Annotated in this window: 64 protein-coding genes (2 of these 64 running past the window's edge); 63 read left to right on the top strand and 1 reads right to left on the bottom strand. The window is 44.3% G+C overall.

The features are described from left to right. The 3 genes in view from rpe to spoVM are tightly spaced (at most 13 nt apart) and all read left to right on the top strand, a layout consistent with a single transcriptional unit that may run on beyond the window. Positions 1 to 121, top strand: the end of a protein-coding gene (gene rpe / locus H9659_RS02345) for a ribulose-phosphate 3-epimerase (protein WP_191688327.1). 548 nt of this gene lie to the left of the window's left edge; the window shows 121 of its 669 coding nt (coding positions 549-669); its start codon lies off the left edge, out of view; its stop codon occupies positions 119 to 121. Further along, positions 118 to 771 (top strand): thiamine diphosphokinase, encoded by a 654-nt coding sequence (locus tag H9659_RS02340; RefSeq protein ID WP_191688326.1) that lies wholly within the window; start codon positions 118 to 120, stop codon positions 769 to 771. Before rpe ends, H9659_RS02340 begins: the two co-directional genes overlap by 4 nt. Positions 772 to 784: 13 nt before the next feature. After that, positions 785 to 940 carry a stage V sporulation protein SpoVM gene (gene spoVM, locus H9659_RS02335; RefSeq protein ID WP_191688325.1) on the top strand — a complete coding sequence of 52 codons (156 nt, stop codon included), beginning with the start codon at positions 785 to 787 and terminating at the stop codon, positions 938 to 940. A 34-nt stretch (positions 941 to 974) separates the two neighbouring features. Here spoVM and rpmB read toward each other — a convergent pair whose 3' ends face one another. Then, positions 975 to 1,163 carry a 50S ribosomal protein L28 gene (gene rpmB / locus H9659_RS02330; protein WP_025785101.1) on the bottom strand — a complete coding sequence of 63 codons (189 nt, stop codon included), beginning with the start codon at positions 1,161 to 1,163 and terminating at the stop codon, positions 975 to 977. A 214-nt stretch (positions 1,164 to 1,377) separates the two neighbouring features. Between rpmB and H9659_RS02325 the strand changes: the two genes are divergently transcribed. The 60 genes from H9659_RS02325 to H9659_RS02030 all read left to right on the top strand — a co-directional run. Beyond that, positions 1,378 to 1,740 (top strand): Asp23/Gls24 family envelope stress response protein, encoded by a 363-nt coding sequence (locus H9659_RS02325; protein WP_191688324.1) that lies wholly within the window; start codon positions 1,378 to 1,380, stop codon positions 1,738 to 1,740. Positions 1,741 to 1,757: 17 nt separating this feature from the next. Beyond that, entirely contained in the window at positions 1,758 to 3,416 is a 1,659-nt protein-coding gene (locus H9659_RS02320; protein ID WP_191688323.1) for a DAK2 domain-containing protein, read from the top strand. 135 nt (positions 3,417 to 3,551) lie between these two features. Continuing rightward, positions 3,552 to 4,214 carry an L-serine ammonia-lyase, iron-sulfur-dependent subunit beta gene (sdaAB, locus tag H9659_RS02315; RefSeq protein WP_191688322.1) on the top strand — a complete coding sequence of 221 codons (663 nt, stop codon included), beginning with the start codon at positions 3,552 to 3,554 and terminating at the stop codon, positions 4,212 to 4,214. Positions 4,215 to 4,227: 13 nt separating this feature from the next. After that, positions 4,228 to 5,136: an L-serine ammonia-lyase, iron-sulfur-dependent, subunit alpha gene (gene sdaAA, locus H9659_RS02310; protein ID WP_191688321.1), complete on the top strand. Its 909-nt coding sequence runs from the start codon at positions 4,228 to 4,230 to the stop codon at positions 5,134 to 5,136. Then, a complete protein-coding gene (gene recG / locus H9659_RS02305) occupies positions 5,117 to 7,165 on the top strand; it encodes an ATP-dependent DNA helicase RecG (protein ID WP_318240674.1) in 2,049 nt (682 codons plus the stop codon). Before sdaAA ends, recG begins: the two co-directional genes overlap by 20 nt. Before the next feature lie 142 nt (positions 7,166 to 7,307). Continuing rightward, a complete protein-coding gene (gene fapR / locus H9659_RS02300; RefSeq protein ID WP_191688525.1) occupies positions 7,308 to 7,886 on the top strand; it encodes a transcription factor FapR in 579 nt (192 codons plus the stop codon). Next, entirely contained in the window at positions 7,883 to 8,875 is a 993-nt protein-coding gene (gene plsX, locus H9659_RS02295) for a phosphate acyltransferase PlsX (RefSeq protein WP_191688320.1), read from the top strand. Before fapR ends, plsX begins: the two co-directional genes overlap by 4 nt. After that, complete coding sequence (gene fabD, locus H9659_RS02290) at positions 8,872 to 9,813, top strand: ACP S-malonyltransferase (RefSeq protein ID WP_191688319.1); 942 nt, start codon at positions 8,872 to 8,874, stop codon at positions 9,811 to 9,813. Before plsX ends, fabD begins: the two co-directional genes overlap by 4 nt. After that, positions 9,813 to 10,559 carry a 3-oxoacyl-[acyl-carrier-protein] reductase gene (gene fabG, locus H9659_RS02285; RefSeq protein ID WP_191688318.1) on the top strand — a complete coding sequence of 249 codons (747 nt, stop codon included), beginning with the start codon at positions 9,813 to 9,815 and terminating at the stop codon, positions 10,557 to 10,559. Before fabD ends, fabG begins: the two co-directional genes overlap by 1 nt. Positions 10,560 to 10,956: 397 nt before the next feature. Continuing rightward, positions 10,957 to 11,193: an acyl carrier protein gene (locus tag H9659_RS02280; RefSeq protein ID WP_025785086.1), complete on the top strand. Its 237-nt coding sequence runs from the start codon at positions 10,957 to 10,959 to the stop codon at positions 11,191 to 11,193. Between the two features lie 124 nt (positions 11,194 to 11,317). Then, positions 11,318 to 12,085, top strand: a complete 768-nt coding sequence (gene rnc, locus H9659_RS02275; protein WP_191688317.1) for a ribonuclease III — start codon at positions 11,318 to 11,320, stop codon at positions 12,083 to 12,085. Positions 12,086 to 12,087: 2 nt separating this feature from the next. Next, positions 12,088 to 15,651, top strand: a complete 3,564-nt coding sequence (smc, locus tag H9659_RS02270; protein ID WP_191688316.1) for a chromosome segregation protein SMC — start codon at positions 12,088 to 12,090, stop codon at positions 15,649 to 15,651. 23 nt (positions 15,652 to 15,674) lie between these two features. Next, on the top strand, positions 15,675 to 16,691 hold the full coding sequence (gene ftsY / locus H9659_RS02265; protein ID WP_191688314.1) for a signal recognition particle-docking protein FtsY: 1,017 nt from the start codon (positions 15,675 to 15,677) through the stop codon (positions 16,689 to 16,691). Positions 16,692 to 16,754: 63 nt separating this feature from the next. Next, positions 16,755 to 17,087 (top strand): putative DNA-binding protein, encoded by a 333-nt coding sequence (locus tag H9659_RS02260; RefSeq protein ID WP_191688312.1) that lies wholly within the window; start codon positions 16,755 to 16,757, stop codon positions 17,085 to 17,087. Positions 17,088 to 17,100: 13 nt separating this feature from the next. Continuing rightward, on the top strand, positions 17,101 to 18,456 hold the full coding sequence (ffh, locus tag H9659_RS02255; RefSeq protein ID WP_191688310.1) for a signal recognition particle protein: 1,356 nt from the start codon (positions 17,101 to 17,103) through the stop codon (positions 18,454 to 18,456). Between the two features lie 102 nt (positions 18,457 to 18,558). Then, positions 18,559 to 18,831: a 30S ribosomal protein S16 gene (gene rpsP, locus H9659_RS02250; RefSeq protein ID WP_039041903.1), complete on the top strand. Its 273-nt coding sequence runs from the start codon at positions 18,559 to 18,561 to the stop codon at positions 18,829 to 18,831. Between the two features lie 15 nt (positions 18,832 to 18,846). Then, complete coding sequence (locus H9659_RS02245) at positions 18,847 to 19,080, top strand: KH domain-containing protein (RefSeq protein ID WP_191688308.1); 234 nt, start codon at positions 18,847 to 18,849, stop codon at positions 19,078 to 19,080. Between the two features lie 91 nt (positions 19,081 to 19,171). After that, a complete protein-coding gene (gene rimM / locus H9659_RS02240; protein WP_191688306.1) occupies positions 19,172 to 19,687 on the top strand; it encodes a ribosome maturation factor RimM in 516 nt (171 codons plus the stop codon). Then, positions 19,687 to 20,421, top strand: a complete 735-nt coding sequence (trmD, locus tag H9659_RS02235) for a tRNA (guanosine(37)-N1)-methyltransferase TrmD (RefSeq protein WP_191688524.1) — start codon at positions 19,687 to 19,689, stop codon at positions 20,419 to 20,421. The genes rimM and trmD overlap by 1 nt, the downstream gene beginning before the upstream one ends. A 123-nt stretch (positions 20,422 to 20,544) precedes the next feature. Then, positions 20,545 to 20,889, top strand: coding sequence for a 50S ribosomal protein L19 (gene rplS / locus H9659_RS02230; RefSeq protein WP_025785070.1), 345 nt, complete (start codon positions 20,545 to 20,547; stop codon positions 20,887 to 20,889). Between the two features lie 101 nt (positions 20,890 to 20,990). Continuing rightward, positions 20,991 to 21,548, top strand: coding sequence for a signal peptidase I (gene lepB / locus H9659_RS02225; protein WP_191688304.1), 558 nt, complete (start codon positions 20,991 to 20,993; stop codon positions 21,546 to 21,548). Positions 21,549 to 21,565: 17 nt separating this feature from the next. After that, complete coding sequence (ylqF, locus tag H9659_RS02220; protein ID WP_191688302.1) at positions 21,566 to 22,420, top strand: ribosome biogenesis GTPase YlqF; 855 nt, start codon at positions 21,566 to 21,568, stop codon at positions 22,418 to 22,420. Between the two features lie 103 nt (positions 22,421 to 22,523). Then, complete coding sequence (locus H9659_RS02215; RefSeq protein ID WP_191688523.1) at positions 22,524 to 23,306, top strand: ribonuclease HII; 783 nt, start codon at positions 22,524 to 22,526, stop codon at positions 23,304 to 23,306. Next, entirely contained in the window at positions 23,303 to 25,327 is a 2,025-nt protein-coding gene (locus H9659_RS02210) for a hypothetical protein (RefSeq protein ID WP_191688300.1), read from the top strand. The genes H9659_RS02215 and H9659_RS02210 overlap by 4 nt, the downstream gene beginning before the upstream one ends. Continuing rightward, a complete protein-coding gene (locus H9659_RS02205) occupies positions 25,324 to 25,605 on the top strand; it encodes an EscU/YscU/HrcU family type III secretion system export apparatus switch protein (RefSeq protein ID WP_191688298.1) in 282 nt (93 codons plus the stop codon). The genes H9659_RS02210 and H9659_RS02205 overlap by 4 nt, the downstream gene beginning before the upstream one ends. A 128-nt stretch (positions 25,606 to 25,733) precedes the next feature. Then, the gene (gene sucC / locus H9659_RS02200) at positions 25,734 to 26,894 is read left to right on the top strand and encodes an ADP-forming succinate--CoA ligase subunit beta (RefSeq protein ID WP_191688297.1); all 1,161 of its coding nucleotides are present in this window, start codon (positions 25,734 to 25,736) and stop codon (positions 26,892 to 26,894) included. 18 nt (positions 26,895 to 26,912) lie between these two features. Next, complete coding sequence (gene sucD, locus H9659_RS02195; RefSeq protein WP_025785062.1) at positions 26,913 to 27,815, top strand: succinate--CoA ligase subunit alpha; 903 nt, start codon at positions 26,913 to 26,915, stop codon at positions 27,813 to 27,815. Between the two features lie 65 nt (positions 27,816 to 27,880). Continuing rightward, entirely contained in the window at positions 27,881 to 28,732 is an 852-nt protein-coding gene (dprA, locus tag H9659_RS02190; RefSeq protein WP_318240673.1) for a DNA-processing protein DprA, read from the top strand. A 120-nt stretch (positions 28,733 to 28,852) separates the two neighbouring features. Further along, a complete protein-coding gene (topA, locus tag H9659_RS02185) occupies positions 28,853 to 30,931 on the top strand; it encodes a type I DNA topoisomerase (protein ID WP_191688291.1) in 2,079 nt (692 codons plus the stop codon). 24 nt (positions 30,932 to 30,955) lie between these two features. Next, positions 30,956 to 32,266, top strand: a complete 1,311-nt coding sequence (trmFO, locus tag H9659_RS02180; RefSeq protein ID WP_191688289.1) for an FADH(2)-oxidizing methylenetetrahydrofolate--tRNA-(uracil(54)-C(5))-methyltransferase TrmFO — start codon at positions 30,956 to 30,958, stop codon at positions 32,264 to 32,266. Positions 32,267 to 32,545: 279 nt separating this feature from the next. Next, positions 32,546 to 33,445, top strand: a complete 900-nt coding sequence (gene xerC, locus H9659_RS02175; RefSeq protein WP_191688287.1) for a tyrosine recombinase XerC — start codon at positions 32,546 to 32,548, stop codon at positions 33,443 to 33,445. Between the two features lie 12 nt (positions 33,446 to 33,457). Beyond that, the gene (gene hslV / locus H9659_RS02170; protein WP_191688286.1) at positions 33,458 to 34,003 is read left to right on the top strand and encodes an ATP-dependent protease subunit HslV; all 546 of its coding nucleotides are present in this window, start codon (positions 33,458 to 33,460) and stop codon (positions 34,001 to 34,003) included. Then, the gene (gene hslU, locus H9659_RS02165) at positions 34,000 to 35,400 is read left to right on the top strand and encodes an ATP-dependent protease ATPase subunit HslU (RefSeq protein ID WP_191688284.1); all 1,401 of its coding nucleotides are present in this window, start codon (positions 34,000 to 34,002) and stop codon (positions 35,398 to 35,400) included. The genes hslV and hslU overlap by 4 nt, the downstream gene beginning before the upstream one ends. A gap of 80 nt (positions 35,401 to 35,480) precedes the next feature. Beyond that, a complete protein-coding gene (gene codY, locus H9659_RS02160; RefSeq protein WP_191688282.1) occupies positions 35,481 to 36,257 on the top strand; it encodes a GTP-sensing pleiotropic transcriptional regulator CodY in 777 nt (258 codons plus the stop codon). 363 nt (positions 36,258 to 36,620) lie between these two features. Then, positions 36,621 to 37,013: a flagellar basal body rod protein FlgB gene (gene flgB / locus H9659_RS02155; RefSeq protein ID WP_191688280.1), complete on the top strand. Its 393-nt coding sequence runs from the start codon at positions 36,621 to 36,623 to the stop codon at positions 37,011 to 37,013. 2 nt (positions 37,014 to 37,015) lie between these two features. Beyond that, positions 37,016 to 37,477 (top strand): flagellar basal body rod protein FlgC, encoded by a 462-nt coding sequence (flgC, locus tag H9659_RS02150; protein WP_191688278.1) that lies wholly within the window; start codon positions 37,016 to 37,018, stop codon positions 37,475 to 37,477. Between the two features lie 22 nt (positions 37,478 to 37,499). Next, positions 37,500 to 37,802 (top strand): flagellar hook-basal body complex protein FliE, encoded by a 303-nt coding sequence (gene fliE / locus H9659_RS02145; RefSeq protein ID WP_191688277.1) that lies wholly within the window; start codon positions 37,500 to 37,502, stop codon positions 37,800 to 37,802. A 62-nt stretch (positions 37,803 to 37,864) separates the two neighbouring features. Beyond that, the gene (gene fliF, locus H9659_RS02140; protein ID WP_191688275.1) at positions 37,865 to 39,463 is read left to right on the top strand and encodes a flagellar basal-body MS-ring/collar protein FliF; all 1,599 of its coding nucleotides are present in this window, start codon (positions 37,865 to 37,867) and stop codon (positions 39,461 to 39,463) included. Between the two features lie 13 nt (positions 39,464 to 39,476). Next, positions 39,477 to 40,490 carry a flagellar motor switch protein FliG gene (gene fliG, locus H9659_RS02135; protein ID WP_191688273.1) on the top strand — a complete coding sequence of 338 codons (1,014 nt, stop codon included), beginning with the start codon at positions 39,477 to 39,479 and terminating at the stop codon, positions 40,488 to 40,490. After that, positions 40,483 to 41,259 carry a flagellar assembly protein FliH gene (gene fliH, locus H9659_RS02130; RefSeq protein WP_191688272.1) on the top strand — a complete coding sequence of 259 codons (777 nt, stop codon included), beginning with the start codon at positions 40,483 to 40,485 and terminating at the stop codon, positions 41,257 to 41,259. Before fliG ends, fliH begins: the two co-directional genes overlap by 8 nt. A gap of 2 nt (positions 41,260 to 41,261) precedes the next feature. Next, positions 41,262 to 42,593 (top strand): flagellar protein export ATPase FliI, encoded by a 1,332-nt coding sequence (fliI, locus tag H9659_RS02125; protein WP_191688271.1) that lies wholly within the window; start codon positions 41,262 to 41,264, stop codon positions 42,591 to 42,593. After that, positions 42,590 to 43,042, top strand: coding sequence for a flagellar export protein FliJ (gene fliJ / locus H9659_RS02120; protein ID WP_191688269.1), 453 nt, complete (start codon positions 42,590 to 42,592; stop codon positions 43,040 to 43,042). Before fliI ends, fliJ begins: the two co-directional genes overlap by 4 nt. 4 nt (positions 43,043 to 43,046) lie before the next feature. Continuing rightward, entirely contained in the window at positions 43,047 to 43,652 is a 606-nt protein-coding gene (locus tag H9659_RS02115; protein WP_191688267.1) for a MotE family protein, read from the top strand. A gap of 45 nt (positions 43,653 to 43,697) precedes the next feature. Beyond that, a complete protein-coding gene (locus tag H9659_RS02110; protein WP_191688265.1) occupies positions 43,698 to 44,972 on the top strand; it encodes a flagellar hook-length control protein FliK in 1,275 nt (424 codons plus the stop codon). A gap of 3 nt (positions 44,973 to 44,975) precedes the next feature. After that, positions 44,976 to 45,623, top strand: a complete 648-nt coding sequence (flgD, locus tag H9659_RS02105) for a flagellar hook assembly protein FlgD (RefSeq protein ID WP_191688264.1) — start codon at positions 44,976 to 44,978, stop codon at positions 45,621 to 45,623. A gap of 22 nt (positions 45,624 to 45,645) precedes the next feature. Continuing rightward, positions 45,646 to 46,020 carry a TIGR02530 family flagellar biosynthesis protein gene (locus H9659_RS02100; RefSeq protein WP_191688262.1) on the top strand — a complete coding sequence of 125 codons (375 nt, stop codon included), beginning with the start codon at positions 45,646 to 45,648 and terminating at the stop codon, positions 46,018 to 46,020. Positions 46,021 to 46,118: 98 nt separating this feature from the next. After that, positions 46,119 to 46,952, top strand: coding sequence for a flagellar basal body rod protein FlgG (gene flgG, locus H9659_RS02095; protein WP_191688260.1), 834 nt, complete (start codon positions 46,119 to 46,121; stop codon positions 46,950 to 46,952). A gap of 304 nt (positions 46,953 to 47,256) precedes the next feature. Beyond that, complete coding sequence (locus H9659_RS02090) at positions 47,257 to 47,478, top strand: flagellar FlbD family protein (protein ID WP_191688257.1); 222 nt, start codon at positions 47,257 to 47,259, stop codon at positions 47,476 to 47,478. Next, entirely contained in the window at positions 47,468 to 47,896 is a 429-nt protein-coding gene (gene fliL / locus H9659_RS02085; RefSeq protein ID WP_191688255.1) for a flagellar basal body-associated protein FliL, read from the top strand. The genes H9659_RS02090 and fliL overlap by 11 nt, the downstream gene beginning before the upstream one ends. Positions 47,897 to 47,933: 37 nt before the next feature. Beyond that, a complete protein-coding gene (gene fliM, locus H9659_RS02080; protein ID WP_191688253.1) occupies positions 47,934 to 48,935 on the top strand; it encodes a flagellar motor switch protein FliM in 1,002 nt (333 codons plus the stop codon). Further along, positions 48,928 to 50,106 carry a flagellar motor switch phosphatase FliY gene (gene fliY / locus H9659_RS02075; RefSeq protein ID WP_191688522.1) on the top strand — a complete coding sequence of 393 codons (1,179 nt, stop codon included), beginning with the start codon at positions 48,928 to 48,930 and terminating at the stop codon, positions 50,104 to 50,106. Before fliM ends, fliY begins: the two co-directional genes overlap by 8 nt. Before the next feature lie 18 nt (positions 50,107 to 50,124). Beyond that, positions 50,125 to 50,487 carry a response regulator gene (locus H9659_RS02070; RefSeq protein ID WP_025785037.1) on the top strand — a complete coding sequence of 121 codons (363 nt, stop codon included), beginning with the start codon at positions 50,125 to 50,127 and terminating at the stop codon, positions 50,485 to 50,487. After that, positions 50,468 to 51,175: a flagellar biosynthetic protein FliO gene (locus tag H9659_RS02065; RefSeq protein WP_191688251.1), complete on the top strand. Its 708-nt coding sequence runs from the start codon at positions 50,468 to 50,470 to the stop codon at positions 51,173 to 51,175. Before H9659_RS02070 ends, H9659_RS02065 begins: the two co-directional genes overlap by 20 nt. Continuing rightward, complete coding sequence (gene fliP, locus H9659_RS02060) at positions 51,168 to 51,833, top strand: flagellar type III secretion system pore protein FliP (protein WP_191688249.1); 666 nt, start codon at positions 51,168 to 51,170, stop codon at positions 51,831 to 51,833. Before H9659_RS02065 ends, fliP begins: the two co-directional genes overlap by 8 nt. A 12-nt stretch (positions 51,834 to 51,845) precedes the next feature. Next, complete coding sequence (gene fliQ, locus H9659_RS02055) at positions 51,846 to 52,115, top strand: flagellar biosynthesis protein FliQ (RefSeq protein WP_191688247.1); 270 nt, start codon at positions 51,846 to 51,848, stop codon at positions 52,113 to 52,115. A gap of 5 nt (positions 52,116 to 52,120) precedes the next feature. Further along, positions 52,121 to 52,897: a flagellar biosynthetic protein FliR gene (fliR, locus tag H9659_RS02050; protein ID WP_191688245.1), complete on the top strand. Its 777-nt coding sequence runs from the start codon at positions 52,121 to 52,123 to the stop codon at positions 52,895 to 52,897. Positions 52,898 to 52,901: 4 nt separating this feature from the next. Next, complete coding sequence (gene flhB / locus H9659_RS02045; RefSeq protein ID WP_191688244.1) at positions 52,902 to 53,981, top strand: flagellar biosynthesis protein FlhB; 1,080 nt, start codon at positions 52,902 to 52,904, stop codon at positions 53,979 to 53,981. Positions 53,982 to 54,006: 25 nt separating this feature from the next. Beyond that, on the top strand, positions 54,007 to 56,040 hold the full coding sequence (gene flhA, locus H9659_RS02040) for a flagellar biosynthesis protein FlhA (protein ID WP_191688243.1): 2,034 nt from the start codon (positions 54,007 to 54,009) through the stop codon (positions 56,038 to 56,040). Further along, positions 56,037 to 57,155 carry a flagellar biosynthesis protein FlhF gene (gene flhF / locus H9659_RS02035; RefSeq protein WP_191688241.1) on the top strand — a complete coding sequence of 373 codons (1,119 nt, stop codon included), beginning with the start codon at positions 56,037 to 56,039 and terminating at the stop codon, positions 57,153 to 57,155. The genes flhA and flhF overlap by 4 nt, the downstream gene beginning before the upstream one ends. Further along, a protein-coding gene (locus H9659_RS02030) for a MinD/ParA family protein (protein ID WP_191688239.1) crosses the window boundary here: on the top strand, positions 57,148 to 57,671 show its 5' portion. It continues 343 nt past the right edge of the window; only the first 524 of its 867 coding nucleotides appear in the window; it begins with the start codon at positions 57,148 to 57,150; its stop codon lies off the right edge, out of view. The genes flhF and H9659_RS02030 overlap by 8 nt, the downstream gene beginning before the upstream one ends.

The raw sequence follows: 57,671 nt of genomic DNA, 5'->3' as shown, positions 1-57,671 counted from the left end.
TGTGTGTGTTGAGGCAGGTGCTACTGTATTTGTTGCAGGTTCAGCGGTTTATAATCAGGAAGACCGAGCTGCAGCAATCAGAAACATCCGAGATGCGGGTGAAAAGGCGCTAGTCAAGTGAAAACGATTATAATATGTGCGGGGGGGCCAGAGGAAGAAATTATCCCTCTGGCTCTCTTTTCAGATGAAGACACACAGTTCATAGGTGCTGATCGAGGCGCACTCCACCTACTCGATGCAGGAATCGTTCCACTGGCGGCGGTTGGAGACTTCGATTCCATAAGTGAAGAGGAAATGAAGAAAATCGAATCGACAGGCTGTTTCGTCGAAAGAAGGTCTTCAGAAAAAGACGAGACCGATACAGAACTGGCATTAAATCTTGCGTATTCTTGGAGTCCGGAGAGGATTATATTGACTGGGGTGACAGGCGGACGTCTCGACCATATGTTTTCTGCAGTCCAACTCCTTGTTCGCAATGCAGGGGATCATAAATCGACGCAATTGATCCTGGCGAACAGACAAAATGAACTGATACTTCTGCGGGAAGGGATCTATCATTTCGAAAAGAATGCGCAGTTTCCTTATCTATCGTTTTATAGTATGACAGAAGAAGTGAAGGATCTTACGCTGACAGGAGTGAAGTATGAAGTCTTTTCTGAAGATCTACGTCTTGGAGATACTCGCTTCACGAGTAACGAGATTGTTGCACCATCTTGTACTATCTCCATGCAAGCGGGCATATGTTTAATGGTAAGGAGCTCAGATTCCTGAAAGGAGTGGGGAGTTGCGGATTTATACATTTACCTTGCCTAAGTTTGTAAGTGGAATTGTACGAAAGTGCATGGTCGTTTTTTCTAAGGAGGATACAGCGAAAGCGAAATCTTCCACTGCAGCAGCATCGAAAAAACGAAAAAAGCGACAAGAAAAAACGTCAGGCTGAACTTCAGCCTGACGTTTTTGTTGGTTGCGGTCTATTATACGCGTTGAACTTTACCTGATTTAAGTGCGCGGGCAGAAACCCAAACACGCTTCGGCTTGCCGTTTACAAGAATACGGACTTTTTGAAGGTTCGCACCCCAAGTACGTTTGCTAGAGTTCATTGCGTGGGAACGATTATTCCCTGCACGTGCTTTGCGACCAGTAATTACACATTCCTTAGCCATTTTATAACCTCCTCGCGAATGATGATTAAGCGTTTCACTTATAATTCGCATACTAGATTAATTTATCATATCCGTCTATCCCATGCAAGCTTTTTTCTCTGTTCTCTCAAGCAATTTTCCTTTACACGTTAAAGAAAACGCTTGCTTTCTTTTCATATAGGCTTGTATATAGTACAATGTGAACAGTGAAACTGGATTCAGGAGGGATAACGGCATGTCAATTCAAATTGCAAATGATTATGGGAAAATTGATATAACGAATGAGACAATCGCCCGGATCGTCGGTGAAGCTACAATTGAATGCTACGGAGTTGTGGGAATGGCTTCCAGGCATCAAATTCGGGACGGACTGACGGAAATTCTGAGAAAAGAGAACTTCAGCAGAGGTGTCATCGTAAGTAACGTTGGTGCTGACACACAAATCGATCTGTATATTATTGTCGGATACGGGACAAAGATCACTGAAGTTGCCTACCAAGTACAATCCAAAGTACAGTATACACTTAAAAAAACACTCGGGATGAAAGTTGGTTCCGTCAATATTTATGTACAGGGCGTTCGTGTGACGAACCTGTGAAGGAGGAACACAGTTCAATGAAGTCGATGGATGGACTACAGTTTGCAGAGATGGTATCGATGGGCGCATACCATCTTAAACAAAATGCGGATTACGTGGATTCCCTGAATGTCTTCCCGGTACCAGATGGAGATACGGGAACAAATATGAATTTATCAATGACTTCAGGTGCGAAAGAGACGGCAGCGAACGTTTCTGCTCACCTTGGCAAGACTTCTCAAGCATTATCCAAAGGACTCTTAATGGGTGCCCGTGGAAATTCAGGTGTGATTTTATCACAATTGTTCCGTGGCTTTGGTAAATCAGTTGAAGAAAAAGAGACGTTATCGGCAAGCGAATTCGCAGAAGCGCTCCAGTATGGTGTGCAAACGGCTTATAAAGCGGTCATGAAGCCTGTGGAAGGTACGATTCTGACTGTAGCGAAAGATGCGGCAGCTGTCGCAGTAGAAACGGCAAACACAGAAACGGACCTCATTCAGTTAATGGAAGCGGTCCTTACAGAGGCAAAAGCTTCGCTGAAAAGAACTCCTGATCTATTGCCGGTCTTGAAAGAGGTTGGCGTTGTGGATAGCGGCGGACAAGGCCTCGTTTACGTTTATGAAGGATTTTTGGCTTGTCTTAAAGGTGAAGAGTTGCCGGAACGTACGGTTGTCCAGTCAATGGACGAATTGGTAAATGCAGAACACCATCGAAATGTTCAAGGGTTCATGGACACTGCAGATATCGAGTTCGGATATTGCACGGAGTTCATGGTTCGATTTGAAGACGACAAAACGAAATCCCATCCTTTCGATGAAAATGATTTCAGATTGCAATTGAATGAAATGGGTGACTCCTTACTAGTCATCTCTGATGAGGAGATTGCGAAAGTACATATCCACACAGAAAACCCAGGGAATGCATTATCTTGCGGTCAACAGTATGGTTCCCTCATCAACATTAAAATCGAGAACATGCGTCAGCAGCACATGGACATCGTTGGGGACCAATCGTCGCGCAAAAACACAACCATTAAGAAAGTGCCTTATGCAATCGTAACGGTTGCGATGGGTGAAGGGATTGCGGAATTGCTGAGAAGTATCGGTGCTTCCTACGTAATTGAAGGCGGACAAACGATGAACCCTTCCACTGAAGATATCGTCAAGGCGATCCAGGAAGTGGGAGCTGAACGCGTTCTGATCTTGCCGAACAATAAGAATATCGTGTTAGCTGCTGAACAGGCGGCTGAAGTGATTGGAATTGAAGCGGCAGTCGTTCCCACGAAGTCAGTACCTGAAGGACTCGCTGCCATTTTAGCGTTTAATCCTGAAGCGGACGTGACAGTGAACGCGAAATCCATGAACACAGCAGCATCTGTCGTGAAAACCGGCCAGGTGACAACTGCAGTGCGTGATACATCCATTGATGGTATTGCGATCCATACAGATGATTACATGGCAATCTCGAATGGAAAGATTAAGGTATCTACTCCATCTTTGGAGACGACAATGAAGTCATTGATTGACGATCTGATTACAGAAGATGATGAAATCGTGACGGTCATTTATGGTGAAGGCGTTTCTCAACAAGATGCAGAACAGATGGTTGCTTATATTGAAGGGCAGTTCGAACATGTCGAAATTGAATTGTATAACGGGAAACAACCGTTATATCCTTATATTTTATCAGTGGAATAACAGCACATGTAAAGCGTCACGGCTCCTAGTCGTTGGCGCTTTTTGTCTGTTTTGTCGACAGCTATGAATTTTGTTTTCTAGCGACTGTTCGTGTAGAATGAATACTAGGAAAATGGGCAAAAGGGGGAGTTATTGTTGAAATTCAGATCCGTTTTTGAAATTATCGGACCCGTCATGATTGGTCCTTCATCTTCACATACAGCTGGTGCTGCACGTATTGGACTTGTAGCGAGAGATTTGTTCGGGCGTCAACCTGAATGGGCAAGGATTCACTTATATGGTTCGTTTGCAGAAACCTATAAAGGCCACGGCACTGATGTTGCGATTATCGGTGGACTTCTTGGATATGATACATTCGACGAGAGAATCCGTACGGCCTTCGAGGATGCGGAAAAGCTTGGCATGACTTTTGAGTTCATCGCTGAAGAAGAAGAGATGGATCATCCGAATACTGCAAGGCTAGTTATTGGAGATAAAGAAGGTGACATGGAACTGATCGGAATCTCAATTGGCGGCGGCACGATGGAAGTTGTCGAACTGAACGGTTTTCCGCTTCGCTTATCTGGTCATTTCCCGGCATTACTTGTTGTCCATGATGACCGTGCGGGCGTAATTGCGAATGTATCGAACGCAATTGCTGCACAAGATATGAATATTGCGCACATGGAAGTCGGACGTAAAGAAAAAGGCGAAATGGCGCTCATGGTCATCGAGGTCGATCAAGTCGTCAACGATGAACTGATTGAAGAATTGAGAGCACTTCCAAACGTCACACAAGTATCGACATTGGCGAACTAAGGGGGCAACTAAAATGGATATTTTGTTTTCAAATGTGAAAGAACTAGTAGCGATTGCTGAAAAAGAACAACAACCGATTTCCGAAATTATGATTCGTCAAGAAATGCTATTAACTCGTAAATCGCGTGAAGATATTGTGGCACAAATGGAGAACAACTTAGCAGTGATGGAAAAGTCTGTGGAAGATGGATTGAAAGGTGTCCACTCTCCGTCTGGTTTGACAGGCGGCGATGCAGTGCTGATCCAAAATTATATGAAAACAGGCAAATCTTTATCCGGGGAACTTTTACTGGATGCAGTCAGTAAAGCGGTTGCAACGAATGAAGTGAATGCTGCGATGGGGTTGATATGCGCTACTCCAACCGCGGGTGCTGCAGGGATTGTGCCTGGTACGTTATTCGCTGTGAAAAACAAATTGAATCCGACACATGAACAGATGGTCAATTATTTGTTTACAACAGGTGCATTCGGCTTTATCGTTGCGAATAATGCTTCCATTTCCGGTGCTGCAGGAGGGTGTCAAGCGGAGACGGGTTCTGCTGCATCGATGGCGGCAGCGGCGATTGTCGAAATGGCTGGAGGGACGCCACAGCAAAGTGCGGAAGCTTTTTCAATCGTCATGAAAAATATGCTCGGTCTCGTCTGCGATCCGGTCGCAGGGCTCGTCGAGGTGCCGTGCGTAAAACGTAATGCAATGGGTGCAGCAAAGGCACTTGTAGGTGCGGATATGGCACTTGCTGGTGTTATCAGTGTCATCCCGACCGACGAAGTCATAGAAGCGATGCACAAAATCGGTCAATCGATGCCATCTGCTTTGCGAGAAACTGCTAAAGGCGGACTCGCTGCTACCCCTACAGGCAAAGCATTGGAAGCGAAAATCTTCGGTAAGGATAAGGAAACACGTGACCCGGTCACTAAGTGAACCCGTTACCACCCTGAAAGGGATTGGCAAGTCAGCTGGCGAGCAGCTGGAGAAATTAGGTGTTGGAACAATTGAAGAGTTAGTTATGATGTTTCCGTACAGGCATGAGGATTTCAGGCTGAAAGATCTGTCTGAAACTCCCCATGAGGAGCGTGTAACGATAGAAGGACGGGTGGAGAGTGTTCCATCCGTCCTGTTTACCGGGAAGAAACGTTCACGCTTACAAGTACAGTTGTTAGTCGGAAACCACCTTGTCAAAGCGGTTTTTTTCAACCAGCACTATTTGAAAGATCGGATGAATCCAGGACAGATCGTGACTATAACAGGAAAATGGGATCGAGGAAGACAGCTCATTAATGTGAGCAATTTTAAAGAGGGCCCGAAAATCGGGCAGGCAGACTTTGAACCGGTTTACAGTTTGAAAGGTGTGGTCAAGCAGCCGACGTTCCGCCGATGGATGAGGACAGCACTGGATGAAGTGGTGCATGAAATTCCGGAAACGTTGCCTTTACGGCTGCTTGACTCTTATAAACTTCCAGCAATAGCGGAGACACTCGAGATGGTTCACTTTCCAAACAGTCCAGAAGATGTGAAACAGGCACGACGCCGTGTCGTCTATGAAGAGTTACTGCACTTTCAGCTGAAAATGGCTGCACTCAAAAAAGTACGTAAAGCTGCGGGAAAAGGTACAACGATCATGTATGATCTGGATAAATTAAAGCAATTCATCGCAAGTCTGCCTTTTGAGCTGACAGGGGCTCAAAAAAGAGTGGTCAATGAGTTATGTGCTGAGCTGAAAAGTCCGCTGCGCATGAATCGTCTGCTCCAAGGAGATGTAGGTTCCGGAAAGACGGTAGTAGCCGCCATTGCGCTATACGCCGCCATCACGGCAGGTTTCCAAGGGGCTCTCATGGCTCCGACAGAAATTCTGGCGGAACAGCATGCTGAGACATTGGCCAGCTGGCTCGAGCCGGTGGGCGTAACGGTTGCGTTCTTATCCGGATCTACGAAAGGGAAAGCACGACGTGATATCGTCGCCCGGCTTGAAAGTGGTGAAATCGATTTACTGATCGGGACGCATGCACTCATTCAGCCAGATGTGAATTTCCACAAGCTCGGTCTGGTCATCACGGATGAGCAACACCGTTTTGGGGTAGAGCAACGCCGGGTTCTGCGTGACAAAGGGGAAAGTCCTGATGTGCTCTTTATGACCGCAACACCGATACCGAGGACGCTGGCAATTACTGTTTTTGGTGAAATGGATGTGTCCTTGCTTGATGAAATGCCGGCAGGACGAAAAGAGATTGAAACCCATTGGTTGAAAGAAGATTCACTCGCTCCAGTTCTGCGTCGAATGGAAAAAGAGTTGCAAGCGGGCAGACAAGCATATGTCATTTGTCCGCTCATTGAAGAATCCGATACGTTGGATGTTCAGAACGCTGTTGACGTCTTCGGACAGCTTTCGACGTATTTCGCAGGTCGGTTCACTGTAGGGCTGATGCACGGAAGACTTCATTCCGATGAAAAAGATGAAGTCATGCGTGATTTCAGTGAAGGTAAAATAGACTGTCTCGTGTCGACAACGGTTGTCGAAGTCGGGGTGAACGTACCGAATGCGACATTTATGCTGATCTATGACGCGACACGCTTCGGTCTTGCTCAGCTCCATCAATTGAGAGGTCGGGTCGGTCGTGGTGCGGACCAGTCGTATTGTGTGCTGCTGGCGGATCCGAAGACAGAAGAAGGTAAAGAGCGTATGATGACGATGGCGGAAACGAATGATGGGTTTTTATTGGCTGAAAAAGATCTGGAACTCCGTGGTTCTGGTGATTTTTTCGGGAAGAAGCAAAGCGGATTGCCTGAATTTAAAATGGCGGATCTGATTCATGATTATCGTGCACTGGAAACGGCTCGGCAAGATGCTGAACAGCTGCTTGAAATGGAATCATTTTGGACAGATTCTGATTATAAGAGTCTCCGAACGACTGTCGAAGAATCAGGAGTGCTGCAAAATGAACGGATTGATTGACAATTGAAGATAATTTTCATTTTTGAGAGTTGTCTGATAGCAGGCTAATAAGAATGCAAAGGGCATGTCCCCTCTTGCATTCTTTTTTTTATCTTTATATACTGTTACTAATACCAAGTGCTAAACGTGAGGAGTGATTATGGTGCGAGTACCTAAAAAAGATCGTCAGCATCAGCTGGCTCAGCTGTTGGACGCGACCCCTTTTTTAACGGATGAAGAAATCGCACAACACTTCAGCGTGAGCGTGCAGACCATTCGACTGGATCGTCTTGAATGTGGAATTCCCGAATTGAGGGAACGCATGAGGACAGCAGCGACCGAAACGATTGCTGATCAAGTAAAGGCGTTGCAGCAAGAAGAAGTGATCGGTGAAATCATCGATATCGAATTGGACAGCAAAGCGATCTCGATCCTCGATATTACATCTCTTCATGTGTTTCAAAAAAGTGGTATTGCGCGTGGACATCATTTGTTCGGACAAGCGAACTCGCTAGCTGTTGCAGTTCTTGACGATGAGCTCGCACTTACGGCAAAGTCTGTGCTACACTTTGTCAAGCCAGTTAAAGCAGGAGATCGTGTCATAGCCAGAGCCATTGTCCGTGGGAAAAGGGATAATCGGACTCTTGTTGAAGTGACTTCCACAGTCGGTGAAGAAAAAGTCTTCAGTGGTGAGTTTCAAATGTATCGCTCCACAGGGACGAGTCAGGGGGAAGTTGAATGAAAATCGCAGTAGACGCGATGGGCGGCGATCACGCTCCAAAGGAAATTATCGCAGGCGTATTGCAAAGTCTTCATGAATTTAACGATATACATATACAGCTATTTGGCGACGAAGCGGCCATGAAGCCGTTCCTAGAACCTCATGAACGGTTAACCGTGCACCATTGCAGTGAAATCATTGAATCGGATGATGAACCTGTAAGAGCAGTTCGAAGAAAAAAAGATGCGTCTATGGTACGAATGGCACAAGCAGTGAATGATGGTGAAGCGGACGCTTGTGTTTCAGCAGGAAATACAGGTGCTTTGATGGCAGCGGGATTATTCATTGTCGGTCGAATTGAAGGGATTGAGCGGCCAGCTCTTGCACCTACGCTTCCGACGATTGGCGGAGAGGGTTTCGTGCTGCTCGATGTTGGAGCGAATGCCGATGCAAAACCGAGTCAACTCGTTCAGTACGCGATTATGGGAAGCATTTACGCAGAAAAAGTCCGAGGTGTCCAAAATCCTAGGGTGGGACTGTTGAATATCGGGACTGAACCAGGCAAAGGGAATGACTTAACAAGAGCTGCGTATGATGAGTTGATGAAAGCACCCCTTAACTTTATCGGGAATATTGAGGCCCGCGATTTGTTGACAGGTACGACTGACGTAGCCGTGACTGACGGATTTACAGGGAACATGGTCTTGAAAACGATTGAAGGCACAGCTTCAGGTTTGTTTTCTATGATTAAAGACGTGTTTGCTTCTTCCATTAAAACGAAAATTTCTGCTGCACTCGTAAAAGACGATTTGCGTGGCTTGAAAAAGCAGATGGATTATACAGAATACGGTGGAGCGGGCCTATTCGGATTGAAAGCCCCAGTCATCAAGGCTCATGGGTCTTCCAATGCAAATGCAGTGAAAAATGCGATCCGTCAAGCGCGGATCATGGCTGAACATCACGTGAGCGAAACAATTCGTGAAGCCATCAAAGAGGAGGAGACACGATGACAAAGGTAGCTTTTCTATTCCCAGGCCAAGGATCCCAAAAAGTGGGCATGGGTGCTGAATTATTAGCCCAAGAAGGAAGTCAGCATTTTTTTGAAATAGCAGATCGCGAATTAGGATTCGGACTAAGCGGATTGATGACAGAAGGACCACAGGAAGAATTGACCATCACCTATAATGCCCAACCGGCATTGCTTACTGTGGGAGCAATGATCTCTGATCGTTTGAAAGCAGCGGCAATTCAACCTTCATATACCGCTGGCCATAGTTTAGGAGAGTATACAGCGCTCTACGCATCAGGGGTCCTTTCCTTTGAGGATGCAGTGAGAACTGTGCACAAACGTGGATTATTCATGAATGAAGCAATGCCGGCTGGTCAAGGGGCAATGGCTGCCATTCTTGGTCTGGATTTAGAAACGCTAACAGAAGTGACGAAAGCGGTCACGGATGAAGGGGAACTTGTACAACCGGCGAATCTCAACTGTCCAGGACAAGTTGTTATTTCTGGAACAAAAGCAGGGGTGGACGAGGCGTGTATCCGTCTGAAAGAAGCAGGAGCGAAACGTGCTCTGTTGCTCGATGTAAGCGGGCCGTTCCATTCCGAACTTATGCGTCCAGCAGCAGGAAAACTCGGTGAAGTGCTAGAAAGTTTAGAGATGAATGAAGCGAACGTTCCAGTCATCGCTAATGTGACGGCTCTGCCCGTTACAGAAAGCATTGAAGTGAAACGTCTGCTGATCGAACAATTGTCATCACCTGTCCGATGGGAAGAATCCATTCGTCACATGCTTGAATTAGGAGTGACGCAATTCATAGAGTGCGGGCCTGGTAAAGTGTTGAGCGGTCTTGTTCGGAAAATCGACAGAAGTGCAACGGTTTGGCCGGTATACGATGAAGAGACACTGAATGCAGTTGTAGAAGCGTCGAAGGAGTGGTCTTGATGGGGAAGTTTACAGGGAAAACAGCGGTAGTGACTGGCGCGTCCAGAGGAATTGGTCGTGAAGTAGCATTATTACTCGCTCGTGAAGGTGCGAATGTTACAGTGAACTACAGCGGCAGTCAAGAACGAGCGGAGCAAGTCGTTCAGGAAATCGAAGCGAATGGCGGAAAGGCGATTGCTGTTCAAGCGGATGTGACGTCAGCAGATAGTGTGAAGGCTTTAATGGATCAAACCCTTGAGACTTTCGGTTCGATCGATCTCCTCGTCAATAACGCAGGGATTACGAAAGACAATTTGCTTATGCGTATGAAAGAAGACGAGTGGGATGCGGTTATCGATACGAATTTGAAAGGTGTATTCCTATGCACAAAAGCGGTATCCAGACAGATGATGAAGCAACGTGCAGGTCGCATCGTGAATATGGCGTCAGTTGTTGGAATCGCAGGAAATGCAGGCCAAGCAAACTATGTTGCAGCGAAGGCAGGCGTGATCGGGCTGACAAAAACAACGGCTAAAGAACTCGCATCTCGTGGTATCACAGTCAATGCAGTCGCACCTGGATTCATCACAACAGACATGACAGATGCTTTAGGCGACGACATGAAGGATCAGCTGCTCAGCGGGATACCTTTAGGATCGCTAGGACAGCCTGAGGATGTCGCAAAAGCGGTTGCCTTCTTCTTGTCTGAAGATGCGTCCTATGTAACTGGACAAGTGCTGAATGTCGATGGCGGCATGGTGATGTAACTCGGTAGTGATTTTTGTGTTGGATAGCCCGAGTAGCCAGAGGCTCGGGGTCGCTTCGGAATATGAACAACAGGACAAAGAGCGTCCTGTTGTTCAATTCCTCTAGCGCTCTACCCGGTCACCTGCGCTTTTCTAATAATCCAGCTCCGGCAGCCAGGGCTCGGGGTTGCTTCAGAGAAACCGACAAGGTAAAGAGCACCTTGACGGTTTCTCTTCCAGCAATTGTCGCCTCTACCCAGGCTGCCTGCGCTTTTTCTTAATCCAGCTACAGTAGCCAGGGCTCGGGGTCGTTTCGGAAGGAAAAACAGGACAAAGAGCGTCCTGCTGTTTCCTTCCTCCAACACCCGTCGCCCTAATCGGCTACTTCCGTTTTTTACTTTGAAAGGAGGTGAATACAGTGGCTACAGTCTTAGAGCGTGTTACAAAGGTAGTTGTCGACCGTTTGGGAGTCGATGAGAGTGAAGTGAAACCAGAAGCTTCTTTCACTGATGATCTTGGTGCAGACTCATTGGATGTTGTTGAATTGGTTATGGAACTAGAAGACGAATTCGACATGGAGATTTCTGATGATGATGCTGAAAAAATCAGTACAGTTGGAAGTGCTGTCTCATACATCGAAGAAAAAACTAAATGAGTTTAGCACAGAGACCCTTTCGACCCTTCACAAACGGTCGGAAGTGTCTCTTTTCCATTTTGCACTACACTACCAGACAGGGTAGAATGAAGAGGAACATGTTAAAGAAGGGCGGATTTTATGAATGACAGCGAAAAAAAGAGTGAACGATAAGCCGGATAAGACTGTGTTACCTGCAGCGGTCCGGAAAAAATTTGATGAACTGCAAGAACGACTTGAAGTCCGCTTTGAGAATGTATCCTTGCTGTACAATGCCTTTACTCATTCATCTTATGTGAATGAACATCGCGCTAAGAAATTTTCGGATAATGAACGCTTGGAGTTTTTAGGGGATGCCGTTCTTGAATTGGCTGTTTCGCAATATTTGTTTTCAACGGAACCGAACAAAAGTGAAGGAGAACTGACGAAGTTGCGTGCGGCTATTGTTTGTGAACCGTCTCTTGTGACGTTCTCTACCGAACTTGACTTTGGAGAGTATATCCTTTTAGGAAAAGGCGAAGAACTGACTGGCGGACGCACACGACCTGCTCTGCTAGCTGATGTATTTGAAGCGTTCATCGGAGCCCTTTATCTCGACCAAGGATTTGATGTGTCGATTGACTTTCTGGAACGTACGGTATTCCCGAAAATCGGACTTGGAGCTTTTTCGCATGTGATGGATTATAAAAGCCGGTTACAAGAAATTGTCCAACAGACGAATCATGGACAGCTGAACTACCGGATTGTTGAAGAATCAGGTCCTGCACATGCGAAAAAGTTTCTTACATACGTTCAGCTTGGAGACGCGAAACTTGGAGAAGGTATCGGGAGATCGAAAAAAGAAGCTGAACAGGAAGCGGCTCGTCAGGCGATCCAGCAGTTACTGGATGAGCATACGAAAGAGGAGAGCTGAACGTGTTTTTAAAACGTCTTGAGATTATCGGATTTAAATCATTTGCCGAAAAGGTATCCATTGAATTTGTACCGGGTGTCACAGCTGTAGTCGGCCCAAATGGTAGCGGCAAAAGTAATATCATCGATGCCATTCGATGGGTACTCGGTGAGCAATCTGCTAAATCGTTGCGAGGAGCGAAAATGCAAGATGTCATTTTTGCCGGCAGTGATTCCAGAAAACCTTTGAACTTCGCTGAAGTGACATTGATTTTAGATAACACTACAGGGCTTTTCCCTCTCGATTATACTGAAATTAGTGTGAGCAGACGGGTGTTCCGGTCAGGTGAGAGTTCGTTTCAGCTAAACGGGCAAGCCTGCCGTCTGAAAGACATTAACGATGTCTTTGTGGATTCTGGTCTTGGGAAAGAGGCTTTCTCGATCATTTCACAAGGACGCGTAGACGAAATATTGAATAGCCGGCCTGAAGATCGGAGAAGCATATTCGACGAAGCTGCAGGTGTCCTGAAGTATAGGATGCGCAAAAAGAAAGCGGAGTTCAAGCTCATTGAAACAGATGATAATCTGGACCGGATTTTAGATATCTTGAAAGAACTGGATGACCGGATGGAGCCGCTCGCTGCCAATGCCCGCTCTGCTGAGCGTCATGGGAAGCTGGTGACGGAGCTAAGAGATTCTGATGTGCGTCTTCTTAATGTAGAAGCCTCCCAGTTGCAAAATGAACTGTTGGATAATAAAACAATAGTGGAAAATAAATCGAAGGCTAAAGCTGATCTGGAAAAGGCAGGGGATACTGCTGAACAACAGTTGAAACAAGCAAAGGCTACCCTATCTGTTTTAGATCATAAGATTTCTATGTTGCAAGAACAGCATGTCGTCTCGAGCTCGGAAGCTGAAAAGTGGGAGGGGCGACGACTTCTTTCGTTAGAAAAGCAGCGGAATGTTAAAGACCGTTCCAAGCGTCTGATGGAGGACTCAGAAAACTTAAAGCAAATGCTTGGACAACTGGAAGCGAAAAAAGCGGAACTCACCAAACAAAATCAGGAAACCGAATTGCAGCTATCTAGAAAAACGGAAGAAATGACATCGATTTCGAGGAAACTGAAACGTTCACTTGCAGAAACTGAACAAGAAATCGAAAATCTTAAATCCACCTATATCGAAGTGTTAAACGAAGAAGCGACTGTTCGTAATGAGTTGAAACATATCGAAGAACGTCTGACAGGTGAGCGTTATTCATCTGAAAAGACAAGTGAACAAACAGAAGCGCTTCAATCTAAACTTCAGACACTCCATGACTTGAAAGAGCAGCAGACTGCTGAACTCAGGAAGCTGAACCAACGGATGGAAGAGTCTGTAAAACAGGCAGCAGCGAATCGCGAACAATTACATCATACAGAAACACAGCTTGAACAGACGCAAAAAATGCATCAGCAAGCTGTTAATAAGCGCTATGAACTGCAGGGGAGACTTCGTGCGTTAAAAAGTATGGAAGCGGATTTCTCCGGATTTTATTCGGGCGTTAAAGAGGTACTTGTAGCAAAACAAGCACGCACACTCCAAGGAATCGAAGGTGCAGTAGCCGAACTGATTTCCGTAGATAAAAAGCATATCAAAGCTGTCGAGACTGCGCTCGGCGGAGCGATGCAGCATATCATCACTACAACTGAAAGCCATGCGCGAGCTGCTATCGGATTTTTGAAAAAGAAGAATGCTGGGCGCGCAACATTTTTACCTCTCGACGTCATGAAAGCACGCGTTGTCCCTAAAGATGTCTTATCAAAAGTCACTCATCATCCTGACTTTGTTGGAACAGCTGACCAGCTTGTAGCGGTACAGCCGGCATATCGGAATGTCACTGCAAGCTTGTTGGGAGCTTCCATCGTGGCCACCACACTGAATGGAGCTTCTGAAATCGCGAAACTTGCGGGCTATCGATTCAGGATTGTCACTTTAGACGGTGATGTCGTGAATGCAGGGGGCTCACTTACAGGTGGAGGTTCGAAAGTACAATCGACCGTATTCTCCCGGAAAGCTGAATTGGAAACATTGACGAGCCAGCTTGACCAGTTGAATCATTCCATTGGTGCTGCAGAAGAGAAGTTAAGTGCCATCAAATTGACGATTGCCGGTGAGATGCAAAAAGCTTCCGTTTCCGCACAAAACAGAGATGAACTTCAGCTTGCCATCACTCGTCTTGACTCGACTCTTAAAGAGACGACCTTTGAAATCCGAACTGCTGAAACTGAATGGAAAACGATTGAAGCAGGAAGAAAAGGTTCTGAGGATACGCGCAGTTCATTGCTTTCAAAACGAGAGGAACTTCATCTGCAACGGGAACGTTTGACAGCACAGCAGCAAGAAATTCAAACTTCAGTTGCTTCTCTAGAACGTCTCGCTGCAGATCGTCGCAGTGAAGAACAGACACTTCGAGAGCGTTATAGTGAACTGCGGGAAGAAACTGCCATCCTGCGTGAACAAGTCGCCAATCGAGCTTCTTTAGTAACTGCAGCAGAACAAGAACTTCAGGACACAAAACGTAAATTCGTCCAAACAGAAGAAGAACTTCAATTTCTGGCGAGTCAAGAAGAAGGGGAAGTTCTAAGCCCTGAAGAAATTGAACAGCGTATAGTTGCAGAGACGACTATCGTCACTGAAGTGAAATCGGAATTACTCGCTAAACGGGCGGATCGGGATCAGCTTGCACAATCTTGCGAAGCGCAAGAGGCTGCCCTGAAACAGATTTCTGACCAGATTAGGATCGTCACTTCGGAACTTGGTAATTTGAATGTTGCGTTTTCGCGCAATGAAGTGAAACTGGAGTCTGTCCTCAACCGTTTGTTGGAAGACTATGGACTTTATCCTGATTATGAAGTACCTGAAGCGTTCAATGCATCGGTCGTGAGAGAGCGTGTGGAAGAGCTGAAACGTGAGGTTGAATCATTAGGTCCTGTGAATCCGGGTGCAGTTGAGGAGTATAAAGAAGTGCTCGAAAGACATACATTCCTGACAGACCAGCGAAACGATTTGCTGGAGGCGAAAACCACGTTAGAAGAAGCGATGTCCGAGATGGATATGGAAATGAAAACGAGGTTCACTTCTACGTTTGAAGCTGTACAACAACGATTCCGCACCGTTTTCAAGGAGATGTTTGGCGGAGGGGAAGCGGACCTGGTGCTAACGGACCCAGATAATATACTTGAAACAGGTGTGGATATCATCGCCCGCCCACCAGGGAAGAAACTGCAGAATCTGAGCCTTCTTTCAGGTGGGGAACGTGCGTTGACAGCAATTACGCTGTTGTTTTCCATTATCGAAGTACGCCCGGTACCATTTTGTATATTGGACGAAGTTGAGGCGGCGCTGGACGAAGCGAATGTCATCCGATACAGTCGTTATTTGAAAAAGTTTTCAGAGGATACACAGTTCATCGTCATTACCCATCGAAAAGGAACGATGGAAGGTGCCGATGTCCTTTACGGAATCACGATGCAGGAATCTGGAGTATCCCGACTTATCTCCGTGAAATTGTCCGAAGTTCCCGAAACCGCGTTAAGCACACCATAATTTGACAAAGGAATGTGAGAATAATGTCTTTTTTTAAGAAGATGAAAGAGAAAATCACAGGCACGAATGACTCAGTAACTGGAAAATTCAAAGAGGGATTGACTAAAACGCGCGACTCATTCACTTCCAAAGTGAATGATCTGGTTGCCCGTTTCCGTGAGATTGATGAAGAGTTTTTTGAAGAATTGGAAGAAGTCTTGCTGCAAGCCGACGTTGGATATGAAACCGTAATGGAACTGATCGACCTGTTGAAAGTCGAAGTGCAGCGCAAAAATATTAAAGACACAGCTGGTATTCAAACGGTTATCTCCGAGAAACTTGTAGAAATCTATAATTCTCAAGGAGAAAGTGATAACAGCTTGAATATCCAAGAAGACGGAATCACCGTCCTTCTCATGGTAGGCGTGAATGGCGTAGGAAAAACTACAACGATTGGGAAGCTGGCATCCCGTCTGAAAGCCGAGGGGAAGACTGTCATGCTTGCGGCAGGAGATACGTTCCGCGCCGGAGCCATTGACCAATTAGTCGTTTGGGGAGAGCGTGCAGGAGTTGAAGTGATTCGGCAGTCTGAAGGATCCGATCCTGCAGCCGTTATGTTTGATGCCGTTAATGCTGCTAAAAAACGCAATGTGGATGTCCTGATTTGCGATACAGCGGGACGATTGCAAAACAAAGTGAACTTGATGAACGAATTGCAAAAAGTGCATCGCGTCATCGGCCGTGAAATCCCAGGAGCGCCTCATGAAGTGCTGCTCGCACTTGATGCGACAACGGGTCAGAATGCATTAATCCAAGCAGAAACGTTTAAAGAAGCGACGGACGTGACGGGGATTGTCCTCACAAAACTTGACGGAACTGCCAAAGGCGGAATTGTTCTAGCAATCCGCAACAAGTTGAACATTCCTGTTAAATTTGTCGGTTTAGGCGAAGGCATCGATGACCTGCAGCCATTCGATCCTGAGAAGTACGTGTACGGTCTTTTTGCTGAGGGACTGGAATTGGAAGCGGATCAGGAAGCCGAAAAGGATGGAGACAAGTAAAATACCTTGACGGAGGTAGGACCAACAGCTACTATAAAGAGAAGGTCTGAGGAGGAATTGTGGATGCTTGAGAAAACAACACGTGTTAACTTCCTCTTTGATTTTTATCAATCATTGTTGACGGATAAACAGCGGATTTATATGCAATTGTATTACCTCGATGATTTGTCACTAGGTGAAATTGCGGAGGAGTACGAAGTGTCCAGACAAGCTGTCTATGACAATGTCCGCAGAACAGAAGCGATGCTCGAAGACTACGAAGCAAAACTGGCATTGTTCCATAAATTTCAGGAACGTTCCGAGTTAATCGAGCAGATCGAACAGCGGCTTTCCATTGAAAAAGCGCTGACAGATGAAGTGCAAATGTTATTACAACAAATAAAAGAACACGACTAAGGAGGCTCTATGCATGGCTTTTGAAGGATTAGCGCAGCGCCTGCAAGGGACGCTTCAAAAAATCACAGGCAAGGGTAAAATTAGTGAAGCTGATGTAAAAGAAATGATGAGGGAAGTCCGCTTTGCGTTAATTGAAGCGGACGTCAATTTGAAAGTCGTCAAAGAGTTCGTGAAGAGTGTTAGTGAACGTTCGATCGGTCAAGACGTCATGAAGAGTCTGACACCTGGTCAACAAGTCGTGAAGATTGTAAAAGACGAACTTACAAAATTGATGGGAGAAGAGCAAACAACGATCCAGTTTGCCCGTAAGTCCCCGACTGTCATAATGATGGTCGGTTTACAAGGTGCCGGTAAGACGACGACATCCGGAAAACTTGCGAATTCCTTGCGTAAGCGAAACAATAAGTCTCCATTGCTCGTTGCAGCAGACGTTTACAGACCCGCTGCGATCCAACAGCTGGAAACAATCGGTAAACAATTGACCATTCCTGTATTTTCCATGGGCACGGATGTCTCTCCTGTTGAAATCGTTCGTCAAGCCCTCAAACAAGCGGACGAAAATCACAATGATGTGGTGATCATTGATACTGCTGGCCGTTTGCATATCGATGAAACCTTGATGCAAGAGTTGAAAGATATTCGCGAACTTTCATCACCTGATGAGGTTTTCCTTGTTGTCGACTCGATGACTGGTCAGGATGCTGTAAACGTAGCGAAAAACTTTGACGAGGCAATCGGCATTACAGGAGTTGCTCTTACTAAACTTGACGGGGATACACGTGGCGGTGCAGCGCTTTCGATCCGTTCAGTCACTCAAAAGCCGATCAAGTATGTCGGTATGGGTGAAAAAATGGATGCGCTTGAACCTTTCCATCCTGAACGTATGGCGTCCCGTATTCTCGGTATGGGGGATGTCATGTCTCTCATTGAAAAAGCTCAGGAGAATGTCGATGAGGACAAAGCGAAAGAACTTGAACAAAAGCTGCGAACACAAACCTTTACTTTGGATGATTTCCTTGAACAGCTGCAACAAGTGAAGCAAATGGGACCTCTTGATGAGATTTTGAAGATGATGCCAGGATTCAATAAAATCAAGGGCCTTGACAATGCCAAAGTCGATGAGAGCCAGATGGGGAAAGTGGAAGCGGTCATCTATTCGATGACCACTCAAGAACGAGCCACCCCTGAAATGATCAATGCCAGCCGTAAAAAGAGGATTGCCAAAGGATCTGGGACTTCCATCCAAGAAGTCAACCGATTACTGAAGCAATTTGAAGAGATGAAAAAAATGGTCAAGCAAATGACCGGAGCGCAACAACGCGGTAAAAAGAAGATGAAAATGCCAGGAATGGATGCCTTTTTCAAGTAATTCCATTCAAAAAACAAGGTGTTAAGAAAAAACACTTTACAAACAACAAAAAGCTTGATAATATACTATCTTGTGTGAAACTATTCGGAGGTGCAATTAAACATGTCAGTAAAAATTCGTCTTAAACGTATGGGTGCAAAGAAATCACCTTTCTATCGTATCGTAGTAGCAGATTCACGAGCTCCTCGTGATGGACGCCAAATCGAAACAGTTGGAACTTACAACCCGCTTACAAAGCCGGCTGAAGTGAAAATTGACGAAGCAAAAGTTTTGGATTGGATGCAGAAAGGCGCTAAGCCATCTGATACAGTTCGTAACTTGTTCTCAGAACAAGGCATCATGGAGAAATTCCATAACGCAAAACTTAGCAAGTAATCAGGAGGTGCGCTCATGGAGCAGCTGATTAAGACAATCGTAAAACCGTTAGTCGATTATCCTGAAGCGATTCACATCGAACAGGATGAACAAGCGAATCGGGTTGCCTACAAACTTTCTGTGCACCCGGAAGACATGGGTAAGATCATTGGAAAGCAAGGTCGTGTTGCGAGTGCAATACGGACAATTGTTACATCAGCTGCAGGCAGCCACCGAGGTAAACGAGTTTACCTGGATATCGTTGACTAACACTGCGTAAAGGGAGGAGCCTCGGTTCCTCTCTTTTTCTATATCAAAGAATTTCCCTCCCCTATAATCGAACAAAGGAAGTGAATGTACCATGTTATGGTTTAATGTCGGGCAACTCGTCAATACACACGGGGTTCAAGGAGAAGTACGTGTCACACCTCGGACAGATTTCCCTGAAGAACGGTTCGCAGTCGGCAGTGAGCTATTCCTATTCATGCCGAACGAAACAACGCCCATCAAGCTTAAGATTTCTGGCGCACGCCGTCATAAAAACTTCTACTTGCTCACTTTTGAAAACCACTACAACCTCAGCCATGTGGAGAAATACAAAACGGGCATGCTGAAAGTATCAGAGGAACAACTCGGTGAACTCGATGAGAACGAATTCTATTATCACGAAATCATCGGTTGCGATGTGGTCTCCCTTGAAGGAGACATGATCGGCACTGTAACGGATATATTGGAGACTGGCGCAAACGACGTTTGGACAGTGACACCAGCACAAGGGAAACCGCACTACATTCCCTATATTGAAGATATCGTGAAAGAGATTGATATCGAAAATAAGAAAATCACGATTGAGGTCATGGAAGGGCTTCTTTCATGATGAAGATCAGTATTCTTTCGTTATTCCCTGAAATGTTCGAAGGGGTTCTTCATACCTCAATCCTGAAGAAGGCGCAAGAGAATGAAGCGGTTTCGTTTTCTGTTACTGATTTCAGAAACTACTCTGAGAATAAGCACCATAAAGTAGACGATTATCCGTATGGCGGTGGCGCAGGGATGGTATTAAAACCAGAGCCTCTTTTCAATGCGGTTGAAGCGGTCACAGAGGGTGCTGATAAGCCACCGCGTGTCATTCTGATGTGTCCCCAGGGAGAGCGCTTCACCCAAGCTAAGGCTGAGGAACTGGCTTCAGAAGAGAACCTGGTTTTTATCTGTGGTCATTATGAAGGATATGATGAACGGATTCGCGAGCATCTCGTGACAGACGAACTCTCCATCGGTGATTTTGTGTTAACAGGCGGAGAAATTGCATCGATGGCTATTATAGATAGCGTTGTACGTTTGTTGCCTGGCGTGCTAGGAAATAACGTATCTTCTGTAGAAGACTCTTTTTCGACAGGTTTACTTGAGCATCCACACTATACACGTCCGGCGACTTATAAAGGTCTTACTGTGCCCGATGTATTGTTGTCAGGCAACCATGGCGAAATTGATAAGTGGCGTATGGAGCAATCGCTGAAACGCACACTCGAACGCCGTCCTGATCTGTTAGAAAAAATATCATTAACGCCTGAGCAGGAAAAGATGTTGAAGCGACTGAAATCCAATCGATGAGTGTTGCGTAAGCCGTGCGTTTATGCTAGTATGATATACGTGCTTCTATGTAAGCACATACTTAACTGATGTTCCGCTGCGGTCATTTATCGCAAGAGCCTCTAAGGATAGGAGAGAAAAATCATGCAACAACTAATTGCAGATATTACAAAAGATCAGCTTAAAAGCGATCTACCGGCATTCCGTCCGGGAGACACAGTGCGTTTGCACGTAAAAATCGTTGAAGGAACGCGCGAGCGTATTCAGCTATTTGAAGGTGTCGTTATCAAGCGTCGTGGAGGCGGAATCAGTGAGTCATTCACAGTTCGCAAAATCTCTAACGGTGTTGGCGTGGAGCGTACATTCCCTGTACACACACCAAAAATCGCAAAATTAGAAGTGACTCGTCGTGGTAAAGTACGTCGTGCGAAGTTGTACTACCTTCGCAACCTACGCGGAAAAGCTGCACGTATCAAAGAACTTCGATAAGCATAGAAAGATCAGGAGACCGTTTACGCGGCCTCCTTTCTTTTTGCCTCTAAGTCGAATTGAATGTACAATAGGTTTAATAGACTACAGGGGGCAATGGGATGAACGAAAAGAAAAAGAAAAATGAAACATTTGAATGGGTGAAAGCGTTACTTATTGCATTTGGTATTGCAGCTGTCATTCGTGTTTTTCTCTTCACGCCGATTGTTGTAGATGGAGTCTCCATGATGCCGACACTCGAAGACGGCGACAAAATGATTGTCAACAAAATCAGTTATTCGATTGGCAAGCCGGATCGATTCGATATTGTTGTATTCCATGCGCCTGAACAGAGAGATTATATTAAACGTGTCATCGGGCTTCCTGGTGATTCCGTAGAATATAAAGATGATGTTCTTTATATAAATGATCAAGCGTTTCCGGAACCTTATCTGGATGCATATAAAAAAGAAAATACAGAAGGTACACTGACTGAAGACTTCACGCTCGATGAGAAAATCCAACAGCAAACCGTACCGGAAGGACACGTTTTTGTAATGGGGGATAATCGGAGGAAAAGTAATGACTCCCGACACATCGGCGTCATCAGTATAGAAGAAATTATCGGTACGACAAAATTTGTTTTCTGGCCGATGGATGATATCGGACTAGTGGATTGAGAAAGTAGGGGGAGCAGATGACCATTCAATGGTTTCCCGGTCACATGGCGAAAGCCCGAAGAGAAGTAACCGAACAGTTGAAACTTGTGGATATCGTATTTGAACTTGTGGATGCGCGACTTCCATTATCTTCTCGGAATCCGATGATTGATGAGGTTATTCATCAGAAACCGAGACTACTGATTTTAAATAAGATGGATTTGGCGGATGAACATGAAACTGCGAAATGGATCCGCTATTTTGATGAGCAAGGCATTCGGGCAGTCGCGATTAACTCATTTGAAGGAAAAGGGCTGCAGACGGTGACGAAAGTAGCTAAAGAAGTGTTAGCGCCTAAAATCGAGCGTATGAAAAAACGCGGAATCCGCCCCGGAGCGATTCGCGCGATGATCGTTGGTATTCCGAACGTTGGAAAATCCACTTTGATCAATCGGCTGGCTCATAAGAACATAGCGAAAACAGGAAACAAACCTGGCGTCACAAAAGCCCAGCAATGGATCAAGTATGAAAAAGAATTGGAACTGCTCGATACTCCGGGGATTCTTTGGCCTAAGTTCGAAGATCCCGAGACTGGTCAAAAACTTGCGTTAACTGGGGCAATCAAAGATACGATTGTGAACATGGAAGATCTGGCGATGTACGGATTGACATTCTTATCGAATCGGTATTCTGATCGATTAAAAGAACGGTATGGCTTCGCTACTGTCGAAGACAATACTGCGGAACTGTTTGAAGCAGTAGGGGCACGCCGTAAAGCTTATACAACGGGTGGAGAAGTAGATTACGATAAAGTTGCGGAGCTGATCATCCAAGATGTCAGAACAGGTAATTTCGGAAAATTAACATTCGATTGGACAGAAGAACAGGAATGACTCAGCCGGAGCCGGCACCCGGCTTCGGCTTTTGCGTATCTAAAAATCAATAACCTGACCGATAAAAGGAATATGGAGTTGACGAGGGATGGAAGGTGAGCGCGTGAAAACAATACAAGCGATTAAATTACAACTAAAAGAGACGAACGAGCGTGAGTCATGGATGGAAGAGTTGACTAAGGATTCACGCAAAGGTGTCCAACAAGCGCTCAATAGCTGGAATCGAGCATATGACAAACGGTGTGCGTTGAAAGTTGACCACTTAAAGAAAAAGAAGTTTGACGCCTCGTATGCACCGTTTGAAGGAGCTCAAGTGGCGGGAACGGACGAAGCTGGCAGAGGCCCTTTAGCAGGTCCGGTTGTGACAGCAGCGGTCATTCTTCCGCTTGAATCAGATGAGTTGATCGGTTTGGATGACTCCAAACAGATATCCAAGAAAGAACGCGAACGTTTCGCGGAAATCATCAAAAGGATTGCTGTAGCTTGGTCTGTTCATGTGCAGTCTGCAGAGCGGATCGATGAAATCAATATCTACGCAGCGACCCGTGAATCGATGGAGCAGGCAATCCGCAAGTTGTCTGTTGAACCCGACCAAGTGCTTGCGGATGCGATGAATCTGACTGTAAACTGTCCGTCTGCCTCCATCGTGAAAGGAGACGCTCAAAGTTTAACAATCGCCGCTGCTTCCATACTTGCAAAAACAACGAGGGACCAGTTGATGGATGAATTACACGAGCAATATCCGATGTATCGTTTTGATAAACATGCAGGCTACGGAACGCCTGAACACCTGGATGCACTCAAGGAATATGGTCCGAGCGTGCACCATCGGAAAACATTCGAACCGATCAAGACAATGATTGCAAGAAAGGCGGCTGACCTATGAATAATCCGTCCATACCTAAAAATCTCAATCCAGCAAATTTAGGGAATGTACAACCGTCACAGCCCGCTCAATTACGTGAAGGTCAACTTTTCCATGGAACGATCAAACAACTGTATCCAGGGGAAATGGCGGAAGTCCAAATCGGTAACCAGAAGCTGAATGCAAAATTAGAAGTTCCGCTCAAGACAGGAGACTCCTACTATTTTCAAGTGAAGGCAACTGAACCTGAATTGCAATTGAAATTAGTCTCCGGGCCGCATGCGCAAGGAGAGAGTCAAAGTGCAAAAATCGGCAGCTTACTCGATACGCTGCAACTTACTAAGACACCTGAAATGCGTAAACTTGTGGACTTTTTCATGAAACAGCAAATTCCTATTACGCGCGATTCATTGGTAGCAGGCGAAGCACTTCTTAGGCAGACAGCTCCTGGGCAACAGCAGGAAGCACTGCAATCGATAAGGAAGCTCGTGTCCCTCAAGTTACCTATCACACAACAACTGTTTCAAGCGATGATGGGTGTTGAAACAAAGGCGGGTCTTGGAAGTGTCCTTGATGCACTCCAACAAGCGGTCTCCGCAGATAGTAAAATAACGCCCACTCAAAAGACGGATCTCCAAACAATTCTGCAGCAAGTCAAACAGCCTTTATTGGAAACCAATGGGGGCAAACTGTTGGCGCAGTCACTTGCGACGGCACTCGACAAGTTGTCTCCTCCTGAACTTCGGTTCCAAGCTGTCCAACTTCTGAAGACAGCAGGAATCTTACCTGCTCAAACTTCACTGGCTAATCTGCCGGCAGTGTTGGCGAATCTTGTCAGTTCATCTCAAAACACTCTGGCTCAGATGCCGAGTGTAGAAAACCGAGCTTCACAACAAGCCGCTTCTTATCTTGGTGCAACTGCCCCTTCGGAAAATACGCCTGCAATGGACGCGAAGCAGTTATTGACGGCGCTCCAGCAAGCGTTGACTGGCGCCGCTAAGCTGACTCCAGGAGGTTCAGCAGAGCTCCAGCGACTCATTCAACAGGCTGGGCTGCCAGTAACCGTAAAGACCCAGTTAATGAACCTTTTAACAGTGCATTCACAAAAAAATGAGACAGCCAATACATTGTTTTCCAAATTTAGTGAGACACTATTCAGTGAAGCTGCCAAACAAATGCTGCCTAGCCAAAATACCGCTCAGTCCTCTCTGAGTCTAAACACTTCAGGCTCGACTCCGGTGGTGAACACTTCTCCTACTCCGACCCAAGCGGGTATGCCAGCTCTGTTGCAGGCTCTACTCGAGGCTCAAGGCGGACCAGACAAACTCCCTATACTTGTTAAGCAAGCGCTTCAATCGAATGCACCGGTCATTCAATCGTTCGTAGCTGCAGCCGAGGCAGCGACAAGTGAAGAGCTTTCAGGGAGCACTGTCAAACAGGCGATACAATCTGTATTAGCAAGGCTCGGCGTTCACTATGAGGCGGGTCTCGCATCAAAAGAGCCTCACATTGCGCAAATTCAAGATTCCTTGAAGCCTCAACTCATCGCGCTATTACAAGAAGGAGTGGCAGGAGCTGCACTTCGGGAAGCGGCAGAAACAGTCGTTTCTAGACTGAATGGCCAACCTTTGCAATCCACTGAATCAGGTGTCCAACAGCAAATCATCATGCAAGTGCCACTTCAGCTGCAGGGAAAGAGGATTGACGCAACGTTAGAATGGAACGGCAGGATGAAAGAAGATGGAAAAATTGATCCGGATCATGCACGTGTCTTATTTTACCTCGACTTAGAAGCCATCCACAAAACAGTCGTCGATATGCAAGTCCAGAACAAAGTGGTTACAGTGACCATTTTCAATGAAGATCCGACATTGAAAATGGCAGGGGAATTGCTCAAGGATAGGCTGTCGGAAGGTTTGGATGCAGAAGGATATCGTCTTTCGGCTGTCCGATTCAAACCCTTTCACGAAGAAGCGAGTACTCCGACTAAGTCTATCTTACCTACAGATGGCGGAAAGCAAGGAGTCGATTTCCGGATATGAACGAGAAGCGATATAAGCGCCGTGAAGCAGTCGCATTGACATATTTACCGGAGCTCAATGAAGCACCGAAAGTGACTGCTAAAGGAAAAGGGCAGATTGCTGAAAACATACTAGAGAAAGCTCGAGAACACGGCGTGCCCATTCAAGAAGACCCGAGTCTGGTGGAATTACTTGGTCAGTTAGAAGTGAATGAGACGATTCCTGACCAACTTTACCAAGCAGTATCGGAAGTTCTGGCATATGTTTACAGATTAGATCGTGCTAAAAGCGTAAAATAGACGGATCCTATCTGTAGTAGAACAGAAATTTCACACTTAACGAGTACAAATATGGACATAGTATGACAAGTTTACTACAATAGAGTACGCAGTATAGAATAGTTATCAGTTTGATTGGAGGATATAAGATGAATATCCATGAATATCAAGGGAAACAACTGCTTCGTGATTATGGAGTTGCAGCTTCAAAAGGGATTGCAGCATTTTCTCCGGAAGAGGCAGTAAAAGCAGCGAAAGAACTTGGCACTGAAGTATTTGTCGTAAAAGCGCAAATTCATGCAGGTGGCCGCGGAAAAGCGGGCGGCGTCAAAATTGCTAAAAATCTTGACGAAGTACGTGCTTACGCAAAAGAACTTCTCGGCAAAACGTTGGTGACTCACCAAACGGGCCCTGAAGGGAAAGAGGTCAAGCGTTTACTTATCGAAGAAGGCGCTGACATCAAAAAGGAATACTACATCAGTCTTGTTGTAGACCGTGCAACGGATCGCGTTACATTAATGGGATCTGAAGAGGGCGGAATGGACATTGAAGAAGTTGCAGAAGCGACTCCTGAAAAGATCTTCCATGAAGTCATCGATCCGGTAGCTGGATTAACTGGATTCCAAGCGCGTCGTATGGCGTTCAATATGAATATTCCTGCACATCTTGTGAACAAAGCAGCGAAATTCATGACAGGCCTTTATCAAGTATTCGTTGAAAAAGATGCTTCTATCGTGGAAATCAACCCGCTTGTTGTCACTGGGGATGATCAGGTGCTTGCACTTGATGCGAAATTCAACTTTGACGACAACGCATTGTTCCGTCACAAGGACATCGTAGAACTGCGCGACTTTGAAGAAGAAGACGCAAAAGAAATCGAAGCTTCCAAGTATGACTTGAGCTATATTTCTCTAGACGGCAACATCGGCTGTATGGTCAATGGTGCAGGACTTGCTATGGCTACTATGGATACGATCAATTACTACGGCGGATCACCCGCGAACTTCCTTGACGTTGGGGGCGGCGCGACTGCTGAAAAAGTAACTGAAGCGTTCAAAATCATCCTTTCAGATGAGCATGTTAAAGGGATTTTCGTTAACATCTTTGGCGGAATCATGAAGTGCGATGTGATCGCTGAAGGTGTCATTACTGCAGCGAAAGAAGTCGGCCTTGAAGTACCACTAGTTGTTCGCCTTGAGGGAACAAACGTGGAAAGAGGTAAAGCATTGCTGAACGAATCAGGACTTAATATCATTGCAGCTGGCTCTATGGCAGACGGCGCGCAAAAGATTGTTGAAATCGTAGGCTAAGAAAGGCAGGGACAAACGATGAGTATTTATATCGATAAAAATACAAAAGTAGTCGTCCAAGGGATCACTGGCGGGACTGCAAAATTTCATACCCAGCAAATGCTTGAATACGGAACGAAAATTGTTGCAGGTGTAACACCAGGCAAAGGCGGCACGGAAGTTGATGGCGTTCCTGTATTTAATACAATGGAAGAAGCTGTCAAAGAAACCGGCGCTAATGTTTCCGTAATCTACGTACCAGCACCTTTCGCAGCAGATGCTATCATGGAAGCGGTAGACGCTGAACTTGATATGGCAATCTGTATCACGGAGCACATTCCTGTTCTGGATATGGTGAAAGTAGTACGTTACATGGACGGCAAAAAGACGCGTCTTGTCGGACCGAACTGTCCTGGTGTCATTACACCGGAAGAATGTAAAATCGGTATTATGCCTGGATACATTCATACAAAAGGTCACGTAGGCGTAATTTCACGCTCAGGTACTTTGACGTACGAAGCGGTTCACCAACTTTCTGAAGCGGGTATTGGTCAAACGACAGCTGTTGGTATTGGTGGAGACCCAGTCAATGGAACAAACTTCATCGACGTGTTGAAAGAATTCAACGAAGACGAAGATACGTACGCAGTTGTCATGATTGGTGAAATCGGCGGAACTGCTGAAGAAGAAGCAGCTGAGTGGATCAAAGCCAATATGAAGAAACCGGTTGTCGGTTTCATCGGCGGACAGACAGCACCTCCAGGAAAGCGCATGGGCCATGCTGGTGCCATCATTTCCGGTGGTAAAGGAACTGCTGACGAAAAGATCAAAGCACTCAATAACGCAGGCGTAGAGGTTGCAGAAACGCCATCTGTTATCGGAGAGACATTGATTAAAGTTATTAAAGAAAAAGGGTTATACGAAAAGTGTAAAACCCACTAAAATAGCAGATGCAGCGTATTCAATGGATACGCTGCATTTTTTTCTATACTAAGAGGAGGTATTTTGTGAACCTATCCACACAAGACCAGGAGCTCTTGAAACTTCACTATGCATGGCCAGCCCCTTATCCGAAACTTGCAAGATTACTTGAAAATAACTATAGGAACGAATATTTGTTGCATTCGTCACATCCGCAACGCACAAACCTGAATACGAAACTTGCTCTACTATCCCCGCTTCCACTCTTAGAGTTACTACTCGAAAAAGGAATCATCCCCATTCCTTTTACACATCCTGACTATCCCGATGAACTGAAACAACTAATAGATCCGCCCGCTGTCCTCTATACAAAAGGGGATACAAGTTTGTTGAAAAAATCAAATAAGGTTGCGATTATCGGTTCTCGAAAAGCTGGGAACTATTCGATGTGCGCCATGGACATGATTGTTCCGCCGCTTGTCCAACATGATTGTGCAATCGTCTCGGGACTTGCAAAAGGTGCAGATACAATGGCGCATCAAGCAGCCTTGAAATACGGGGGCCAGACAATTGCGGTTCTTGGTCATGGCTTCTTCCATGTGTATCCAAAAGAGAATGCGGAACTAGCGACAGTAATTGCAAAAGAGCATCTTTTAATAACAGAGTATCCGCCATACCATCCGCCTGCCAAATGGACGTTTCCGATGAGGAATCGGATTATAAGTGGACTATCCAGTACCATAGTGATAACGGAATCAGCTGTAAAGAGCGGAACAATGAGCACAATCGAACACGCACTTGATCACGGAAAAGAAGTATTTGCTGTTCCGGGACCCATCGACTCACTGTTATCAATAGGTCCGAACAAGCTATTAGATGAAGGGGCACGACCGATTTGGGACGGCTTCCAAATCGTTGAATCTCTTGTCGAATCTTGACGAGAGAAATGTCTTTTTACTAAAATAGTTGCTTTTCCATGAAAACTGTTATACATTTTGCAACAGATATTCTTTTAGATGAATAAATACAAAGAACCTCTTTAAGGAGGGCATATTAGAATGGCAGATTACCTAGTAATCGTGGAATCCCCAGCAAAAGCGAAAACAATTGAGCGTTATTTAGGAAAGAAATACAAAGTGCGCGCATCCCTTGGCCACTTGAGAGACTTGCCCCGCAGTCAAATGGGCGTCGATGTTGAAAATAACTATGAACCGAAGTATATTACAATTCGGGGAAAAGGCCCGATTTTACAAGACTTGAAAAAAGAAGCGAAAAAAGCGAAAAAAATCTTTCTCGCGGCTGACCCCGACAGAGAAGGGGAAGCAATTGCGTGGCACCTTGCGCATCAGCTCGGCGTCGATGATCATTCCGATTGCCGAGTCGTTTTCAACGAAATTACGAAAGACGCAATTAAAGAATCGTTCAAAAATCCACGGCCTATCAATACGGACTTAGTAGATGCCCAACAAGCCCGTCGTATTCTTGATCGGCTTGTCGGCTATAACATCAGTCCGATTCTATGGAAGAAAGTCAAAAAAGGTTTGTCAGCGGGCCGGGTTCAATCTGTTGCGCTAAAACTTATTATTGATCGCGAAGAGGAAATCAAATCTTTCGTACCTGAAGAATACTGGTCAATTGGCGCGGACTTCAGTAAAAAAGAAGGTAACTTTGAAGCCTCTTTCTATGGGACAGCTGGTAAGAAAGTTAAACTGACAGACAAAACACAAGTGGATGAGATTCTCTCCAACTTGGATGGAGATGACTTTACTGTTCATCAAGTCGTGAAGAAAGAACGTAAACGTAATCCTGCAGTACCTTTTACCACGTCTTCTTTACAACAAGAGGCAGCGCGTAAGTTGAACTTCCGCGCAAAGAAAACAATGATGATTGCCCAGCAATTGTATGAAGGTATTACAATCGGTAAAGAGGGGATCGTTGGACTCATTACGTATATGAGAACGGATTCGACCAGGACATCCGAGACGGCCCAAGCTGAAGCGAGATCACATATAGAGACGATGTATGGAGAAGAGTTCACTCGGAAAACAAAAGCGGCAAGCAAATCTTCTGCTGCGAAGACGCAAGACGCACATGAAGCTGTGCGGCCAACGTCTGTCCTGCGTACACCTGAAGCGATGAAAGCGTTTTTATCAAAAGACCAACTGAAATTATACAAGCTCATCTGGTCACGTTTTCTTGCGAGTCAGATGGCACCTGCCATCCTTGATACTGTCACTGTTGATTTAATTAACAATGATGTGCAGTTCAGAGCAACAGGTTCCCAAGTGAAATTCCAAGGATTCATGAAGGTGTATATTGAAAGTCATGATGATAAAGAAGAAGAAAAGGATAACGTACTTCCCCCGCTTACTGAAGGTGAAACAGTCAAGTGTTCATCGGTTGACCCGAAACAGCATTTCACTCAACCACCGCCCCGCTATTCAGAAGCACGTCTTGTAAAAACATTGGAAGAATTAGGGATAGGACGCCCATCGACTTACGCTCCGACGTTGGATACGATCCAAAAAAGAGGGTATGTCACGTTAGATGCTAAGCGGTTTGTTCCTACTGAATTAGGTGGAATCGTCAACGCGGCGGTCAATCAATACTTCTCGGATATCACCAATGCGGAATTCACGGCGAAAATGGAACAAAGTCTGGACCATATCGAAGTGGGAGAAGTTCCATGGGTCACCGTCATTGATGAATTCTACAAAGACTTTGAAAAACATTTGAAAATCGCGGATGAAGAAATGGAAAAAATCGAGATCAAAGATGAACCGGCGGGAGAGGATTGTGAAAAGTGCGGGTCTCCGATGGTTTATAAAATGGGACGTTATGGTAAGTTCATGGCGTGCTCGAACTTCCCGGATTGCCGCAACACAAAAGCGATCATTAAACCGATCGGTGTGACGTGTCCGCTATGTAAAGAAGGGGAAGTCGTTGAACGGAAGAGTAAGAAAAACAGAATCTTCTATGGATGTGACCGGTATCCTGAATGCGAATATATTTCGTGGGATAAACCGATCACTAGACCGTGTCCTAAGTGTGAAAGCACTCTTGTTGAAAAACGGTTGAAAAAAGGGTTGCAGATCCAATGTACGGAATGTGATTACAAAGAAAAACCACAAGAATAATCTAGCTAGAGAGAAGGGTTCAATGTGACACCAATTGTAAATGTCATCGGTGCAGGACTTGCGGGAAGTGAAGCGGCTTGGCAAATTGCAAGCCGAGGTGTTCATGTCCGTTTATACGAAATGCGTCCTGTCCAGCAGACACCAGCACACCATACAGACAAATTCGCAGAGCTGGTTTGCAGTAACTCGTTGCGTGCAAACTCACTGACGAATGCTGTAGGGGTCATTAAAGAAGAAATGCGCCGTCTAGACTCCGTCATAATTGCAGCAGCGGATGCTTGCTCTGTTCCTGCGGGGGGAGCGCTTGCTGTCGATCGTCACGAGTTCTCGGCACATGTGACGGATAAAGTACGAAATCATCCACTCGTGGAAGTCGTTAACGAAGAAGTGACAGAAATCCCTGAAGGCATAACAGTGATTGCCACAGGTCCGCTAACTTCTCCAGCACTAGCAGAAAAGGTCCGACAGCTCACTGGAGAAGAGTATTTATACTTCTACGATGCAGCGGCGCCTATCGTTGAAAAAGACTCCATCGATATGGACAAAGTCTATCTGAAATCTCGTTATGACAAAGGAGAAGCTGCGTATCTCAATTGTCCGATGAATGAAGAAGAATTTGCTGTTTTCTACGATGCATTAGTGAATGCAGAGGTCGCGGAACTGAAAGAATTTGAAAAAGAAGTGTACTTCGAAAGTTGTATGCCGGTGGAAGTGCTTGCGAGCCGTGGAGAGAAGACGCTTCTTTTTGGTCCGATGAAGCCAGTTGGATTGGAAGATCCGAAAACAGGTAAACGTCCAAAGGCCGTTGTCCAGCTTCGCCAAGACGATGCGGCGGGAACTCTTTACAATATCGTCGGTTTCCAAACACATATGAAATGGGGAGCTCAAAAAGAAGTGCTGCGCCTCATTCCAGGCCTGGAAAACGTTGAAATTGTTCGTTATGGCGTGATGCATAGAAACACATTCATCAATTCCCCAAGAGTATTACAACCTACCTATCAGTTAAAAGCGAACCCGAATCTGTTTTTCGCTGGTCAAATGACCGGAGTTGAAGGATATGTCGAGTCGGCAGGGGCAGGTTTAGTCGCAGGCATGAACGCTGCACGGCTCGCTTTAGGAGAAGAACCCTATGTTCTGCCGAATCAGACGGCTCTAGGAAGTATGGCAAGGTATATTACGGAAGCTGATTCAAAGAATTTCCAGCCGATGAATGTGAACTTTGGTTTGTTCCCGGATTTAGGGGAGCGTGTCCGTTCTAAACTGGAAAGAGCTGAAAGGCACTCCAATCGAGCACTCGAAGCTCTGGATGAGTTTAAGGCTGAAAACCATTTATAATAACAAAAAGAAGAAGAGAGCCAATCTCTTCTTCTTTTTGTTGGGAAAATGTGAAGTAAATGTGTACATTCCATGTCGATATTCAAAAAGAATGTCCAGAGGTCTGACTTCCTGAATGCTCTTAGTTGAAGAAATACCTGTCAATCATGTATAGTAAATCGTGGATCAATTTGAATTTAAGGAGTAGTCCGCATTTTCAATTAGTTTGGATAATCGAATACGCTGATTGCCGCGCGTTAAAATGATGATTATTTGTTCTTTTTTCGGGAGGTGTCTGAAATGGATAAAGAGATGTTCCAAATTCGTGATGAGTATATAACGTACGTTCGTTTGGAAAAAAACTATTCAGTCCACACTGTAACGGAATATGAAAAAGATGTAGATGAATTTCTTGAGTTCTTAAAAACCGAAGGCATTCTTACGATAGAGAGCATTACATATCAAGAAGCACGACTTTTTGCTTCACGCCTGTATGAACGCGAGTTATCGAGAGCAACCATTTCCAGAAAGATTTCTTCAGTTCGTTCGTTCTTTCGATTTGCCAATGCCCGTTATGGGATTAATGACACAGCATTCCGTTTGCTGCACCACCCGAAAAAGGAAGATCGTCTTCCGGCTTTTTTTTATGTAGAGGAACTTGAAAAGCTTTTTGCTGCCTGCCTTGGTGAAAAACCAAGAGATCTTCGGGATCGAGCATTGCTTGAACTTCTTTATGCAACAGGAATTCGCGTGAGCGAACTCACTTCAATTAGTGTCAGTGATATCGACAACGATCTTGGAATTGTCCGGGTAATGGGGAAAGGAAGAAAAGAACGCTACGTCCCATTCGGCAGCTTTGCACAATCAGCGATCGAGCGCTATATTGAAATCAGCCGACCTCTTCTGATGAAAGCGACGAAGCATGAGCGATTGTTTGTCAATTTACGAGGCGGACCGCTTACTGATCGTGGCGTCAGACATGTTTTAGATGCCATCGTAGAGAGGGCTTCCATACAATCGAATGTTTATCCTCATATGTTACGCCATACGTTTGCGACCCATTTGTTATCTGCAGGGGCAGATATGCGTACTGTCCAAGAACTTTTGGGGCACAGTGATTTGTCTTCGACACAAATATATACCCATACAACGAAAGAGCATTTAAGAAGAACCTATATGAATACGCATCCGCGTGCTTAGGAGGAAATTTAAATGGAATTTCATGCAACTACGATTTTTGCCATTCGGCATAAGGGAGTTTGTGCAATGTCCGGTGATGGTCAAGTTACCATGGGAGAAAGTGTAGTTATGAAACACACCGCAAAAAAGGTCCGCAGATTATTTAACGGAAACGTACTCGCAGGATTTGCAGGGTCTGTTGCCGATGCATTTACGCTGTTTGATCTTTTTGAAGATAAATTGACAGAGTACAATGGGAATCTGCAACGGGCCTCTGTAGAACTTGCGAAAGAATGGAGAGGTGATCAGATTCTTCGTAAACTCGAGGCGATGCTGCTTGTGATGAATGAAGACACGCTCCTTCTTGTGTCGGGAACAGGTGAAGTAATTGAACCTGATGATGGCATTCTGGCGATTGGATCCGGTGGAAACTATGCGTTAGCAGCTGGCAGATCACTTGCGAAATATGCAGGTGAATCATTGACTGCTGAACAAATTGCGCGTGCGGCACTAGAAACGGCTTCAGAGATTTGTGTGTTTACAAACGATAGGATTATCGTGGAGGTGCTTGGGGAATGACTTCATTACAACTGACGCCAAAAGAAATGATCTCATTTTTAAACCGGTATATTGTTGGGCAGGATAAAGCGAAACGTGCGGTTGCGGTTGCCATTCGGAATCGCTATAGACGTAACTTGTTAACGGACGAAGAGAAGAATGAGATCATCCCGAAGAACATTTTGATGATTGGACCAACCGGAGTTGGGAAAACTGAAATCGCCCGTCGTATTGCGAAACTCGTGGATGCGCCTTTTGTGAAAGTCGAAGCGACGAAATTTACGGAAGTTGGCTACGTCGGTCGTGACGTCGAATCGATGGTGCGTGACCTTGTTGAAACGGGTGTCCGGATTGTCAAAGAAAAACAGCGCGCTCAAGTGAAAGACCAAGCGAGTGTTCAAGCGGAAGAACGCTTAGTTGAATTGCTTGTACCTTCAAAGAAAAAGAAGGCATCTATGCAAAATCCGTTTGAAATGCTGTTTGGTGGGCAAAAGAGTGAGAGTGACGCTGAGGAACAAGAAGAAGTGACGGAGACGACTCGAAAGAGAAGTGAAATTGCTGACTTGCTCAAACAAGGTAAGCTGGAAGATGAGCTAGTGACAGTGGAAGTCGTCTCCCAACAACCTTCCATGTTCGATGCACTGCAAGGTTCTGGAATGGAACAGATGGGGGCGAATATGCAAGATGCCCTTTCATCGCTTATGCCTAAAAAAACATCTGCACGCAAACTATCTGTAAAAGATGCCAGAAGGGTATTAGAAGCTGAGGAAGCGGACAAACTAATTGATCATGACGAAATTGCCCGGCAGGCTGTCCAGTTAACAGAGCAATCCGGCATTATCTTCATTGATGAAATGGATAAAATCGCAAGTAAAAGTGGCGGCTCTTCTAGTGCAGACGTTTCCCGTGAAGGGGTTCAACGTGATATTTTACCAATTGTAGAAGGCTCAACGGTTAATACAAAATACGGCGCGGTGAAAACCGATTATATTTTGTTTATAGCTGCAGGTGCTTTCCATATGGCAAAACCATCGGATATAATACCCGAGTTGCAAGGACGGTTCCCGATCCGTGTTGAATTAGACAAATTATCCAAAGAAGATTTCGTTCGTATTTTGAAAGAACCCGATTTCTCTCTTATTCGACAATATGAGAAACTTCTGGCAACAGAGGACGTCCTGTTAGAGTTCACGGATGAGGCGATCGACCGAATCGCTGAAATTGCATTCGAAGTGAATGATAATACTGAGAACATTGGGGCAAGACGACTTCATACAATTGTTGAACGTCTGCTTGAGGAACTATCCTTTGAGGCATCTGATATCGGTCCTACGAGCATAAAAATCACACCAGCATATGTCGATGAAAAATTGCAAGGCATTGTAAAAGACAAAGACTTGTCACATTTTATTTTATAGTGGAGACAAAATAGTTTATTTAATAATTGAAAACCTTTAGAATATTCTTATCAGTTCCATAATTATGAGGAGGAAATATAATGACACTGTTAGCGAAAACAAGAAAGATTAATGCAATGCTTCAAGAAACTGCGGGTAAGCAAGTGAATTTCAAACAAATGGCGGAACAGCTTAGCGAAGTTATCGACTGTAACGCATTTATCGTAAGCCGAAAAGGAAAGCTGCTTGGGCTTGAAATTCATCACCAGATTGAAAACGAACGTATGAAGCAAATGTTTGAAGATCGTAAATTCCCTGAAGCGTATACTAAACAGCTTTTTGAGATTCGTGAAACTTCACCGAATATTGGAATTGAAAGTGAGTACACTGTATTCCCTGTAGAAAACCAAGAGCTTTTCAAAAACGGCTTAACTACAATCGTTCCGATCATCGGTGGCGGTGAGCGTCTTGGAACACTGATCCTTGCTCGTTTGAGCGACGATTTTAAAGAAGACGATCTTATCCTTGCGGAGTATGGTGCAACAGTGGTGGGAATGGAAATCCTTCGTGAGAAATCTGAAGAAATCGAAACGGAAGCTCGCAGTAAAGCGGTCGTACAAATGGCTATCAACTCACTTTCATACAGTGAGCATGAAGCAATCGAGCATATCTTCAATGAGTTGGATGGAAATGAAGGACTTCTCGTCGCTTCAAAAATTGCTGACCGTGTAGGTATTACACGTTCGGTTATCGTCAATGCACTTCGCAAACTTGAAAGTGCTGGTGTGATTGAATCACGTTCACTAGGAATGAAGGGCACATATATTAAAGTGCTGAATAGCAAATTCCTAGAAGAACTTGAAAAGCAAAAATCATAAGCCTGCAATGGTGCATAATAGAGGAGAGTAAAAAGCGTTATTCGCTTTTTACTCTTTTTTTTATTTAAAAAATATAGGATTTCACAGTACTTCAAAAAATATTAAATATTGAGTTTATTAAATACTCCTATATTAAAACTAAACATGCTTTTTTAAGTATCCAGAATAAGTACATATGGCCTATTAATATTGGTAAATGTTGTGAACGAATGTGAAATTATAAGGAATGTTTCTTTCTTTTTTATATTATTTGTATAGACAAAATGGTTCATCATCCGATACAATAAGTAGTAATTGTTGACTTTTAGGAGATTATGTCGAATTTAATATAATTCTTAACAATATACGAAGGAGGGGGATATTTTGGACCTTTATGGTGGAACGATTTCAGCTTTAGAAAAGGGACTCAATTTTTCTTCTGACAAATCCAAAGCAATTTCACAAAATGTGGCGAATGTAGACACACCAAACTATAAAGTTAAAACAGTAGATTTCAAGAGTTACTTACATGAAGCGAAGACAGCTCAATTAGAGGCGTTACGTACTGATTCGCGTCATATGCAGTTTTCGCCAACGACTTCCGGTTCAGGAACGCGCACTTATTCAAACTTCAAATACAACCAAAATGGTAACGGTGTCGATATGGATAAAGAACAAGCGGATCTAGCGGCTAACCAAATATATTATAATGCGCTTGCTGATCGGATCAGCAGTAAATTTAACTCACTCAATAATGTCATCAAAGGAGGCCGTTAAGCGTGTCTATTTTCCATAGCTTGAATTCTTCAGCTTCTGCATTGACATCACAACGTCTCCGGATGGATGTAATTTCTTCCAATATGGCAAATGTCGATACAACCCGCGGTAAGTTGGTAGACGGAGAGTGGCAGCCCTATCGAAGAAAATCTGTATCATTTGAACCGAAGCAAGGGCAGTTTTCAAACTTCTTGAATGTTGCCATGGGAACTCGGGAAAGAGGGGCTATCGGTAATGGTGTCACGGTCTCGAAAATCCAAGAAGACACTGAAACCCCTTTTAAACAAGTATTTGACCCTACACATCCAGATGCTAATGCAGAAGGATATGTAGAAATGCCTAACGTCGATCCATTACGAGAAACAATAGATATGATGTCTGCAACTCGTTCTTATGAAGCGAATATTACTGTACTTAACTCCAACAAAGCAATGTTGATGAAAGCACTTGAAATTGGAAAATAAAAGAAAGAAAGGATGAGAGCGCATGGCAATATCTTCAATTCTGGCAATGGCGCCGGGTGTTTCGCCGGATGCAACGAAAGCATCGCCTACTACATTCGAATCCCAACAGAAGTTTGGAAGCTTTTTGAAAGATGCGATTCAAGACGTGAACGCAGCTCAAGTTCAATCCGATGTCATGACTGAAAAGTTGGTCCGAGGTGAGGATGTAGATCTACATAATGTAATGATCACAGCTCAAAAAGCTTCAATTGCTTTGAATGCCACGATGGAAGTTCGCAATAAAGTGATCGAGGCGTATCAAGAAGTCATGCGTATGCCAGTGTAAGAAAAATCTAGCGTTATTCATCAGAAACAGTACGGATGACGTTTGCCGACCGGAGGATCAGAATGAAAGAGAGATTGACAAAGATCAAAAACGACTTACAAGCGTTTTGGTCAAACCGGACAAAAAAACAGAAAATAATGTACGTGAGCATCGCTGCCTCAATCATCCTTGTTGCGGCGCTTCTTACTTTCTTCCTTTCTCGTACAACGTATGTACCATTATACAAAGACCTTTCCCGTTCAGATATCGGTAGAATAAAAGAAGAGCTGGACGCACAAGCAGTCCCGAACAAAATCGCGCCAGGCGGTACCTCTATATTGGTTCCGGAAGAACGAGTGGATGATATGCTTGTAGCCATCGAGTCACAAGGACTTGCCAACTCAGGAAGAATTGATTACTCTTTCTTCTCTGAAAATGCGGGATTCGGAACAACAGACAATGAGTTTAATATGATCAAGCTTGCGACCATGCAAAACGAACTAGCGAAATTGATCACTGGCATTGAAGGGGTACAAGACGCAAAAGTAATGATCACCCTTCCAACGCAAGGTGTTTTCGTCAAAGAGGATGTTCAAGCAGCTAGTGCATCAATCGTTTTAAAGACAGAACCCGGGCAGCAGTTCAGTGAACAACAGATTAAAGGGCTATATAACCTGATCTCTAAAAGTATTCCGAACCTAGCACCGGAAGATATCGTAGTGATGAATCAGTATTTCGAATACTACGATTTGAACCACGAAAATAACCAGTTCGGTACAAATGTAGCTGACCAGATGACGATTAAAAAATCTATTGAACGGGACTTGCAGCGTCAAGTTCAAATGATGTTGGGTTCCATGATGGGTCAAGATAAAGTGGTTGTTTCAGTTACGACAGATATCGATTTCCAACAGGAAAATCGAGAAGAAAACCTTGTCACACCGGTTGACGAAGAAAGTATGGAAGGCATCGCACTTAGCGTGCAACGTATCACAGAAACATTTACAGGTGACGGCGCCGTTCCAGGGGGGATTCCGGAAGGGGAAGATCCTACGGACAATCGCACTACGATAGTTGAAGGTTCAACAGGTAATGGGGACTATGAGCGAGTAGAAGAGACGATTAATAATGAAGTGAATCGAATCCGTAAAAACATTGTCGAAAGTCCTTATAAAATACGGGACATAGGTCTCCAAGTGATGGTTGAGCCACCGACTGCAGATGATCCAGGGTCGTTGGATCCAGGTGTTGAAGAGGACATTAAACAAATCCTTGAAACGATCGTACGGACATCGATTGACAAAGTTTCTGTAGGTGAATTGACCGAAGAACAACTAGCTCAGAAAATTGCTGTTTCCATTCAGCCGATCCGTGGCAAGCAGGCAAACTTCGATGCAGAACGCACAGTAATCCCTTGGTGGGTATATGTTGTAGGCGGAGTACTGCTGTTAGTGATAATCACATTAGTCATTCTCTATGTTCGTAAACGACGTAAAGACGAAGCACTTGCATTAGAAGAAGCACGTGCACTCGAAGAACAATTGGAAGCGATAGAAGTGAGTGACATTAACGGTGAAGTTGAGACTGAAGGCACGATGCGCAGAAAACAGTTGGAAAAAATGGCGAAAGAAAAACCCGAAGAATTCGCGAAATTGCTACGCACTTGGATAGCAGAGGACTAAGGAGAGGTCAGACATGGTGAAAAAAGATAAAGAAATGTCCGGGAAGCAGAAGGCGGCTCTCCTTCTGATTTCTCTCGGTCCTGAAGTATCCGCAGCAATCTACAAGCATTTGACGGAAGAGGAAATCGAGCGATTGACTCTCGAAATATCCGGAGTTCGTAAAGTGGAGTCTTCAGTAAAAGAAGAAATCATTGAGGAATTTCATAACATCGCTCTCGCACAAGATTACATTTCTCAAGGCGGTATCGGCTATGCGAAAACGGTTCTAGAAAAAGCGTTAGGAAAAGAACATGCGCAAGCGGTCATTAATCGCTTGACTTCTTCACTCCAAGTCCGTCCCTTTGATTTTGCAAGAAGGACAGAGCCTAGCCAGATTTTGAATTTCATCCAAAATGAGCATCCGCAAACCATTGCACTCATTTTGTCCTACTTGGAATCGGAACAGGCAGGAATGATCCTTTCTTCTTTACCACAGGAAGTGCAAGCTGACATTGCGAAACGGATTGCTACAATGGAATCGACATCTCCTGAAGTTATAAGCGAGATCGAAGCTGTCCTTGAACGAAAACTATCTTCAACTGTTACTCATGACTATTCGGATACTGGCGGAGTGGATGCAGTAGTCGAGGTTCTAAATGGAGTCGATCGAGCCACTGAAAAAACAATTCTGGATGCGCTGGAAATACAGGATCCCGAACTTGCAGAAGAAATCAAGAAGCGTATGTTTGTCTTTGAAGACATTATTACACTCGATAACCGCTCGATTCAGCGTGTTATCCGTGATTGTGAAAACGAAGATCTCATTCTGTCTATGAAAGTATCAAGTGAAGAGGTTAAAGATATACTTTTCAAAAACATGTCCCAGCGTATGGCGGAATCTTTCAAAGAAGAGATGGATGTCATGGGGCCGGTCAGGCTGCGTGATGTTGAAGAAGCGCAATCGAGGATTGTTGCGACAATCCGTCGACTGGAAGACGCCGGAGAAATTATTATTGCACGTGGTGGAGGAGATGATGTGATTGTCTAATATCTACAGACCTGACACGAACAAAGTGAAAGGTGTGAAGAAGATTGGAATTCGCAATCTCCGACCAGTGAATGAGGCATCTGTGGAAAGTCCTTCATCTTCTCAACTGAATTTAGCAGAAGTCATCATAGAAAGGGATCGCCTCTTGAACGAAGCGCGCACTCAAGCCGGGATTGAAAAGGCTGCTATTGAACAGATGCGTGAAACAGCACATGATGATATCGATGCTATGCGGAACGCTTGGGAAGCTGAAAAGGCGGAACTGCAACAAAGAGCTTATGAAGAGGCATTCCAAGTCGGCTATGAAGAAGGTACTAAAAAAAGTATTTCAGACATGCAAGACACCATTGAAAAAGCCAATGACACAATTGAAATGGCCCAGAAAAATGGTCAATCCTACTTAGACCATCAAGAACGGCTCATTCTCGAGATAGCGATGAAATCAGCCGAACGTATTCTTGGACATGCGTTACAGGAAGATTCGGATTTGTATTTGTCTATCGTGAAACGTGGCTTGAAAGAAGTCCGTGAAATGAGAGAAGTGAAAGTCTACGTATCACCTCAGTATTATAAGTTAGTTTCAGATAGTCGGGAAGAACTTGCTTCGATCTTCCCGCCTGACGTCCCGATGCTGGTATTCGTAAATGATGAATTCGAAGATACGGAATGTTATATCGAAACAAACCACGGAAGAATCGTTGTGAGTATCGATGAACAGTTGAATGAGATGAAAGAGCGCCTTGTGGAACTACTGGAGAGCGAGGGCTGATCATGAATAAAGCTGAAGAACTTTCAAGTAAAATAACGAGTGTCAATACATTCAAGAAATATGGCCGTGTTGCCAGAGTCGTCGGTTTGATGATTGAGTCCAAAGGCCCGGAAAGCTCAATCGGTGATTTGTGTATCATCCACTTGAGTCCGACAAGTAGATCAGAGTCGAAAATTTTGGCGGAAGTTGTCGGGTTTCGCGAAGAGATCGTTATGCTCATGCCGTTTACGAATGTCACGGACATTTCTAGTGGCTGCTTAGTGGAAGGGACAGGGAAACCGCTTGAAGTAAAAGTCGGTATGAATTTGATAGGGAAAGTACTAGACTCGATGGGAAATCCGATTGACAATTCAGCGCTGCCAAAAGGACTTGCGACTGTTCGGACAGAGCAAAGTCCTCCTAATGTATTAACTCGACCGACCATCAATGAAAAATTAGCGGTCGGAGTGAAGGCGATTGACGGAATGCTGACAGTAGGCAGCGGTCAGCGAGTAGGGATTTTTGCTGGTTCGGGTGTAGGGAAAAGTACTTTACTCGGCATGATTGCACGCAACACAACCGCTGATATAAATGTCATAGCGCTCATAGGTGAGCGTGGCAGGGAAGTTCGTGAATTCATCGATAGAGACTTAGGACCTGAAGGGTTAAGTCGCACGATTGTCGTTGCTGCGACTTCCGACCAGCCTGCTCTTATGAGAATAAAAGGCGCATTCACAGCGACAGCTATCGCGGAATACTTCAGAAATAAAGGTATGAATGTCATGCTCATGATGGACTCGGTAACACGGGTTGCAATGGCACAGCGAGAAATTGGACTTGCAGTAGGGGAACCGCCTGCTACTAGAGGGTATACACCTTCCGTCTTTGCAATACTACCGAAGTTGCTTGAACGAAGCGGTACGAACGAATTCGGAGCGATCACTGCATTCTATACCGTATTGGTCGACGGTGATGATATGAATGAGCCTATTGCCGATGCGGTTCGAGGAATTTTGGATGGCCATATCGTTTTAGATAGGACTCTCGCAAACAAAGGGCAATATCCCGCTATTAATGTATTGAAGAGTGTCAGCCGATTAATGAATCATATTTCCGATCCGGAACATGTGAAAGCCGCAGAGAAGCTCAGGGAATTGTACTATACGTATGATAAATCTGAAGATCTCATTAATATTGGTGCATACAAACGGGGGACTTCTAAAGAAATCGACCAAGCGATTGAATATGAACCGCTCATTACAAAGTTCCTGAAACAAGGGTACAAAGATAATATTTCGATGGAAGAAAGTATAGAAGAACTGATTGCACTCGCTTCAGCGGGCGGTCACACATGAAGTCATACCATTATCGATTTGACAAAGTCTTGACGTTTCGTGAACAGGAAAAGAATGAGACGGAATCAGCTTATAAGGAATCCATCGAGTCATTTGAAACAATTGCCACTCAGCTTTATGACCTGTTGAAAAAGAAAGAGGACATTTTAGTGGAGCAGCAAGAGAAAATGGCAAGAGGGTTTTCAGTGAATGAGATTCACCACTATGCGAGATTCATAGAAAGCATTGAAGCAAAAATCAATTCCGTTCAAGAACAAGTGATTCAGGCACGCAGTAAAATGAATTGGTACGAAGAACGGTTGTTGGACAAAACGATTGAAGTGAAAAAATATGAAAAGATGCGGGAAAAAGATCGGGATGCTTATCAGGAAGAGATGGAACATAAAGAAGCCGAACGATTAGATGAACTTTCAACACTGAAATTCCGCAAAAATGAAAATGGGTGGTAAGCAGGTGAAACGTAAAAAGACTAAAGTGCCAGACTCCTACCAAGAAGAGCGCAAGGCCGGAAGTTTCTTTCAGATGTTACTCGCGTGGTTTGTGATTCCACTTATTTTTGCGATAGCTGTTCTCCTTATTATTGCAAAAGTTGCAGATGTGAATGTGGTGGATAAAGCGAAAGAATGGACAGCTTCCGTTCCTGCACTAGAACAGAAAAAACAAGACTCTTCCACAAAAAAAGATAAAAAAGTATTAGAAGACCGTGTCGTCGCCATGAAAGAAGAGCTGAAACAGAAAGAGCAGCAACTGATGGATATACAGGAAGACTTGAAGAAGTCCAATGCGAAAAATGAAGAGTTAACCCTTGCACAAGAAAAGCTGCAAGCTGAAATTTTAGTCCTGCAAAGAACGAATGATAGTTCCAGTAAGGAAATAGCGCAGCTCGTGTCAACCTTTGAACAGATGTCTGCAAAATCTGCGGCCCCTGTCATTACAAAAATGGACGATGCCCAAGCACTCCAGCTTCTTTCGCAAATGAAGGCGAATACGCTAGCGGCTGTTCTTGAAAAAATGACACCGGAGGATGCTGCGAAATATACTGCCCTTTTAGCTAAATGATGATATAATCATAAAGTAATAGATTATATCTTAGGAGGTGAAAAAATGAATATTGGTTCAGTTCCAATAGCGATGACAGCTCCAGCTCCAGTTGCGGTATCGGGAAATTCAGTTCAAACAACTGGGAAATTCAATGGGAAATTTGGTTCTGTACTTGCTGGAATGACGAAAAGCGTCGAAACTACGAAAAACCCAGGTTCCGCCGATCAGGCAGGCGCGTTATCAGGAACAATCAGCGAAATTCTATCTGCACCAACTGTCGAAGACCTTGCTAAAGTATTGGAGTCATTGACTGACATTCCTCAGCAAGATATTCTGAGCGGTCTTGGCAAGTTGGGCGAAGCCAGTTCGATTGAAGAATGGGCGGAAGTTTTAGCATTGGATCCAGCAGAATTGTTGGAAACCATCAGCACATTGTTAGACGAGGCAGGTCTTACTAAGGAAGAACTGGCGGAAGTCATGTATTCCAACGATTTGTGGACGCTTTTAAGTGTCGTAAATGAACAAACACCTCATCTATTAGGTGCGCTTGGAGAAATGTTGAATAGTGAAGCACAGGCTACACCACAACGAGCAGCGGACGTTCTAGCATTTTTGAAAATGGTTGAAACCGTGCTTCCGAAAAAGGACTTACTTGGTTGGCAACAAACCAGTTTGACAGAATTGAAAGGTATCCTAGACAGTGAAACTATTTTAAAGACAAGTGATTTTAAAAGTAAAGATTCAATTCCATCAGCTTTTATGAGTGCAATCGTAAATGTGACAAAGAGTAGTCAAGAACAGACACCCAATGATGGGAAAAGTGAGCAAAATCCATCTCAGCTTCTTCACAATACAAGTGTACAACCGATAGTATCTAGGAATGTTTTTTCATTTGAAACGCAAGAAACACGACCTACCAGTCAATCCGAGGCTTTGCTTGCAAAATTACAAGGACTGTTTAAGCAGACGAACTTTGGCCAACAGGGTGGCACAAATCGTTTGCTAGTCAAGCTGAATCCTGAACAACTCGGTCAAATCCGAATTGAACTCATTCAGACCAACGGCGTCATGACTGCAAGAATACTTGCTTCAACAGCTCTAGGAAAAGAGATGTTAGACAGCCAACTGCACCAGTTAAGACAGTCATTCAACCAGCAGAATATTCAAGTAGATCGGATTGACGTGACGCAAGCTGTTCAAGATCCATCCCGTAACGATCGCAGTCAAAACTTTAACCATCAGCAGTTTAAAGGAAATGACGATCAACAAGAAACAGAAGAGCACGAACATGATGAACAGCAATCGTTCCAAGAATATTTGCTCGATGTGGAGGTGTAACAAATGGTAGATGGACAACAAGCGATAACAGATTCCATGTATCTTGTGAATAAGCAGAGGGATGAACGGAAAACTGGCCAAGGCACGTTAGGCAAAGACGACTTCATGAAGTTGCTGATTGCACAGTTGCAGAACCAGGATCCTACAAATCCGATGAAAGATAACGAGTTCATCGCACAAATGGCGCAGTTTTCTGCACTGGAACAAACTATGAACCTTACAAAAGCTTTTGAGAAATTCGCGGAATCCCAAAACCAAAGCCAATTGATTCAATACAATTCGTTTGTTGGAAAAGATATTAAGTGGCACAAAGTGGCAGAGAAACCTGATGAAGACGGGAAACCAGTCATTACAGAAGGCACTGGAACAATAACATCCATTAAATATGTGAATGGTTCCGTAGTGTTCACAATGGCTGATGGCCAAGAATTGTCACCAGGTAATATCTCAGAAGTACTATCAGGCGGAGTGAATTCCAATAGTTTGGTAGAAGCAAGTATGCTGATTGGCAAGACAGTCGGTTATCTGGATGGTGAAACCGAAAAGACAGGGACAGTAACATCAGTATCCAATAAAGATGGAAAACTATTGTACATTCTGGAAAACGGAGAAAAGATTGAAGGGAACAAATTCACTTCAATAAGTAAATAACTAGTTAGAACGGAGCGATTGTATGAATCAGCTAAACATTCAGCGTCTCCAATCGCAGCCGCAACTACGACCCGGACAATTGAAACAGGCCATACCGAAACAGTCCTTCGTCGAACAACTGAACAACGCGCTTGCACCACAAACGCTAAAGGTCAGTAAACATGCGACTGAACGTCTGACGGAACGGAATATCACGATATCTGAAGCCGAATGGGCTCATGTCACGGACAAAGTAAACGAGGCAAAAGCGAAAGGGATTCGCGACTCACTCGTACTGCTGGACCAAGCCGCACTCATTGTCAGTGCAAAAAATTCCACAGTCATCACAGCGATGGATCGTAAGGAAGCGAAAGATCAGCTGTTCACGAACATCGATGGAACGATTATCCTAAGTTAACAAACGAACATTGGCAGGACCTTAAGAATAAGGATGCCACCGCATTGCCGACCGACAGAGGCACTTGCACTTTACAATCCGAGAGGGGAAAATACAATATGTTACGCTCAATGTACTCAGGAATTTCAGGACTTAAAAACTTTCAAACAAAGCTGGATGTAATTGGTAACAACATTTCGAACGTGAATACTTATGGATTTAAAAAGGGACGTACTGTATTTAAGGATTTATATTCACAGACAGTTGCAGGTGCAAGTGCACCAGTCGGAAATACGCGCGGTGGGGTAAACCCTAAGCAAGTAGGTCTCGGTTCACAACTTGCTGCGATAGATACACTCCACACGGCAGGTTCAACGCAATTTACAGGAAACACGCTTGATCTTGCTATCGAGGGCGACGGATTCTTCATAGTACAGGATGGAGCTAATACTACGGATGTTCAATATACTAGAGCAGGAAATTTCTATATGGACAAATCTGGTGCTTTGGTAGATGGCGATGGTAGATTTGTTATGGGATTCCAAGGTATCAATGGCGATACAGCAGTTGGAACAACACGAGGAAAGCTAACTATCCCAAGTGATGCGACAAATATGTCGATTGGACAGGATGGTACAGTGAACTATGTTCAAGGAGGCGTTCTTAAAATCGCGGGACAAGTTCAAATAGCAACGTTTAATAACCCGGGTGGATTAGAAAAGGTGGGTGGAAATATGTATAAAGAATCAGCTAACTCAGGAGGTGCTTTAGCTGGAGCTCCACTAACTGACGGTCGTGGTACAGTTAAATCCGGATCCCTGGAAATGTCCAACGTCGACCTCTCTGAAGAATTTACAGAAATGATCGTCGCTCAACGTGGATTCCAAGCCAACACACGGATCATTACGACATCGGACGAAATCCTTCAAGAACTCGTTAACTTGAAGCGTTAATAGTATATTCAAGTAGTTTACAACTATGCTAGTTGTTTGAAGCGAAAGACGGCGCCTCCGGAGAGATCAGTGAAGATTGAAGACCCCGCAGGAGCGAAGCGACGGAAAAGAGTGCTGCCTTAATTTTAGCAAAGCTCGCTAAAATACGGCCAATCGAACCCTTCGTTGTTCGATTGGCTGAGATCGTGCCCCCGGAAAGCGTCCGTCTGAAGCGGAAAACAACGACTGTAGCTTACCTTATCGAACCACATAATTTGCTCGTTAAAGGAGGGTCGGGCCGGCTCTTGTGCCTGGCCCTTTACATATGATTCAAGTGACACGACTCAATGGAGCTGCATTCCATTTGAACGCACTCTACATAGAAAAAGTGGAATCGTTTCCCGATACGACCATTACGTTGACGACGGGCACAAAATACGTCGTTCTCGATTCAATGGATACAGTGAACGACCGTATCATAAAGTTCTATCAATCTGTTCAACTACTATCGAACCCACATTTGCGAGGTGAAGAAGATGAAGAATAAAGTATTGACAATCTCTCTAATCATATTAGTAAGTATCACTCTCGTTGGCGTTGTGGGTCTCATCCTCACTTTACAATTGAAAAATGGTGACGAAGCTGAAAAAGAACCATCCATTGATGAAATCATTGAATCGTCTGTAGACATTCCCGAAATTACAACGAATTTAAGCGGTCGTCAATTTATCCGTATTTCATTGAAAATCCAAACAAGTAATAAAAAGTCTGCAGAAGAACTTACGAAACGTGACTTCCAAGTGAATAACATCGTCATCCAGGAATTGTCCGAGAAGAGTGCTAAAGATTTTGAAGGCAAAACAGGGAAGCAAGCTTTTGAAGATGCCATCAAGGCTCAGTTGAACCCTCTTATGCAAGAGGGGAAGATCGAGAAGGTATACATCGTCTCTTACATTATTCAATAAGCATTCAACCAATTAAGAGTGAAAAGGAGGTGGCCTAATGTCGGGAGATATTTTATCCCAAAACGAGATAGACGCACTGCTGTCCGCCATTTCGACAGGTGAAATGACGGCGGACGAAATAAAAAAAGAAGATGAGACCAAGAAAGTTAAAGTATATGATTTCAAGCGGGCATTGCGCTTTTCAAAAGACCAGATTCGCAGTTTAACCCGAATCCATGAAAATTTCGCTCGATTGCTCACCACTTATTTTTCAGCAAAATTACGAACATATATCCAAATCAATGTAGCGTCCGTTGACCAAATTCCGTTTGAAGAGTTCATTCGGTCGATCCCGAACATGACGCTCCTCAATATATTTGAAGTCCCGCCGCTTGAAGGAAACATTATTATGGAAGTCAATCCGAATGTCGCCTATTCCATGCTGGAACGGCTGATGGGCGGCTATGGCGAGAGTTCGGGGAAAATCGATAATATGACTGAGATCGAAACAAAGATTCTTACAGGTTTGTTCGAGCGATCTTTTGACAACTTACGTGAAGCCTGGTCGAATATTGCAGACATCGATCCGTTTCTCGCTGAAATGGAAGTGAATCCGCAATTTCTTCAAATGATCTCTCCGAATGAGACAGTAGTCGTCATATCGTTCAATATTGTTATCGGAGAGTCAAGTGGAATGATCAACATCTGTATTCCACACGTCGTATTAGAGCCGATTGTACCAAATCTCTCTGTGCGCTACTGGATGCAGACGAATAAGAAAGAACCGACTCCTGAGCAGAGCATTGTGCTTGAGAAGAGAATTAAAAAAGCGGATCTACCCGTTGTTGCGAAACTGGGTGAAGGCGCTATGACTATCGAAGACTTATTATATCTTCAACTTGGCGATGTCATCGAACTGGATACCGCGTATGATGCGCCACTCACGATAGAAGTGAGCGGCATCCCTAAATTCACAGCACAACCTGGTCATTTGAGAAATCGTATGGCTGTCCAAATACTAGATACCCTGATTGGAGGGGATGACGAAGATGATGAGTGATAATATCCTTTCACAGGAAGAAATAGAAGCTCTGTTGCGTGGAGAATCCATTGATACCGGAGCTGAAGCGGAGCAGGAGATACAGGGCATTTCAACAGACGATTATCTCGATGAAATGGAGCAAGATGCTCTAGGTGAAATCGGTAATATTTCTTTTGGGAGTTCGGCAACAGCGTTATCCGGATTACTAGGTCAAAAAGTTGAAATTACGACACCAAAGATCTCTGTTATCAATCGGAATGAACTTGAAACTGAATTTGTTCATCCGTACGTTGCAGTTGGCGTTGAATATACAGTGGGACTGAGCGGGACGAATTTGCTCGTCATTAAGCAAAGTGATGCTGCCATTATCGCCGACCTGATGCTAGGTGGAGATGGACTTTCACCCGATCCCGACTTGGGCGAAATCCATTTAAGCGCCGTACAGGAAGCGATGAACCAAATGATGGGGTCTGCTGCAACATCGATGTCCACAGTGTTCAATAAAAAAGTGGATATTTCACCACCAACAATTGAGTTACTAAACGTTCAAGAAGACAAAGGCACAGGAAGTATCCCGCAGGAGGATCTGCTTATCCGAGTGTCATTCAACTTAAAAGTCGGAACGCTTATTGATTCGAATATTATGCAGTTGTTCCCGCTTGGACTTGGTAAAGAGCTTGTTTCGTCACTTGTCGGTGATACGGCCGCTGAAACAGCACCCACAGTTGCAGAACCGGCACCGCAGCAAGAACAGCGTCAAGAAGTTCAACAACAGCCGCCAGCACAACCATATCCTCAAGGTGAGCAGCAATATTCCGGCTACAGTGAACCGCAGCACTTGCCGCCAAGACAGCAGCAAAACCAGCATGCAAATGTACAACAAGCGCAATTTGCAAGCTTTGAATCCCCATCCTTAAATCAATCCGAGACTTCAAACTTAAACTTGTTATTGGATATACCGTTGAAAGTGACAGTTGAGTTAGGACGGACGAAGCGATCTGTTAAGGAAATACTGGAAATGTCGAGCGGTTCAATCATTGAACTCGACAAACTAGCAGGCGAGCCTGTTGATATCCTAGTGAATAACAGACACATTGCAAAAGGGGAAGTTGTCGTCATCGATGAGAATTTCGGTGTAAGGATTACGGATATCTTGAGCCAAACAGAACGGTTAAACAATTTACGATAAACCTTGGAGGTCATGGACATGTCAAAACGTATTTTAATAGTGGATGATGCAGCATTTATGCGAATGATGGTAAAAGATATTCTTTCAAAAAATAATTTTGAAGTCGTTGGAGAGGCTGCTGACGGAGTACAGGCAGTTGAGAAGTATTTCGAATTGAAACCGGATCTCGTCACGATGGATATTACGATGCCTGAAATGGATGGTATCGCAGCACTAAAGGCAATCAAAGAAAAAGATCCGAATGCGACAATCATCATGTGTTCAGCAATGGGGCAGCAAGCAATGGTAATCGACGCAATTCAAGCAGGAGCAAAAGACTTCATTGTGAAGCCATTCCAGGCAGACCGGGTCGTAGAAGCAATTGAAAAAGCGCTTAGCTAACATCAATCACTTTGCAGTCATCAGTAGGTTGTTGCTCGTTGCACTGCTTTTATGTTTAAGTGCAGCACCTATGACTGTTCAAGCGGAAACAGATTCATCGGTAACCGATTATCTGAAAAAAAACAAAGAACAAGAGGAATCACCTGCCGCTAAGAGTGAGAAGCCGGATGAAGCGGATTTGAACAATGATGTGTCACCTTCCCCTGTTGGTTTGACAGCATGGGATTATATTAAGACCCTCTTAGCGTTAGCATTTGTCATTGCATTGCTCTATGGCATGGTGAAGTTCATCAATACGCGGAATCGGGTGACCCAACATGGCAAACTTATGCAAAACATGGGTGGCCTATCGCTTGGACAGCATAAGTCGATTCAATTAGTGAAAATTGGGGAGCAGTACTTCCTGATTGGTGTTGGTGATGATGTTCGGCTGCTTAAAGAACTCTCGAATCCCGAAGAAATTGCTCAACTAGCTGATTATTATTCGGAAGAGGATCAAGTTCTTCAACAAACTCTCCTCATGAGACTTGTCAACGGAGTGAAAACGCGAAAGACCAATCCTTATCAGAAACAAGAGGAACCAGAAGAATTCGGAAATCTATTTAAAACTAAGCTGACTGAAATCGAGAACGAGAGGAAACGTCAGCTCAATCAGCTGACGGAGAAGGAGCGCAAACGGAATGAATGACTTTATGCAATTTTTTTCGGATAGTGATCCGGGTGCAGTATCGACATCCGTCAAGATGCTTCTTCTACTGACCGTTCTATCTTTAGCTCCAGCGATTCTGATCCTGATGACGTCGTTCGCCAGGATCATTATTGTTTTATCGTTTGTTCGCTCAGCCTTGGCGACTCAACAGATGCCTCCAAACCAAGTTCTTGTAGGACTTGCTTTGTTTTTAACGTTTTTCATCATGGCTCCGACATTTCAGCAAGTGAACGATGACGCACTGAAACCGTTGTTTGCAGAAGAAATATCTTTGGATGATGCCTATGAAAAAGCCAGTATCCCTTTTAAGGAATTCATGGGAAAACATACGAGACAAAAAGACTTGGAATTATTTTTAAGATATAACAACGCAGATCGTCCTGAAACGATGGAAGACATCCCATTAACTATGATGGTGCCAGCTTTCGCGTTAAGTGAAATCAAGACAGCGTTCCAAATGGGATTCATGATCTTCATCCCGTTTCTCGTCATTGATATGATCGTCGCTAGTATTCTTATGTCGATGGGGATGATGATGCTGCCGCCGGTAATGATTTCATTGCCGTTTAAAATTTTGCTATTTGTACTAGTGGACGGTTGGTATCTGATTGTTAAGTCACTGCTGCAAAGCTTTTAGGAGGGGTTCAGAATGACAGGAGAAATGATCATTGCAGTCGCCGAGCGTGCGGTATGGGTAATATTAATGACAGCTGGACCTCTGCTAGTTGTTGCGTTAGTGACAGGCTTAGCGGTCAGTATTTTCCAAGCGACTACTCAGATCCAAGAACAAACCCTCGCATTTGTGCCGAAGATTGTTGCTGTGCTCGTTGCTATTGTATTTTTCGGACCGTGGATGCTGTCGAAAGTGACAGCATATGCTGAGGATATTTTTGGTAATTTATCGCGGTACATAGGGTAGCTTTGATGGAAGCATTTATGCCGTACGTTGCAACCTATTTATTAGTTTTGACCCGGATTTCCGCTTTTTTCGTTACTCTGCCTTTGTTTTCATACCGAGCAATTCCACCCGTCATGAGAATTGTTTTTGCTGCGCTGCTTGCATGGGTGCTCGTATTCACTCTTAACGTGCCGGATCTTGAGATTGATGGAGCATATATCATGCTCGTTCTGAAAGAGGCTTTGATAGGGTTAACAATTGGAATTATCGCCTTTATGGTTATGGCTGCGATTCAAGTTGCGGGAGGTCTCATTGATTTCCAAATGGGATTCGCAATTGCAAACGTCATTGATCCGCAAACTGGAACACAATCCCCTTTGATGGGTCAATTTTTCAACTCCTTAGCGCTGTTATTATTACTCGCAGTGAATGGACATCATGTTTTACTGGATGGTGTATTTTATAGTTATCAATTTCTTCCGATAGATCAGCTTTGGCCATCTTTCGGAAGTGAGGATGTCGCGGAGCATGTGTTGAAAACGATGGCCGCCGTATTCGGGATTTCTTTTCAAATGGCCGTACCGATAGTCGCCACTCTTTTTCTTGTCGATTTAGCACTTGGTATTACTGCAAGAACAGTGCCTCAGCTCAACATTTTCGTAATCGGTTTTCCGATTAAGATCGGAGTAGGGTTTCTAGTCCTGTTCATTATGGGGGGCGTCATTGTAGCGATGATGCAAAAGATATTTGAAGTGATGGCGGTTAGTATGAGGGACTTGATGGTGTTGTTAGGAGGAGGATAAGTACATGTTGCGCTTGGATCTTCAATTTTTTGCGGGTGAGAAAACTGAAAAGGCGACACCGAAAAAACGGGAAGATTCTCGGAAAAAAGGTCAAGTCTTAAAGAGTCAAGACGTGACCAGTGCAATTGTGCTACTATCTGTATTCCTCTTTTTGTTTTTTGCTGCAGGCTACATGAAAGATCGTTTTTATAAGTTTTTCAAGGAAACATTTCATACATACATAACGATGGGGAAGTTGGACATCGATCAGACCATGATGATCTACATGGAAGTCATTAAAGAAATGGCATTCATCATGCTTCCCGTCATGCTAATTGCAATGGTAGCTGCCATTGCCGGGAATTTGATACAGTTCGGATTGCTTTTCACAGGAGAGCCGTTGAAATTCGATTTGAAGAAAATAGACCCAATCAAAGGTCTTAAACGGATTTTTTCTATAAAAGCAATCGTCGAGTTACTTAAATCGTTATTAAAGATCTCATTTATCGGCGGAGTCACATCGATCATCCTTTATTTTAATATTGATAAGGTATTGAATTTAGCTTTTAAAACACCGTCAGCAGTCATGAAGACAGTCGGTGAACTTGTTGCTTTGATGGGAATAACAGCTTCATTTGTCTTGTTATTCATTTCAATTCTCGATTTTCTTTATCAGAAATATGACTATGAAAAAAACTTGAAAATGTCGAAACAGGACATTAAAGATGAATATAAAAACTCAGAAGGCGATCCGTTGATAAAATCTAAAATCAAACAGCGTCAACGGGAAATGGCCATGCGTAGAATGATGCAAGAAGTACCACAAGCTGACGTGGTCATAACGAATCCGACACATTATGCAATCGCGATAAAGTATACAGATGGGGAAATGGATGCGCCGGTAGTCGTTGCTAAAGGCGTCGACTTCATTGCCCAAAAGATTAAACTCATTGCGAAAGAAAACGATATTGTGACAGTCGAAAATCGACCGCTTGCTCGTGCTCTTTACTCAGACACAGAAATAGGTGATCGGATTCCTGATCAATTTTTTAAAGCAGTGGCTGAAGTACTGGCGTATGTCTACCGGATTCAGCGCAAAATTTAAATGAACAACAGAAAGTGGGGATGACATGCAGTTTAAAGATATCGGTGTACTTGCATCCGTAATTATGATTGTTGCGATGCTTGTCATTCCTTTGCCTCACTGGTTGCTCAGTTTCCTGATCATCATTAATATCACACTCGCACTATTAGTGCTTCTGACAGCTATGAATATGCAAGAAGCATTGCAGTTTTCAATCTTTCCTTCATTGCTCTTGTTACTGACACTCTTCCGACTCGGTCTGAACGTTTCTACGACTCGTGCAATTTTGAGTGACGGAAGTGCAGGGGGTGTCGTTGATACGTTCGGTTCGTTCGTAACCGGAGGAAACGTCATAGTTGGACTTGTCGTATTCGTGATTTTGATCATTATTCAATTCATCGTTATTACGAAAGGATCTGAGCGTGTTTCGGAAGTTGCCGCTCGTTTTACGTTGGATGCAATGCCAGGTAAGCAAATGAGTATTGACGCAGATTTGAACGCAGGAATGATTTCTGACACGCAAGCAAGAGAACGCCGGGAAAAAGTAGGGAACGAGGCGGACTTTTATGGGGCCATGGATGGTGCGACAAAGTTCGTTAAAGGTGACGCAATTGCAGGGATTATCATTGTAATGATCAACTTGCTTGTAGGGATGGTGATCGGTGTTGTCCAACTGGGACTTCCATTTGCAGAAGCGGCAACGACGTTTTCCAAACTGACAGTCGGTGATGGAATTGTATCTCAAATTCCCGCATTGCTGATTTCTACCGCAACCGGGATCGTCGTGACACGAGCTGCCTCAGAAGGGAACTTAGGAACGGACATTACGAGTCAATTACTAGGTCAGCCAAAGTTGTTATATGTAGCAGCTGTAACGATTCTCTTATTAGGACTGGCGACACCTATCAATGATATTTTAACAATACCAATTGCACTTGCACTTGCAGTTAGTGCCTTCATGATGTCCCGGCCACAAGACGAAGATCCGGATGAATTACTGGAACTTGAAGAAAGCGAACAAACAGAAGGTCTGAAAAGTCCGGAAAATGTCGTGAACCTTTTGAATGTAGACCCCGTAGAGTTCGAATTCGGCTATGGGCTCATCCCTCTCGTCGATGCTTCACAAGGCGGAGATCTGCTCGATCGCGTTGTCATGATAAGAAGACAGCTTGCCTTAGAACTTGGTCTAGTCATTCCTGTCGTTCGTATTCGAGATAACATTCAGCTTCAGCCAAACGAATACAGAATAAAAATCAAAGGTAGCGAATTGGCAAGAGGAGAATTGCTGCTTGATCACTACTTAGCAATGAGTCCGGGGGGCGATGATTCCATCCCAGGCATAGACACAGTCGAGCCATCATTCGGTCTTCCGGCAAAATGGATTACCGAAGAGGTGAAAGAGGACGCAGAAATTCTAGGATACACTGTAGTCGATCCTCCAAGCGTTGTTTCAACCCACTTGACAGAAATTATTCGTGCAAATGCTTCTGATTTGATCGGTCGTCAAGAGACAAAGCAACTGATCGATCACGTACACGAGTCTTATCCTATTCTTGTGGACGAACTTACACCAACTCCGTTATCTGTTGGGGAAATTCAAAAAGTATTGGCGAAGTTGCTTAGTGAACATGTCTCGATTCGTAACTTGCCGATTATTTTTGAAACGTTAGCGGATTCCTCCAAATATACTTCGGATGTAGATTTGCTGACGGAGTATGCCAGACAGTCGCTAGCACGTCAGATTACGGAACAATATACACCTCAAGGACAAGCGTTGAAAGTTATGACTGTCTCTGGAAAAGTTGAAAAAATGATTGCAGATAGTGTCCAGCAAACAGAACAGGGGAACTATTTAACGATTGAACCACAAAACTCGCAAGCGATCTTAGAATCGATTGCAAGTGAAGTGGAACGTGTTGCATTACTCGACCAATCGCCAGTCATCCTTTGTTCACCAGCAGTTAGAATGTACTTGAGACAAATTACAGAACGCTATTTCCCGCAAATCCCAATCTTGTCTTATAATGAGTTGGAAGCATCTGTGGAAGTACAGAGTGTAGGGGTGGTGGATGTCGCATGAAGATGAAAAAATATACAGCAGACACAATGGTCCAAGCAATGGAAAAAGTCCGACAAGACTTTGGTGAGGATTCAGTTATTCTGAGTTCTACCATTGTCCAATCCAAAGGATTCCTAGGGCTATTTAAGAAGAAGAGCGTGGAAGTCGTTGCTGGATACGACGAACCGATCTCGGTGAAAGAAAAAACAGCTCCCATTTTTAACGAACCAGTTAAACATGATGCCGACCAAGATTCCATGATCCATGATCTGAAAAAAGAAATGAAGGAAATGAAACAACTTCTTAAAACGAATCATACACCTCTTGAATTTCACCAATATCCCGAAGAAATGCAGGAATTATTGAAGAGATTGAGTGCTCAAGAGCTGAACGGTGTGACGATACAAAAGATTGCCAGTGAAATTTTTTCACGTATGAAAACTGAAAAAGTGGATTTTACAGCAGATGAACAGAAAAAAATCGCGCGTGAAATTTTAAAGGAAGAACTTGCAGATTTGCCGTTCGGCGGTGTTCCTTTCAAAAAGAAATATGTGAACGTTCTCGGACCGACAGGAGTAGGTAAAACTACAACCATCGCCAAAATTGCAGCGCGTTCACTCATCGAACATAAACGTAAAGTAGCTTTTGTCACGACAGATACTTATAGAATCGCTGCAATTGAGCAATTGCGGACGTATGCCAATCTTCTTCAAGCACCTGTGGAAGTGGCTTATAATGAGAACGACTTCAAAATGGCATTAGAGAACCTGAGTGCAAAAGATGTTGTGTTCATTGACACGGCAGGTCGTAATTATAAAGAGAAGAAGTTTGTGGATGATTTGAAGAGACTCATCGATTTTGAATTGGAAATGGAATCCTATTTAGTTCTTTCCACCACAACGAAGGAATCGGATATGCGGTCTATCGTCGACCAATTTCTTGAATTTCCGATTAAACAATTCATCTTTACGAAATTGGATGAAACAGAAACCATTGGACCGGTTTTCAATCTTTTGAAAGATTATCATATGGGAATCGCATACGTTACAGATGGCCAAGAGGTGCCGGAAGACCTGGAAGAGGCAACCGTTGAAAAAATATTGACTCTCTTACTTGAGGAGGGAGGACATGCGTGATCAGGCGGAAGCACTACGGTTGAAAATGATGAAGGCGGATAACGCGGCTGCCCGTTCCATCGCAGTGATTAGCGGTAAAGGTGGAGTGGGGAAAACGAATTTCATAACTAACTTTGCGAGTAGCTTATTGACTCAAGGGAAAAATGTCATCATTGTGGACATGGATATCGGTATGGGAAATGTCCATATTTTACTTGGTGCTTCTGCTCAATATGGTTTGAAGGAATATCTTACAGGTGAACGTACGTTGGAAGAAGTCATAGCTGTAAGTGCCGGTGGATTGAGTTTCATTTCCGGAGGATCCGGTCTGGAAACTGTTTTGGAATGGACGGAAGCCCGTTTTGAACGTCTCATAGAAGCATTTGAAACGCTGCAGCAGCAGTACGATTATATCTTGTTCGATATGGGGGCGGGTGCCTCTGAGAGTTCAATTGAACTGATTGTTTCGGTAGATGAAATCGTTGTGATCGCGACATCAGAGCCAACTTCCATCACAGACGCTTACTCAATGATGAA

The sequence above is a fragment of the Sporosarcina gallistercoris genome (assembly GCF_014836415.1).
GTDB classification, from domain to species: domain Bacteria; phylum Bacillota; class Bacilli; order Bacillales_A; family Planococcaceae; genus Sporosarcina; species Sporosarcina gallistercoris.
The sequence above is the reverse complement of the archived record's forward strand: the minus strand, read 5'-3'. Positions and strand labels throughout refer to the sequence as shown.

What these genes read in the sequence shown, in the direction of transcription:
- rpmB (WP_025785101.1), bottom strand. Translation starts at nt 1,163, where the DNA reads ATGGCTAAGGAATGTGTAATTACTGGTCGCAAAGCACGTGCAGGGAAT.
- H9659_RS02325 (WP_191688324.1), top strand. Translation starts at nt 1,378, where the DNA reads ATGTCAATTCAAATTGCAAATGATTATGGGAAAATTGATATAACGAAT.
- H9659_RS02320 (WP_191688323.1), top strand. Translation starts at nt 1,758, where the DNA reads ATGAAGTCGATGGATGGACTACAGTTTGCAGAGATGGTATCGATGGGC.
- sdaAA (WP_191688321.1), top strand. Translation starts at nt 4,228, where the DNA reads ATGGATATTTTGTTTTCAAATGTGAAAGAACTAGTAGCGATTGCTGAA.
- plsX (WP_191688320.1), top strand. Translation starts at nt 7,883, where the DNA reads ATGAAAATCGCAGTAGACGCGATGGGCGGCGATCACGCTCCAAAGGAA.
- fabD (WP_191688319.1), top strand. Translation starts at nt 8,872, where the DNA reads ATGACAAAGGTAGCTTTTCTATTCCCAGGCCAAGGATCCCAAAAAGTG.
- fabG (WP_191688318.1), top strand. Translation starts at nt 9,813, where the DNA reads ATGGGGAAGTTTACAGGGAAAACAGCGGTAGTGACTGGCGCGTCCAGA.
- rnc (WP_191688317.1), top strand. Translation starts at nt 11,318, where the DNA reads ATGACAGCGAAAAAAAGAGTGAACGATAAGCCGGATAAGACTGTGTTA.
- ftsY (WP_191688314.1), top strand. Translation starts at nt 15,675, where the DNA reads ATGTCTTTTTTTAAGAAGATGAAAGAGAAAATCACAGGCACGAATGAC.
- H9659_RS02260 (WP_191688312.1), top strand. Translation starts at nt 16,755, where the DNA reads ATGCTTGAGAAAACAACACGTGTTAACTTCCTCTTTGATTTTTATCAA.
- ffh (WP_191688310.1), top strand. Translation starts at nt 17,101, where the DNA reads ATGGCTTTTGAAGGATTAGCGCAGCGCCTGCAAGGGACGCTTCAAAAA.
- rpsP (WP_039041903.1), top strand. Translation starts at nt 18,559, where the DNA reads ATGTCAGTAAAAATTCGTCTTAAACGTATGGGTGCAAAGAAATCACCT.
- H9659_RS02245 (WP_191688308.1), top strand. Translation starts at nt 18,847, where the DNA reads ATGGAGCAGCTGATTAAGACAATCGTAAAACCGTTAGTCGATTATCCT.
- rimM (WP_191688306.1), top strand. Translation starts at nt 19,172, where the DNA reads ATGTTATGGTTTAATGTCGGGCAACTCGTCAATACACACGGGGTTCAA.
- trmD (WP_191688524.1), top strand. Translation starts at nt 19,687, where the DNA reads ATGAAGATCAGTATTCTTTCGTTATTCCCTGAAATGTTCGAAGGGGTT.
- rplS (WP_025785070.1), top strand. Translation starts at nt 20,545, where the DNA reads ATGCAACAACTAATTGCAGATATTACAAAAGATCAGCTTAAAAGCGAT.
- lepB (WP_191688304.1), top strand. Translation starts at nt 20,991, where the DNA reads ATGAACGAAAAGAAAAAGAAAAATGAAACATTTGAATGGGTGAAAGCG.
- ylqF (WP_191688302.1), top strand. Translation starts at nt 21,566, where the DNA reads ATGACCATTCAATGGTTTCCCGGTCACATGGCGAAAGCCCGAAGAGAA.
- H9659_RS02210 (WP_191688300.1), top strand. Translation starts at nt 23,303, where the DNA reads ATGAATAATCCGTCCATACCTAAAAATCTCAATCCAGCAAATTTAGGG.
- H9659_RS02205 (WP_191688298.1), top strand. Translation starts at nt 25,324, where the DNA reads ATGAACGAGAAGCGATATAAGCGCCGTGAAGCAGTCGCATTGACATAT.
- sucC (WP_191688297.1), top strand. Translation starts at nt 25,734, where the DNA reads ATGAATATCCATGAATATCAAGGGAAACAACTGCTTCGTGATTATGGA.
- sucD (WP_025785062.1), top strand. Translation starts at nt 26,913, where the DNA reads ATGAGTATTTATATCGATAAAAATACAAAAGTAGTCGTCCAAGGGATC.
- topA (WP_191688291.1), top strand. Translation starts at nt 28,853, where the DNA reads ATGGCAGATTACCTAGTAATCGTGGAATCCCCAGCAAAAGCGAAAACA.
- xerC (WP_191688287.1), top strand. Translation starts at nt 32,546, where the DNA reads ATGGATAAAGAGATGTTCCAAATTCGTGATGAGTATATAACGTACGTT.
- hslV (WP_191688286.1), top strand. Translation starts at nt 33,458, where the DNA reads ATGGAATTTCATGCAACTACGATTTTTGCCATTCGGCATAAGGGAGTT.
- hslU (WP_191688284.1), top strand. Translation starts at nt 34,000, where the DNA reads ATGACTTCATTACAACTGACGCCAAAAGAAATGATCTCATTTTTAAAC.
- codY (WP_191688282.1), top strand. Translation starts at nt 35,481, where the DNA reads ATGACACTGTTAGCGAAAACAAGAAAGATTAATGCAATGCTTCAAGAA.
- fliE (WP_191688277.1), top strand. Translation starts at nt 37,500, where the DNA reads ATGGCAATATCTTCAATTCTGGCAATGGCGCCGGGTGTTTCGCCGGAT.
- fliF (WP_191688275.1), top strand. Translation starts at nt 37,865, where the DNA reads ATGAAAGAGAGATTGACAAAGATCAAAAACGACTTACAAGCGTTTTGG.
- fliG (WP_191688273.1), top strand. Translation starts at nt 39,477, where the DNA reads ATGGTGAAAAAAGATAAAGAAATGTCCGGGAAGCAGAAGGCGGCTCTC.
- fliI (WP_191688271.1), top strand. Translation starts at nt 41,262, where the DNA reads ATGAATAAAGCTGAAGAACTTTCAAGTAAAATAACGAGTGTCAATACA.
- fliJ (WP_191688269.1), top strand. Translation starts at nt 42,590, where the DNA reads ATGAAGTCATACCATTATCGATTTGACAAAGTCTTGACGTTTCGTGAA.
- H9659_RS02110 (WP_191688265.1), top strand. Translation starts at nt 43,698, where the DNA reads ATGAATATTGGTTCAGTTCCAATAGCGATGACAGCTCCAGCTCCAGTT.
- flgD (WP_191688264.1), top strand. Translation starts at nt 44,976, where the DNA reads ATGGTAGATGGACAACAAGCGATAACAGATTCCATGTATCTTGTGAAT.
- H9659_RS02100 (WP_191688262.1), top strand. Translation starts at nt 45,646, where the DNA reads ATGAATCAGCTAAACATTCAGCGTCTCCAATCGCAGCCGCAACTACGA.
- flgG (WP_191688260.1), top strand. Translation starts at nt 46,119, where the DNA reads ATGTTACGCTCAATGTACTCAGGAATTTCAGGACTTAAAAACTTTCAA.
- H9659_RS02090 (WP_191688257.1), top strand. Translation starts at nt 47,257, where the DNA reads ATGATTCAAGTGACACGACTCAATGGAGCTGCATTCCATTTGAACGCA.
- fliL (WP_191688255.1), top strand. Translation starts at nt 47,468, where the DNA reads ATGAAGAATAAAGTATTGACAATCTCTCTAATCATATTAGTAAGTATC.
- fliM (WP_191688253.1), top strand. Translation starts at nt 47,934, where the DNA reads ATGTCGGGAGATATTTTATCCCAAAACGAGATAGACGCACTGCTGTCC.
- fliY (WP_191688522.1), top strand. Translation starts at nt 48,928, where the DNA reads ATGAGTGATAATATCCTTTCACAGGAAGAAATAGAAGCTCTGTTGCGT.
- H9659_RS02070 (WP_025785037.1), top strand. Translation starts at nt 50,125, where the DNA reads ATGTCAAAACGTATTTTAATAGTGGATGATGCAGCATTTATGCGAATG.
- fliP (WP_191688249.1), top strand. Translation starts at nt 51,168, where the DNA reads ATGAATGACTTTATGCAATTTTTTTCGGATAGTGATCCGGGTGCAGTA.
- fliQ (WP_191688247.1), top strand. Translation starts at nt 51,846, where the DNA reads ATGACAGGAGAAATGATCATTGCAGTCGCCGAGCGTGCGGTATGGGTA.
- fliR (WP_191688245.1), top strand. Translation starts at nt 52,121, where the DNA reads ATGGAAGCATTTATGCCGTACGTTGCAACCTATTTATTAGTTTTGACC.
- flhB (WP_191688244.1), top strand. Translation starts at nt 52,902, where the DNA reads ATGTTGCGCTTGGATCTTCAATTTTTTGCGGGTGAGAAAACTGAAAAG.
- flhA (WP_191688243.1), top strand. Translation starts at nt 54,007, where the DNA reads ATGCAGTTTAAAGATATCGGTGTACTTGCATCCGTAATTATGATTGTT.
- flhF (WP_191688241.1), top strand. Translation starts at nt 56,037, where the DNA reads ATGAAGATGAAAAAATATACAGCAGACACAATGGTCCAAGCAATGGAA.